This is a genomic window from Streptomyces sp. NRRL F-2580 (assembly GCF_000720115.1).
Taxonomy (GTDB): Bacteria; Actinomycetota; Actinomycetes; order Streptomycetales; family Streptomycetaceae; genus Streptomyces.
On record NZ_JOIR01000012.1, the window covers coordinates 54,833 to 112,503 of the forward strand.

At 73.3% G+C, this 57,671-nt stretch carries 42 protein-coding genes and 1 pseudogene (2 of these 43 running past the window's edge); 21 read left to right on the top strand and 22 right to left on the bottom strand.

Features of this window, described 5'->3' with window-relative positions:
* The 5 genes from IF88_RS0115805 to IF88_RS0115825 all read left to right on the top strand — a co-directional run.
* Window positions 1-1,282, top strand: the 3' portion of a protein-coding gene (locus IF88_RS0115805; protein ID WP_030711525.1) for an urease subunit alpha. The gene continues 440 nt to the left of window position 1, outside the view; only the last 1,282 of its 1,722 coding nucleotides appear in the window; its start codon lies off the left edge, out of view; its stop codon occupies window positions 1,280-1,282.
* A 31-nt stretch (window positions 1,283-1,313) separates the two neighbouring features.
* Window positions 1,314-1,988: an urease accessory protein UreF gene (locus tag IF88_RS0115810; RefSeq protein ID WP_030711528.1), complete on the top strand. Its 675-nt coding sequence runs from the start codon at window positions 1,314-1,316 to the stop codon at window positions 1,986-1,988.
* Between the two features lie 21 nt (window positions 1,989-2,009).
* On the top strand, window positions 2,010-2,705 hold the full coding sequence (gene ureG / locus IF88_RS0115815) for an urease accessory protein UreG (protein WP_030711531.1): 696 nt from the start codon (window positions 2,010-2,012) through the stop codon (window positions 2,703-2,705).
* 50 nt (window positions 2,706-2,755) lie between these two features.
* On the top strand, window positions 2,756-3,529 hold the full coding sequence (locus IF88_RS0115820; RefSeq protein ID WP_234323547.1) for an urease accessory protein UreD: 774 nt from the start codon (window positions 2,756-2,758) through the stop codon (window positions 3,527-3,529).
* A gap of 182 nt (window positions 3,530-3,711) precedes the next feature.
* Window positions 3,712-5,373, top strand: a complete 1,662-nt coding sequence (locus IF88_RS0115825; protein ID WP_078892912.1) for an alpha/beta hydrolase — start codon at window positions 3,712-3,714, stop codon at window positions 5,371-5,373.
* Between the two features lie 26 nt (window positions 5,374-5,399).
* Here the strand turns inward: IF88_RS0115825 and IF88_RS0115830 are convergent, their stop codons facing one another.
* The 6 genes from IF88_RS0115830 to IF88_RS0115855 form a co-directional block, all read right to left on the bottom strand.
* Window positions 5,400-6,125 (bottom strand): lysophospholipid acyltransferase family protein, encoded by a 726-nt coding sequence (locus IF88_RS0115830; protein ID WP_030711540.1) that lies wholly within the window; start codon window positions 6,123-6,125, stop codon window positions 5,400-5,402.
* 84 nt (window positions 6,126-6,209) lie between these two features.
* Window positions 6,210-6,368: a hypothetical protein gene (locus IF88_RS47255; protein WP_030711544.1), complete on the bottom strand. Its 159-nt coding sequence runs from the start codon at window positions 6,366-6,368 to the stop codon at window positions 6,210-6,212.
* 32 nt (window positions 6,369-6,400) lie between these two features.
* Complete coding sequence (locus IF88_RS0115840; RefSeq protein WP_030711547.1) at window positions 6,401-7,357, bottom strand: cytochrome c oxidase assembly protein; 957 nt, start codon at window positions 7,355-7,357, stop codon at window positions 6,401-6,403.
* A gap of 89 nt (window positions 7,358-7,446) precedes the next feature.
* Window positions 7,447-8,472: a 6-phosphofructokinase gene (locus IF88_RS0115845; RefSeq protein WP_030711550.1), complete on the bottom strand. Its 1,026-nt coding sequence runs from the start codon at window positions 8,470-8,472 to the stop codon at window positions 7,447-7,449.
* Window positions 8,473-8,688: 216 nt separating this feature from the next.
* Window positions 8,689-9,417 carry a type 1 glutamine amidotransferase gene (locus IF88_RS0115850; protein ID WP_030711552.1) on the bottom strand — a complete coding sequence of 243 codons (729 nt, stop codon included), beginning with the start codon at window positions 9,415-9,417 and terminating at the stop codon, window positions 8,689-8,691.
* A 28-nt stretch (window positions 9,418-9,445) separates the two neighbouring features.
* Complete coding sequence (locus tag IF88_RS0115855) at window positions 9,446-10,684, bottom strand: MurT ligase domain-containing protein (RefSeq protein ID WP_030711554.1); 1,239 nt, start codon at window positions 10,682-10,684, stop codon at window positions 9,446-9,448.
* 123 nt (window positions 10,685-10,807) lie between these two features.
* Here IF88_RS0115855 and def point away from each other — a divergent pair, with 123 nt between their 5' ends.
* Window positions 10,808-11,362, top strand: coding sequence for a peptide deformylase (def, locus tag IF88_RS0115860; protein ID WP_030711557.1), 555 nt, complete (start codon window positions 10,808-10,810; stop codon window positions 11,360-11,362).
* A gap of 324 nt (window positions 11,363-11,686) precedes the next feature.
* On the opposite strand, the gene IF88_RS0115865 is transcribed toward def, so the two are convergent.
* Window positions 11,687-12,334: a TetR family transcriptional regulator gene (locus IF88_RS0115865; RefSeq protein ID WP_030711560.1), complete on the bottom strand. Its 648-nt coding sequence runs from the start codon at window positions 12,332-12,334 to the stop codon at window positions 11,687-11,689.
* A gap of 204 nt (window positions 12,335-12,538) precedes the next feature.
* Here IF88_RS0115865 and IF88_RS0115870 point away from each other — a divergent pair, with 204 nt between their 5' ends.
* Window positions 12,539-13,768, top strand: coding sequence for an acyl-CoA dehydrogenase family protein (locus tag IF88_RS0115870; RefSeq protein WP_030711563.1), 1,230 nt, complete (start codon window positions 12,539-12,541; stop codon window positions 13,766-13,768).
* A gap of 63 nt (window positions 13,769-13,831) precedes the next feature.
* On the opposite strand, the gene IF88_RS40355 is transcribed toward IF88_RS0115870, so the two are convergent.
* Window positions 13,832-14,596 (bottom strand): LppU/SCO3897 family protein, encoded by a 765-nt coding sequence (locus tag IF88_RS40355; protein ID WP_037806042.1) that lies wholly within the window; start codon window positions 14,594-14,596, stop codon window positions 13,832-13,834.
* 64 nt (window positions 14,597-14,660) lie between these two features.
* Window positions 14,661-15,098 carry an SRPBCC family protein gene (locus IF88_RS0115880; RefSeq protein WP_030711568.1) on the bottom strand — a complete coding sequence of 146 codons (438 nt, stop codon included), beginning with the start codon at window positions 15,096-15,098 and terminating at the stop codon, window positions 14,661-14,663.
* Between the two features lie 156 nt (window positions 15,099-15,254).
* Here IF88_RS0115880 and IF88_RS0115885 point away from each other — a divergent pair, with 156 nt between their 5' ends.
* Window positions 15,255-15,440 carry a DUF5999 family protein gene (locus IF88_RS0115885; protein WP_030711571.1) on the top strand — a complete coding sequence of 62 codons (186 nt, stop codon included), beginning with the start codon at window positions 15,255-15,257 and terminating at the stop codon, window positions 15,438-15,440.
* Between the two features lie 158 nt (window positions 15,441-15,598).
* Here IF88_RS0115885 and IF88_RS0115890 read toward each other — a convergent pair whose 3' ends face one another.
* Together IF88_RS0115890 and IF88_RS0115895 are read right to left on the bottom strand one after the other, a co-directional pair.
* The gene (locus IF88_RS0115890; protein WP_078892913.1) at window positions 15,599-17,692 is read right to left on the bottom strand and encodes an ATP-binding protein; all 2,094 of its coding nucleotides are present in this window, start codon (window positions 17,690-17,692) and stop codon (window positions 15,599-15,601) included.
* 63 nt (window positions 17,693-17,755) lie between these two features.
* Entirely contained in the window at window positions 17,756-18,715 is a 960-nt protein-coding gene (locus IF88_RS0115895; protein WP_037806044.1) for a fibronectin type III domain-containing protein, read from the bottom strand.
* A 97-nt stretch (window positions 18,716-18,812) separates the two neighbouring features.
* On the opposite strand from IF88_RS0115895, the pseudogene IF88_RS0115900 reads away from it, so the two are divergent.
* From IF88_RS0115900 to IF88_RS0115955, 12 genes and pseudogenes are all read left to right on the top strand, one after another.
* A pseudogene (locus tag IF88_RS0115900) lies at window positions 18,813-19,883 on the top strand (ABC transporter substrate-binding protein); the annotation flags it as partial.
* 17 nt (window positions 19,884-19,900) lie between these two features.
* Window positions 19,901-20,866 (top strand): ABC transporter permease, encoded by a 966-nt coding sequence (locus tag IF88_RS0115905; RefSeq protein WP_030711582.1) that lies wholly within the window; start codon window positions 19,901-19,903, stop codon window positions 20,864-20,866.
* A complete protein-coding gene (locus IF88_RS0115910) occupies window positions 20,859-21,821 on the top strand; it encodes an ABC transporter permease (protein WP_078892915.1) in 963 nt (320 codons plus the stop codon). Before IF88_RS0115905 ends, IF88_RS0115910 begins: the two co-directional genes overlap by 8 nt.
* A 47-nt stretch (window positions 21,822-21,868) precedes the next feature.
* Window positions 21,869-22,867, top strand: a complete 999-nt coding sequence (locus tag IF88_RS0115915) for an ABC transporter ATP-binding protein (protein WP_051836968.1) — start codon at window positions 21,869-21,871, stop codon at window positions 22,865-22,867.
* Window positions 22,860-23,519 carry an ABC transporter ATP-binding protein gene (locus tag IF88_RS0115920; protein ID WP_030711591.1) on the top strand — a complete coding sequence of 220 codons (660 nt, stop codon included), beginning with the start codon at window positions 22,860-22,862 and terminating at the stop codon, window positions 23,517-23,519. Before IF88_RS0115915 ends, IF88_RS0115920 begins: the two co-directional genes overlap by 8 nt.
* Window positions 23,520-23,617: 98 nt before the next feature.
* Window positions 23,618-23,812 carry a hypothetical protein gene (locus IF88_RS0115925; RefSeq protein WP_030711593.1) on the top strand — a complete coding sequence of 65 codons (195 nt, stop codon included), beginning with the start codon at window positions 23,618-23,620 and terminating at the stop codon, window positions 23,810-23,812.
* Window positions 23,813-23,977: 165 nt separating this feature from the next.
* On the top strand, window positions 23,978-25,543 hold the full coding sequence (locus IF88_RS0115930) for a hypothetical protein (protein WP_030711595.1): 1,566 nt from the start codon (window positions 23,978-23,980) through the stop codon (window positions 25,541-25,543).
* Window positions 25,544-25,749: 206 nt separating this feature from the next.
* Window positions 25,750-26,325 (top strand): streptavidin, encoded by a 576-nt coding sequence (locus IF88_RS0115935; RefSeq protein ID WP_158754388.1) that lies wholly within the window; start codon window positions 25,750-25,752, stop codon window positions 26,323-26,325.
* Between the two features lie 222 nt (window positions 26,326-26,547).
* Window positions 26,548-27,699 (top strand): MFS transporter, encoded by a 1,152-nt coding sequence (locus IF88_RS0115940; protein ID WP_030711598.1) that lies wholly within the window; start codon window positions 26,548-26,550, stop codon window positions 27,697-27,699.
* A 30-nt stretch (window positions 27,700-27,729) separates the two neighbouring features.
* Window positions 27,730-28,554 (top strand): SDR family NAD(P)-dependent oxidoreductase, encoded by an 825-nt coding sequence (locus tag IF88_RS0115945; RefSeq protein WP_078892917.1) that lies wholly within the window; start codon window positions 27,730-27,732, stop codon window positions 28,552-28,554.
* Window positions 28,555-28,614: 60 nt separating this feature from the next.
* A complete protein-coding gene (locus tag IF88_RS40360; RefSeq protein WP_158754389.1) occupies window positions 28,615-33,309 on the top strand; it encodes a non-ribosomal peptide synthetase in 4,695 nt (1,564 codons plus the stop codon).
* A complete protein-coding gene (locus IF88_RS0115955) occupies window positions 33,306-35,015 on the top strand; it encodes an AMP-binding protein (protein WP_051836932.1) in 1,710 nt (569 codons plus the stop codon). Before IF88_RS40360 ends, IF88_RS0115955 begins: the two co-directional genes overlap by 4 nt.
* Window positions 35,016-35,106: 91 nt before the next feature.
* Here the strand turns inward: IF88_RS0115955 and IF88_RS0115960 are convergent, their stop codons facing one another.
* Window positions 35,107-36,462, bottom strand: a complete 1,356-nt coding sequence (locus tag IF88_RS0115960; RefSeq protein WP_051836934.1) for a cytochrome P450 — start codon at window positions 36,460-36,462, stop codon at window positions 35,107-35,109.
* Window positions 36,463-36,592: 130 nt separating this feature from the next.
* On the opposite strand from IF88_RS0115960, the gene IF88_RS0115965 reads away from it, so the two are divergent.
* Entirely contained in the window at window positions 36,593-37,327 is a 735-nt protein-coding gene (locus tag IF88_RS0115965; RefSeq protein WP_051836935.1) for a 4'-phosphopantetheinyl transferase family protein, read from the top strand.
* Here IF88_RS0115965 and IF88_RS0115970 read toward each other — a convergent pair.
* The 10 genes from IF88_RS0115970 to IF88_RS0116015 form a co-directional block, all read right to left on the bottom strand.
* Window positions 37,287-38,549: an MFS transporter gene (locus IF88_RS0115970; protein WP_030711619.1), complete on the bottom strand. Its 1,263-nt coding sequence runs from the start codon at window positions 38,547-38,549 to the stop codon at window positions 37,287-37,289. The two genes, IF88_RS0115965 and IF88_RS0115970, sit on opposite strands and share 41 nt — an antisense overlap.
* Window positions 38,546-39,298 (bottom strand): thioesterase II family protein, encoded by a 753-nt coding sequence (locus tag IF88_RS0115975; RefSeq protein ID WP_030711621.1) that lies wholly within the window; start codon window positions 39,296-39,298, stop codon window positions 38,546-38,548. Before IF88_RS0115975 ends, IF88_RS0115970 begins: the two co-directional genes overlap by 4 nt.
* Window positions 39,295-44,721, bottom strand: a complete 5,427-nt coding sequence (locus tag IF88_RS0115980; protein ID WP_030711624.1) for a type I polyketide synthase — start codon at window positions 44,719-44,721, stop codon at window positions 39,295-39,297. Before IF88_RS0115980 ends, IF88_RS0115975 begins: the two co-directional genes overlap by 4 nt.
* A complete protein-coding gene (locus IF88_RS0115985) occupies window positions 44,718-49,808 on the bottom strand; it encodes a non-ribosomal peptide synthetase (protein WP_030711627.1) in 5,091 nt (1,696 codons plus the stop codon). The genes IF88_RS0115980 and IF88_RS0115985 overlap by 4 nt, the downstream gene beginning before the upstream one ends.
* 62 nt (window positions 49,809-49,870) lie before the next feature.
* Complete coding sequence (locus tag IF88_RS0115990; RefSeq protein ID WP_078892918.1) at window positions 49,871-51,088, bottom strand: 3-deoxy-7-phosphoheptulonate synthase; 1,218 nt, start codon at window positions 51,086-51,088, stop codon at window positions 49,871-49,873.
* A 55-nt stretch (window positions 51,089-51,143) separates the two neighbouring features.
* Window positions 51,144-52,412: an MFS transporter gene (locus IF88_RS0115995; protein WP_030711633.1), complete on the bottom strand. Its 1,269-nt coding sequence runs from the start codon at window positions 52,410-52,412 to the stop codon at window positions 51,144-51,146.
* The gene (locus IF88_RS0116000; protein WP_158754390.1) at window positions 52,409-53,770 is read right to left on the bottom strand and encodes a hypothetical protein; all 1,362 of its coding nucleotides are present in this window, start codon (window positions 53,768-53,770) and stop codon (window positions 52,409-52,411) included. Before IF88_RS0116000 ends, IF88_RS0115995 begins: the two co-directional genes overlap by 4 nt.
* A complete protein-coding gene (locus IF88_RS0116005; RefSeq protein ID WP_051836938.1) occupies window positions 53,770-54,675 on the bottom strand; it encodes an aminotransferase class IV in 906 nt (301 codons plus the stop codon). Before IF88_RS0116005 ends, IF88_RS0116000 begins: the two co-directional genes overlap by 1 nt.
* A 3-nt stretch (window positions 54,676-54,678) precedes the next feature.
* A complete protein-coding gene (locus IF88_RS0116010) occupies window positions 54,679-55,746 on the bottom strand; it encodes an isocitrate/isopropylmalate dehydrogenase family protein (RefSeq protein ID WP_030711647.1) in 1,068 nt (355 codons plus the stop codon).
* Window positions 55,743-57,671, bottom strand: partial view of an aconitase family protein gene (locus IF88_RS0116015; protein ID WP_051836939.1) — the 3' portion only. 99 nt of this gene lie beyond the right edge of the window; only the last 1,929 of its 2,028 coding nucleotides appear in the window; its start codon lies beyond the right edge, outside the window; the stop codon is at window positions 55,743-55,745. Before IF88_RS0116015 ends, IF88_RS0116010 begins: the two co-directional genes overlap by 4 nt.

A 57,671-nucleotide genomic window follows, 5' to 3' on the forward strand; every position in this document is an offset into this window, starting at 1 on the left:
GACGGTCATCGAGGAGGCGCTGGCCTCCGGGATCACCACCCTCGTCGGCGGGGGCACCGGACCGGCCGAAGGCACCAAGGCCACCACCGTCACGCCCGGACCCTGGCACCTGGCCCGGATGTTCGCGGCACTGGAGGCCTACCCGGTCAACATCGGCCTCCTCGGCAAGGGCAACACCATGTCCCGCGAGGCCATGCACTCCCAACTGCGCGGCGGCGCCCTCGGATTCAAGATCCACGAGGACTGGGGGTCCACCCCGGCCGTCATCGACGCCTGCCTCAGCGTCTGCGACGAGACCGGCGCCCAGGTCGCCATCCACACCGACACCCTCAACGAGGCGGGATTCGTCGACGACACCCTCGCCGCCATCGCGGGACGGACCATCCACTCGTACCACACCGAAGGCGCGGGCGGCGGGCACGCCCCCGACATCATCACCGTCGTCTCCGAGCCCAACATCCTGCCGAGCTCCACCAACCCCACCCGGCCGCACACCGTCAACACCGTCGAGGAACACCTCGACATGCTGATGGTCTGCCACCACCTCAACCCGGCCGTCCCCGAGGACCTCGCCTTCGCCGAATCGCGCATCCGGCCCTCGACCATCGCCGCCGAGGACGTCCTGCACGACCTCGGGGCCATCTCCATCATCTCCTCCGACTCCCAGGCCATGGGCCGGGTCGGCGAGGTCGTGCTGCGCACCTGGCAGACCGCCCACGTGATGAAGAAGCGGCGCGGCTTCCTCCCCGGCGACGGACCCGCCGACAACCAGCGGGCCCGCCGCTACGTCGCGAAGTACACGATCAACCCCGCCGTGGCCCAGGGGCTCGCCCGTGAGATCGGCTCGGTCGAGACCGGCAAACTCGCCGACCTGGTCCTGTGGAACCCGGCCTTCTTCGGCGTCAAGCCCGAACTCGTCATCAAGGGCGGCCAGATCGCCTACGCGCAGATGGGCGACGCCAACGCCTCCATCCCCACCCCGCAGCCCGTCCTGCCCCGCCCGATGTTCGGCAGCCACGGGCGCGCCCCCGCCCTGAACTCGCTGAACTTCACCGCACAGGCCGCCCTCGACCACGGACTGCCCGAACGCCTCGGACTCGGCAAGCAGTTCACCGCCATCGAGAGCACCCGAAAGGTGGGCAAGGCCGACATGCGCAACAACGACACCATGCCGAGGGTCGAGGTCGACGCCGACACCTTCACGGTCACCATCGACGGGGAGGTCGTCGAACCGGCACCCGCGGCGGAACTTCCCATGGCCCAGCGGTACTTCCTCTTCTGATGGAGCGCAGCCCGATGAGAGGCCTCCTGTCATGAGCCTCGCCGCCCTGCTCGTCCTCGCGGACGGCCGCTTCCCGGCCGGGGGGCACGCCCACTCCGGCGGGGCCGAGGCCGCCTGCAAGGCGGGCCGGATCCACGACGCGGCCACCCTGGAGGAGTTCTGCCGGGGCCGGCTGCACACCGCCGGACTCACCGCGGCAGCGCTGGCGGCGGCCGCGGCCCTCGGGCTCGACCCGGCGGAACTCGACGCCGCCGCCGACGCCCGCACCCCCTCACCCGCCCTGCGCACCGCGGCCCGCAGGCTCGGGCGGCAGCTGCTGCGCGCCGCCCGGGCCACCTGGCCCGCGCCCGAACTGGAAGCCCTGGCCGCCGCCTTCCCGCGCGGCGCCCACCAGCCCGTGGTGCTCGGCGTCACCGCCCGGGCGGCCGGGCTCGGGCCGCTCGATGCCGCGCACGTGGCGGCGTACGAGAGCGTCGGCGGGCCCGCGACCGCGACCGTACGGCTGCTCGGTCTGGACCCCTTCGAGGCGAGCGGGGTCCTGGCCCGGCTCGCCCCCGAACTCGACGCGGTCAGCGCCCGAGCGGCCGGGGCCGCACTGCGCGCCCGCGCCGAAGGGCCGGAGGTGCTGCCCGCCTCCTCCTCGCCGCTGCTGGACATCTCGGCGGAGATCCATGCCGACTGGCCGGTACGCCTGTTCGCTTCCTGACCCCCGAAGGAGACACCCCCCATGCACCTCGACCACGCCGTGACCTACCCCCACCGGCACACCCACAGCGCCGCCCCGCTCCGCGCCGACGGCACCCGGCGCGCCCTGCGCATCGGCCTCGGCGGACCCGTCGGCTCCGGCAAGACCGCCACCGTGGCGGCCCTGTGCCGCGCGCTGCGCACCGAACTGTCCATGGCCGTCGTCACCAACGACATCTACACCCGCGAGGACGCCGAGTTCCTGCTCCGCGAGGCCGTCCTGCCGCCCGAGCGGATCACCGCCGTCGAGACCGGCGCCTGCCCGCACACCGCCATCCGCGACGACATCTCCGCCAACCTGGAGGCGGTCGAGGAACTGGAGGACACCTTCCGGGAGAGCGGCCCGCTCGACCTGATCCTCGTCGAATCCGGCGGGGACAACCTCACCGCCACCTTCTCCCGCGGCCTCGTCGACGCCCAGATCTTCGTCATCGACGTCGCCGGCGGGGACGACATCCCCCGCAAGGGCGGCCCCGGCGTCACCACCGCCGACCTCCTCGTCGTCAACAAGACCGACCTCGCCCCGTACGTCGGCTCCGACCTCGGTCGGATGGCCCGCGACGCCGCCGAGCAGCGCGGTGAACTGCCCGTCGCCTTCCAGTCGCTGCGCGGACCCGAAGGGGTGGCCCCGGTGGCCGCCTGGGTGCGCGAGCGGATCGCCGCCTGGACCGTACGGTGACCAGCGCGCCTCCCCTTTCCCCGCCCCGGGTCCCCCCGCACTCCGTGCCCGTGCCCGTCCCCGTGCCCGCTTCGGGCCTGCGGGCCACCGCCCGCATCCACGCCGTCGCCGACGGGCGGGGCGGCACCGCCCTGCCGCTGCTGGCCGGCGAGGGGCCGCTCGCGCTGCGCCGCACCCGCGGGTCCGGGGCCGAGGCCCGGGTCATGCTGGTCGGCGCGATGAGCGCGCCGCTGGGCGGGGACCACCTCACCGTCGAGGCCGCCGCCGGGCCCGGCGCGCGCCTCGCCCTCGCCTCGGCCGCGGCCACCCTGGCACTGCCCGGCCGGGGCGGCGAACCCGCGCGGTACGACGTACGCCTGACCCTGGAGGACGGGGCGTCGGTGCGCTGGCTGCCTGAGCCGCTGGTCTCGGTGCGCGGCAGCGAACTGCGGGTGCGCACCCGGGTCGCGCTGGCCCCCACCGCCCGGCTGCTGCTGCGCGAGGAGCAGGTGCTCGGACGCGCGGGGGAGGACCCGGGCCTGCTGAGCAGCCGGCTCACCGTCACCCGCGGCGGCCGTCCGCTGCTGGACCAGGAACTCGCCTGCGGCCCCGGTGCGCCCGGCGGCTGGGACGGCCCGGCGGGCCTGGCCGGGCACCGGGCACTCGGCCAGCTCCTCGTCGTGGACCCCGACTTCGCCGAGGACCCGCCCGCGGCCCGGGTGCTGGGGGAGTGCGCGGTGGTGACGCCGCTGGCCGGTCCCGCGGTCCTCGTGACGGCCCTGGCGCCGGACGCCCTGCGGCTGCGCGAGGTGCTCGACGCGGCCTGCCGTACCTACCACTTGTGAACGGGGGACGAATCAGGCACCGCTCAGCGGTACACGCCTTTCCGGTTATCGGGTTGGCAAAGAAGTCGATCGAGCTCTGTCGCCGGTCCCGGATCAGACGACAGGATCCCCCTGCACGCCGACGACCGCACCCGACCAACCCGGCCGCCCACGGCGGCACCTGACGCAGGGGGAACAACCACGTGATACGCAACGCGACGCTGGGGAGCGCCGCCACACTGATCACCGGCACACTGGCGGCGAGCCTGCTGCTGGCCCCGCCGGCCGCCGCGGCCCCGACCGACAACGGCCCCAAGCTGCCGGAGGTGCTGGGGGTCCAGATCGCCGCCGCCCGCGCCGCCCGTACCGGGATCGACTGGAAGGACTGCCCCGCGGACTGGGGCCTGGAGAAGCCCATCCAGTGCGGCTGGGTGAAGGTCCCGCTCGACTACGCGAAGCCGTACGGCAAGACCATCGAGATCGCCGTCGACCGGATCGGCAGCACCGGCACCCAGCAGGAGCGCCAGGGCGCGCTCGTCTACAACCCCGGCGGCCCCGGCGGCTCCGGCATGCGCTTCCCGCGCCGGGTCACCACCAAGAGCCCGCTGTGGGTCAACGCCTCCAAGGCGTACGACTTCGTCGGCTTCGACCCCCGTGGTGTCGGCCACTCCGCGCCCATCTCCTGCATCGACCCGCAGGAGTTCGTGAAGGCCCCCAAGGCCGACCCGGTCCCGGACAGCGAGGCCGACAAGCTCGCCCAGCGCAAGCTCGCCGCCGAGTACGCGGACGGCTGCAAGGAGCGCAGCGGCGAGATGCTGCCGCACATGACCACGCCGAACAGCGCGCGCGACATGGACGTGATCCGCGCCGCCCTCGGCGAGGCGAGGCTGAACTTCCTCGGCGTCTCCTACGGCACCTACCTCGGCGGGGTCTACGCGAGCCTCTTCCCGACCCACGTGCGCCGGATGATCGTGGACAGCGTGGTCGACCCCTCGCAGGACAACATCTGGTATGAGGCCAACCTCGGCCAGGACGTCGCCTTCCAGATGCGCTGGAACGACTGGCAGGACTGGGTCGCCAAGAACGACGGGGTCTTCCACCTCGGCGACACCCGCGCCAAGGTCGAGGCCAAGTGGCAGGAGCTGCGCAACAAGGCGAAGGCCAATCCGATCGGCGGGATCGTCGGACCGGCCGAGCTCATCGGCTTCTTCCAGGGCGCCCCGTACTACGACTCGTCCTGGGTGCCCGTCGCCCAGACCTGGGCCGCCTACGTCGCCGGTGACGAGCAGGCGCTCGTCGACGCCATCGCCCCGGACATGACGGACACCAAGGGCAACGCGGCCTCGGAGAACGGCAACGCCGTCTACACCGCGGTCGAGTGCGCCGACGCCAAGTGGCCCACCAGCTGGGCCAAGTGGGACCGGGACAACTCCAAGCTCCACGAGAAGTACCCGTTCCTGACCTGGTCGAACGCCTGGATGAACCTGCCCTGCGCGACCTGGAAGGCCAAGCAGAGCACCCCGATCGCGGTCGGCGCCAAGCGCGTGCCGCCGATCCTGATCGTCCAGTCCGAGCGGGACGCGGCCACGCCGTACAAGGGCGCGGTCGAGCTGCACCGCCGCCTCGCCGGCTCGCGTCTGATCACCGAGCAGAACGCCGGTTCGCACGGTGTCACCAGCCTGCTGAACCCCTGCATCAACACGCGGGTGGACACCTACCTGCTGACCGGCAAGGTCGACGCGCAGGACGTGACGTGCGCCCCGCACGCCACGCCCGTCGCCCCGGCCCAGGCCGCCGCGCTGTCGCTCGACCACGGAACGGGCAGCGCATGGCCCGCCCGTGAGGAGCTGCCGGCCGTCCGCTAGACCGGACCGGCCGTACGGGAGGAGGCTCAGCGCGCGGAGCGCCGGGCCTTCTTCCGTTGGTCCTTCTTGCGCTCCGCCTCCTCCTCGGCCTTCACCTCGGCCGCGTACCGGTCGACGTACTCCTGGCCGGACAGTTCGAGGATGGCGTACATGATCTCGTCGGTGACCGCCCGCAGGATCGCCCGCTCGCCCTCCATGCCGGCGTACCGGGAGAAGTCCAGCGGCCGGCCGAAGCGGATCGTCACCCGCCGGATGTTCGGGATCTTCTGCCCGGGCGGCTGGATCTCGAAGGTGCCGACCATCGCGCAGGGGATCACGGGCACCCCGGCGCCCAGGGCCATCGCGGCCACGCCCACCTTCCCCTTGTAGAGCCGCCCGTCGTGCGAGCGCGTCCCCTCCGGGTAGATGCCGAGCAGCTCGTCCTTGGCCAGCACCGCCAGCCCCTCGCGCAGCGCCGCCTGTCCGGCGTTCTTGCCGGAGCGGTCCACCGGGATCTGCCCGGCGCTGCGGAAGAAGGCGGCGGTGAGCCGGCCCTTGATGCCGGGGCCGGTGAAGTACTCGGCCTTCGCGAGGAAGGTGATCCGCCGCTTGAGGATCGCGGGCATCAGGAAGTGGTCGGAGAAGGACAGGTGGTTGCCCGCGACGATCGCGGCACCCTCCGCCGGGATGTTCTCCAGGCCCTCGATCCGGGGCCGGAACAGCAGCCTCAGCAGAGGACCGATCAGCACGTGCTTGAGCAAGTGGTAGAACACCAGGCCGCTCCCGTCGATATCCCGTTGTCACCGCCAGTTTACGGACGGTGAGCCACGGGCTGGAGGGGGCGGTGGGAACCAACCTCAGACATTGCGCGAGGCGGCCATCCCGGCGGTCAGCAGCCCCAGCACCACCCAGCCGAACCACAGCCAGCCGTTGCTGCCGAGGGCCACGGAGTACGTGGCGACGGCCACCAGTGCGGCGAAGGTCATGACGGCCATCGCCTTAACGGATCCGGTCATGCCCCATGGTCGCGCGCGAGAGGGCGGATCCGCTACTGGCCACGCGCTTGGAGCGAGGCGAGATACGAGTTGTACGCCTCCAGCTCCTTGTCGCCGTTACGGTCCTCGGCCCGGTCGGAGCGCTTCGCCGCCCGCTGCTCGGAGCGGTACCACTGGTAGACGAGGGCGATCAGGACCAGCACCGAGGGGATCTCGCTGAAGGCCCAGGCGATCCCGCCGCCCCACTGCTGGTCGAGCAGCGGGTCGATGTCGAGGGAGGCCGGCGGGTTCGCGTACGTCCTGATCATCGGCTCGCTCGCCATCATCAGGGCGATGCCGAAGAACGCGTGGAAGGGCATGCCGGCGAAGAGCTCCAGCATCCGCATCACGTAGCCCGGACGGTGCGGACCCGGGTCGATGCCCATAATCGGCCAGAAGAAGATGAGGCCGACGGCGAGGAAGTGGACCATCATCGCGATGTGCCCGGTGCGGCTCTCCATCAGGAAGTCGAAGAGCGGGGTGAAGTACAGGGCGTAGAGGCTCGCGATGAACATGGGGATGGTGAAGGCGGGGTGGGTGATCACCCGCATGTACCGGCTGTGCAGCAGCGCCAGCAGCAGCTCGCGCGGGCCCTTGTGGCCGCGTGCGGCGGGCGGCAGCGCGCGCAGCGCCAGGGTCACCGGGGCGCCCAGCAGCAGCAGGATCGGGGTGATCATGCTGATCACCATGTGCTGGACCATGTGCACGCTGAACATGACCATGCCGTAGTCGTTCAGCTTGGTGCACATCACCAGGACCACGGTCAGCACGCCCGCGGTGAAGGCGGTCGTCCGGCCCGGCGGCCAGGCGTCGCCGCGCCGGCGCAGCCGCAGCACTCCCCACCCGTACAGGGCGAGTCCCGCCAGCGAGCCGATCAGGAAGAACGCGTCGAAGGAGAACTCCAGCCCGCGTCCGAGAGTGAAGGGCGGCAGGTCCATGTTCATGTCCATGCCGTGCCCGCTGTGATCCATCTCTTCACTCCCTTGACTGTGGCGCCCCACCACAGTAGTGCCGCCCCCGTACGCTCCTGCGCGCGGGGGCGGCCGTAACGGGCATACGGTTACAGAACCGTCTGGGCCTCGTCGTACCGGTCGGCCGGCACCGTCTTGAGGGTCGAGGTCGCCTCGGCGAGCGGCACCATCTCGATATCCGTGCCGCGCAGCGCGGTCAGCATGCCGAACTCGCCGCGGTGCGCGGCCTCCACGGCGTGCCAGCCGAAGCGAGTGGCGAGGACCCGGTCGTACGCGGTGGGCGTGCCGCCGCGCTGGACGTGGCCCAGGATCACCGGCCGGGCCTCCTTGCCCAGGCGGTGCTCCAGCTCCACGGCGAGCCGGTTGCCGATGCCGGCGAACCGCTCGTGGCCGTACATGTCGACGCCGCCCTCCTCCAGGTCCATCGACCCGGGGCGCGGCTTGGCGCCCTCGGCGACCACGACGATCGCGAAGCGCTTGCCCGCGGAGAAGCGCTCGCCGACGATCGCCGTCAGCTCCTCGATGTCGAAGGGACGCTCCGGCACGACGATCGCGTGCGCGCCGGCCGCCATGCCCGAGTGCAGGGCGATCCACCCGGTGTGGCGGCCCATGACCTCCACGACCATCACGCGCTGGTGGGACTCGGCAGTGGTCTTCAGGCGGTCCAGGGCCTCCGTGGCCACACCGACGGCGGTGTCGAAGCCGAAGGTGACGTCGGTGGAGGCGATGTCGTTGTCGATGGTCTTCGGGACGCCGACGATCGGCAGACCGGCCTGCGACAGCAGGTTCGCGGCCTTCAGGGTGCCCTCGCCGCCGATCGGGATGATCGCGTCGAGGCCGAGGTCGGCGACGTGCCCGCGAGCACGCTCCACGCCGTCGCGCAGGTGCGCGGGCTGGACCCGGGAAGAGCCGAGGATGGTGCCGCCGCGGGCCAGGATGCCGGCGACGGCATCGAGGTCCAGCTTGCGGTAGTCCGCCTCCAGCAGACCCTTCCAGCCGTCGAGGAAGCCGATCACCTCGTCGCCGTGGTCGACGACGGCGCGGTGCACGACGGAGCGGATGACGGCGTTGAGGCCGGGGCAGTCGCCACCGGAAGTGAGCACACCAATGCGCATGGCAGGGAGAGACCTTTGCAACGTGGGCCGACGACCGGACCACGTCGTCCGGTTGGAACTACGGCCACCCTACAAGCGGTGGAGCAGTGGGCTGAACCATCCTCCACATGCTGGTCGTGATCGTCGTACAAAACGACATCGGCCCGGTTCTCCCTAGGGAAAACCGGGCCGAACACATGATGCGGGGGCCGCCCCGATGAGCGGTCCGCGAGGGTGCTACGCGGGCTGCGTCGCCGCCGCGATGCGCTCTGCGCGCAGCGCCTCGTACCACCGGTCGTCTATGGCCGGCAGCGCGTTCACGTCGAGGGCCAGCTTCAGCAGCAGGTCCGCGATCTGCGGGTTGCGGGCCATCACGGGGCCGTGCATGTAGGTGCCGAACACCGTGTCGTTGTACGCGCCTTCGGTGCCGTCGCCGTTGCCGTTGCCGCGGCCCATCGTGACCCGGGCGAACGGCTTGGCCGTCGGGCCGAGGTGCGTGACGCCCTGGTGGTTCTCGAACCCCGTCAGCTGCGGCAGACCCAGGCGCGGGTCGATGTCGGCGAGGACGTCGCCGACGCACCGCTCGCCCTCACCGCGCAGGGTGACGACGTCCAGCAGGCCGAGGCCCTCCTGGCGCTGGCCCTGGTCGTTGACGAACTCCTTGCCGAGGATCTGGTACCCGGCGCACACGGAGAAGACGATCGCCCCGTTCGAGACGGCGCGCTCCAGGCCGCCGTCGCGCAGCAGGCGCTCCGCGGCGAGGCGCTGCGGGCGGTCCTCGCCGCCGCCGATCAGGTAGATGTCGCCCGAGGTGGGGATGGGCTGGTCGCTGCGCACGTCCACGCGCTGCACGTCCAGGCCGCGCTGGCGGGCCCGGCGCTCCACGACGAGGGCGTTGCCCTGGTCTCCGTACGTGCTGAGCAGGTCGGGGTAGACCCACACCAGACGCAGGCTGTTGTCGCTCATGCTCTTGTCCTCTGCGTTTCTGACGGGCCTAGTTGCCGACGCGGCGGCGGACGTCCTGGAAGGCGGTGTAGTTGGCGATCAGCTCGATCTGGCCGGGCGGCGCGAGCTGCACGGCCTCGTCGAGGGTCTCGCACACCCGGAAGTCCAGGCCCGCGACCTCCAGGCGGACCGCGAGGTCCAGCTTGCGGTCGCCGATCACGAAGATCGGGTGGCCGGCCAGGCGCGGGTAGTCCACGTCCCACAGCCAGGAGGTGTCCGTGCCGTCGGCGCCGCGCGCGTTCACGGAGAGGATCACCGGGGTCGGCGGCGGGTCGATCAGCGAAAACGTTTCGAGCCAGCCCGCCGGGTTCTTCGCGAGCAGCAGCCGCAGCTCACGGCCCTGGAAGTTCACCACGTCGTAGCGGCCGGCGACGGCCTGCACCTGGTACATCCGCTCCAGCGCGACCTGCGGCGGCACGCCGAAGACGGCGGCCACGGCGGCCGAGGTGGCGGCGTTGGCCTTGTTGGCGCGGCCGGGCAGCTGGAGGTGGATCGGCCAGGCCGAGCCGTGCGGGTCCAGCACGTGGTCCCCGGAGAGCACCCAGGTCGGGTTCGGGCGGCGGAAGCCGCACTCGCCGCAGAACCAGTCGTCGCCCGGGCGCTGCATGACACCGCCGCAGGAGGGGCACGACCAGGCGTCGTCCTTCCATTCCTGGCCGGCCGCGACCCACACCACGTTCTGCGAGGAGGAGGCGGACCACACGATCAGCGGGTCGTCGCAGTTCGCGACGATGACCGCCTTCGAGCCCTGGAGGCCCTCGCGCCACTTCTCCGCGAGCATGCGGGTCTCGGCGGCGCGGTCCAGCTGGTCGCGGGAGAGGTTGAGCAGGGCGATCACCTTGGGGGTGACGTCCCGGGCCACTCCGGCCAGGTACTTCTCGTCGACCTCGATGACGCCGTACTTGGCGTCCGAGCCGCCCGCCAGGGCCGAGGTGATGCCGGCCGGCATGTTGGCGCCGAGGGCGTTGGAGACGACCGGACCGCTGGCCCGCAGGGCCTCCGCGATCAGCCGGGTCGTCGTGGTCTTGCCGTTCGTCGCGGAGACGAGGACGACGTCGAGGTGTTGCGCCAGCGCGCCGAGAAGATCGGGGTCGAGTTTGAGTGCGACCTTGCCACCGATCACCGATCCGCTTCCGCGTCCCGCGGCCCGCGACACCGCCGCCGCGGCCTTGCCCGCCGTCACGGCCAGCTTGGCCCGCGGCGAAAGCGGCTCCGTGTTGCCTGCCATCGTCCCTTGTCCTCCTTGCGTCGGTCGGCCCCAGCCTATCCAGTACAGGCCGGAGCCTTGACCGCGGCGCCCCCGCCCCGCCGCGGATCTCCTCATATAGTCGCCCGTCGTACGCTTACGGCCATGCGACAGCGCCCCATTCCCGGTACCACCGGACTCGTCCGCACCATGAGCCTGCTGGGTGCTCCGGTGCTCCACTCGGCCTGCGCGGAGGTCACCGAATTCGGCCCGGAGCTCGACCGGCTCATCGAGGACATGTTCGCGACGATGTACGCCGCGGAGGGCGTCGGCCTCGCCGCGAACCAGATCGGCGTCGGACAGCGGGTCTTCGTCTACGACTGCCCCGACGACGAGGACGTCCGCCACGTCGGGCACATCGTCAACCCGAGGCTGGTCGAGGCCGACGGGGACGAGTTCCTCGGGCCCGAGGGCTGCCTGTCCCTGCCGGGGCTGGAGGCGGGGACGGCGCGCTTCGACCGGGCGGTCGTCGAGGGGGTCACCTCGGGCGGGGCGCCCGTGCGGATCGTTGGTACGGGCTTCTTCGCGCGCTGTCTGCAGCACGAGTGCGACCACCTCGACGGGACCGTGTACGCGGACCGCGTGACCGGCCTGCGGGCCCGTCGCCTGCGGCGCGCCATCCGCAAGGCCCCCTGGGCCCCGGCCCCACCACGCGACTAGCCCTTCCTCGGCTGCGCCGGGCCGACCTCGGCCCTGCGGGCCCAGCCTCAGCGCGCCCCCTTTCCGGCTGCGCCGGGCCAAACCCAGCCCCTCCGGCGTTTGAGGAGCGGGGTCTGGGGCGGAGCCCCTGGGGGCACCTCTCAGCGGTAGCTGGGGGAGAAACCCGGCTCCGCCGGGCACCGGGCTCCGCCCGGACCCGCGCCTCAAACGCCGGCGAGGCTGAATCTGCTCGGCCGAGGCCCAAAGGGGCCCTGGTGAGGCGGGATTGGCCTGGCGCAGCCTGACGTTCCCTCGGGCGAACCGGAGGAGGCGCTGACGGGTTCGTCAGAAGCCCGGGCCGTCCACGCGGTTGCCGGCGGTGGAGAGGCGGCCCCAGAGGAGGTCGGTGAGGCCGGCGACGAGCTCCGCGCGCTCGCAGGGGCGTTCGCCGAGCCACCAGTCGCCGGCGGCGTGCATCATGCCGACGATGCCGTGGCCCCAGACCCGGGCCAGGCGTTCGCCGCCGGGGCCGAGGTCCACCCGCTCGCCGATCACCCCGGCCAGTTCCTCGCCGAGCCTGCGCAGCAGCGGCGCCGAGTGCAGGCCCACGTCGAAGCCGCGCTCCGCGCTGTGGGAGTCCTCGGCCGGGTGCATGAGGAAGCGGTAGACCTGCGGGCGGGCCTCGATGGCGGCCAGGTACGTGTCGAGGGTCGCCTCCACCCGGTGGCGCCGGGTGGAGGCGGGTGCGTCGAGCGCGGCCCGCAGCGAGTCGAGCAGGCCGTCGGTGTGCCGTACGGCGAGTGCCTGGTACAGGCCCGCCTTGTCCCCGAAGTGCCGGTACAGGATGGGCTTGGTGATGCCGGCCTCGGCCGCGATGGCGTTCATGGAGGCCTTGGGGCCGTCCCTGAGCACGACCCGGTCCGCGGCTTCGAGCAGCTCCCGCCGGCGGCGCTCGGCCGCTCCCGGTTCGCCGGCCTGCTGAGTGGTCTCCATGACGTGTTTCTCTCCCCGCCCTTGCGATGTGCGTGACGCCCACGCAACGTAACACCCGGTGCACCCCGAGGATCGAATCGGCGGCCGCCGCTGTCGGAATCTTCCGTGCTTGACAGGCCTTACTCGCCGGTAACAGACTGTGGCCTTCGTGGTGGTTACCGCTAGTAACCTCCGCAGGGACGAGTACAGACAGGTGGAGGGGACATGGCGGAGTTCACCATGGAGCTGAACGACGACCAGAAGCAGGTACGGGACTGGATCCACGGCTTCGCCGCCGATGTGATGCGCCCCGCGGCCGCCGAATGGGACGAGCGCGAAGAGACTCCCTGGCCCGTCATCCAGGAGGCCGCGAAGGTCGGCATCTACTCGCTGGACTTCTACGCCCAGCAGTTCTTCGACCCGACGGGCCTCGGCATCCCGATGGCGATGGAGGAGCTCTTCTGGGGGGACGCGGGCATCGCCCTGTCCATCGTCGGCACCGGACTCGCGGCCATCGGCGTCGTCGCCAACGGCACCGAGGAGCAGATCGGCACCTGGATCCCGCAGATGTACGGCACCCCGGACGACGTGAAGGTCGCCGCCTTCTGCTCCTCCGAGCCCGACGCCGGCTCCGACGTCGGCTCGATGCGCACCCGTGCGGTCTACGACCAGGCCAAGGACGAGTGGGTGCTCAACGGCACCAAGACCTGGGCGACCAACGGCGGCATCGCCAACGTCCACATCGTCGTCGCGGTCGTCGATCCCGAGCTCGGGACCAAGGGGCACGCCTCCTTCATCGTGCCGCCGAACACCCCCGGACTGTCCCAGGGCCAGAAGTTCAAGAAGCACGGCATCCGCGCCTCGCACACCGCCGAGGTGGTGCTGGAGGACGTACGGATCCCCGGCTCCTGCCTGCTCGGCGGCAAGGAGAAGCTGGACGAGCGCCTCGCGCGGGCCCACGAGCGCGCCCGCAGCGGTGGCGGGGAGCGCGTGAAGAACGCGGCCATGGCCACCTTCGAGGCCTCCCGGCCGGCGGTCGGCGCGATGGCCGTGGGCACCGCGCGCGCGGCGTACGAGGTCGCCCTCGACTACGCGAAGACCCGCACGCAGTTCGGCCGCCCGATCATCGACAACCAGGGCGTGGCCTTCCAGCTCGCCGACATGCGGACGCAGATCGACGCGGCCCGGCTACTCGTGTGGCGGGCCTCCTGGATGGCGGTCGCGGGCCGGCCGTTCGACTCGGCCGAGGGCTCGATGTCGAAGCTGTTCGCGAGCGAGGTCGCCAAGAAGGTCACCGCGCAGGCGGTCCAGATCCTCGGCGGCAACGGCTTCACCCGCGAGTACCCGGTGGAGCGCATGCACCGGGACAGCGCGATCTACACCATCTTCGAGGGCACCAGCGAGATCCAGCGGCTGGTGATCGCCCGGACGATCTCCGGCATGCCGATCCGCTAGGCGCCGGGCGCAAGGCCTCGGCGGGGGTGTGGGACCCAGGTCCCACACCCCCCGGCCCGGGTCTCAGCGCAGCGACGTGAGGCAGGCGCTGGTGAACTCGTCGGGGCCGTACTTCGGATCGGCGAGGTAGTCCAGCGGTGCGCAGTGCGCGCCGGGCGTGTCCAGCACGGCGGTGACCTTGTACTGGGCCCGGGGCGAGCCGCAGGACACGACCTCCAGGTCCTGGTCGGTCCAGCTGCCCTCGTTGCGTACGCACTGCCCCACGGAGAGCTTCTCCGGGCCCTCGACCACCAGGCCGATCACGAGCAGCGCCTGGACGGCCAGGAAGACGAGCAGCACCGGCGCGAGGAAGAGCAGCGCCGGCGGTCGGCGCCACAGCGGCCTCCCCGGGTCCAGGGCCGGGCGGAAGCCGCCCGCCGGGGGCGCGAGCTTGCGGAAGGCCGCCCGCGGGCCGAGGTTCATCAGCAGGGTCACCGGCGTGACGAAGAAGGACAGCGGGCTCCACCAGCCCTGCCACAGGGTGTCCGAGGACATGCGGCGGTAGGTGGCGAGTCCGCAGTCGCGGCAGAACGGCCCGCGCAGGCTCAGGAACCGCATCAGCACGATCAGGCCCTGGTGGCCGCGTACGGTCGCGTGCGCGGCGGGCCAGGCCCCGCACAGGGTGCAGCCGTACCGGCCCGGTTGCGGGTGGGCGGCGTACGCACCGTACGGCTGCTGCGGTCCGGTGAACACGGGGCCGCCGGCCCCGGTCGGCTGCTGGGGTACGTAGGGGCCCGCCGGGCTGTACGGGCCTCCGGCGCCCTGCTGCGGCGGTGGCGGAGTGGCCACGGTGATTCTCCTCGGTCGCTCGGTGATCACCTGAGCGGTGATCACGGCACCCTAGCCCGCGCCCTCAGGTCCGCAGCAGCCGGGCGAGGGCCCGCCCGAAGAGCAGCCGGCCCGCGGCCGCGACCACGGGGTCCAGCGCGCGGGGGAGGCCGCGCACGCGCAGTTCCTCACGCCAGTGGACCTCCGTGCCGCCCGCGGCGAGGGGCCGGATCTCGATCTCCGCCCAGCCCGTCACGGACCGGCCGCGCTTCTCGAGCCGGACGAGTCCCGGCGAGCCGCCCGCCGGGGGCTGCCAGACCACGACCTCCATGGGATCGTCGAAAGTGATCCTGCCCACACCTGTGCGGGCGGTGAAGATCGTTCCGACGTGCGTCGGGGGCGCCGTGGAGATGATCGTCCGCGTGAGGGGGACCTGCGCGCCGTGGCGCTCCCAGTCAGTGAGCCGCCGCCAGGTCTCGGCGGGTGGCCGGGACGTACGGTGAACGATCCGGATACCGGGCATGAGCGCATGGTAATCGGGCATACACACCCTGAACTGGACGACGAATATGGGTTCCGTCCGGGGGTGGCGATCAGCAATACTCACCAGCCACCGTGGATCGCGGAATCGACCGGGTGACCACCGGCCCTCCCGCCCCACTTTGCGAGGAGGTGCGCCATGTGCTCCCACCAGCCACCCTGCCCATCCGCCGACAGCGCCGATCACGACGCCGCGCGCATCGTGGCCTCCCACCCCCAACAGGGCTGGAGCCTGCTGTGCAACGGGGTCGTCATGTTCGACGACACCGGTGAACTGCTCCCCGACAGCCGCACGGTGGAACCCCGCCGCCCGGCCCTGGTCTGAGCGAGGAGGCAGCATGCGCCAGCAGCTGATCCGCAAGCCCGTCCCGAAGCCCGCCCCACGAGACCTGGACCTGCGCACACCGTCGGGCAGACCCCTCCCGTACTGACGGGAGCCCCGACGAAGCCGATCCAGTACGCACAGCGTCCACCGGCCGCTGCTCAGCCGGTGGACGCCGCCGCGCCGCCCAGGAACGCCGTCTCGTACGCGGCGTCGCCGATCGCGGCCCGGGCCTGCCGCTCGCCCTGGTCCCGCAGGGCCGTGAGCGAGGGCGAGCCCATCTGCGGCCGGCCCACCGTGCGCCACCAGGCGTGCCCCGTGCCCAGCAGCCGCGCCGCCAGTTCCCCGTCGCCCAGCCCGGCCACCGCCGCGGCCAGCAGGTCCAGGCCCAGCGCGATGCCGAAGCGGTCGCCCAGCAGCCGTTTGCCGGAGAGCATCGCCCGCACGTGCCGGGCCGCTTCCCCGTGGTCGCCCAGGCCCAGCGAGGCCACCGCCAGGATGTAGTCCGCGTACGCCCGCAGCCAGCGCTCGCCGAGCTCCGCGCACGCCTCCCGCAGGGACCCTGCCTCGTCGATCGCCTCCTCGAACCGCCCCTGGTCGCACAGGGCGTAGCCGGTGGCCAGCTTGCACAGCAGCCAGCCCGGACCGCTCGTCCGCCCGCCGTGGCCCGCCCTGGCCCGCGGACCCGCCAGCCCCAGCGCCCGTACGGGATCGCCCGGCATGAGGACCGCCACCGCCTGCAGATAGGCCGCGCGCAGCTCCCGCTCGGGGTCCGCGAGCCGGGCCGCGTCCCGCATGCACTCCTCGGCGATGCGCCCGGCCGCCTCCATGTCGCCCTGGAGCAGCAGCGTGAGCCCGAGGGCCCACTGGGCCTGGTTGTACACGGCCCCCGTGGGCGGAGCGGCCCGCAGCGCCCGCTCCAGGAAGCCCCGGCCCTCGTGCACGTGTCCGCAGGCGAACCAGTGGAACCACAGCGCCCCGGCCATCTCCAGGGCCGCCGTCGGGTCGGCGGTGAGCAGGTGTTCCAGGGCCGTGCGCAGCTGCGCGTGCTCGGCGGTGATCCTGCGGTACCAGTCCACCTGTCCCGGCCCGAGCCAGCCCCGGTCGGCGGCCTGGCAGAGCGCGGCGTACCAGTGGGCGTGCCGATCGCTCACGAGCCGCGCCTCGCCGAGTTCACCCAGCCAGTCCTGCCCGTACTCGCGGATCGTGTCGAGCATCCGGTAGCGGGCGCCCGCGCCCCGCTCATCGGTGCGCAGGACCACCGACTTGGCGGCCAGCCCCGTCAGGACCCGCTCGACCCGCGCGGCGGGCAGCGGACCCCCCGCGCAGACGGCGCGGGCCGCGGCCACGTCGAAGTCACCGGTGAAGACCGAGAGCCGGGCCCACAGCAACCGCTCCAGCGGCTCGCACAGTTCGTGGCTCCAGCCGATCGTGGTCCGCATCGTCCGGTGCCGGGCCGGCAGGGCGGTGCGGGCGTCGGACAGCATCTCGAAGCGCTCGCCGATCCGCTCGGCTGTCTGCTCCAGCGTCCACAACCGCAGCCGGGCGCCGGCGAGTTCCAGCGCCAGCGGGATGCCGTCCAGGCGCCGGCACACCTCGGCCGCGAGCGCGGTCCGTACGGGGTCGGTGAAGACGGCCACCGCCTGCGGGGCCGCGGCGAGGGCGCGGGCCCGGAAGAGGGCGAGGGCGTCGCTGTCGGGGCCCTCGCAGGGCAGCGGCCGGACCTCGACGACCTCCTCGGCCGGGGAGCCGAGCGGCTCGCGGGAGGTGATCAGGACCGTCAGTCCCGGTGCGGACTGCAGGAGTTCGCCGACGAGGTGGCGGCAGGCGGTCACCAGGTGCTCGCAGGTGTCGAGCACGAGGAGGAGCCGCTGGTCGGCCAGCCACCCGCACAACTCCTCGTCGAGCGGGCGCGGGGAGTGGTCGGCGAGGCCGACGGCGTGCGCGACGGTCGCCGTGAGCAGGCCGGGATCGCGCAGCGGCGAGAGCTCCACCCACCAGACGCCGTCGGGCCGGGACTGGCGGGGATCGGCGACGGCCCGCAGGGCGAGCCTGGACTTGCCGACGCCGCCCACCCCGGTGAGGGTGATCAGCCGTCGCTCCCGCAACAGGTCGCCGAGGAGCCGGAGTTCGCGTTCCCGGCCGACGAAGCTCGCCGGTTCCGGGGGCAGGTTCCCCGGCGTGCGGGAACCCGGCGGGGGGTCGTCGTCCGCGGATTCTGCCTGATTGTCATTGACCGAGTACTCACCGAACACGGATGTATTGTGCGTGATCTTCTTATCCGACCGTGCCGTTCGGGCCGGATCGGTGCCGCAATTTCACGCCACGAGGGTGATCCGCCGTTCCGCGGAGAAGGCGCCCCAGTTGCCGTCGGGCAGCCTGGCCCGCAGTTTGACGGCCCATTCGGTGCCCGTGGGCTCCGCCACCGTGAGCCGGTGCTCCACCCGTCCGCTGGGCACGGCGCCCGCACCGAACTGGATGACGGTCGTGGCCCGTCCGTTGACGTACAGCTCGTACTCGGTGGTCTCGCGGCCGGTGTCCGGGGCGGTCCAGGTGAGCGTCACCGCCCCCGGTGAGGCGGCCGCGACGAACGCGGAGGGGGCCGTTCCGGGCCCGTCGCCGGAGGCGGGCGGGGTCGTCACGTCCACGGCCGGTCCGTCGGGGGAGGAATTGTCCGCCCCGTCCCGGGCCCGGACGGTGAAGGTGTAGACGGTGTCCGGCTGGAGGCCGCTCAGGGCGGTGCCGCTCTCGCCGGGGCCGGCGGTGTGGATCCGGACGCCGCCCTGGTAGACGTCGTACGCCGTCACGCCCGTGTCGTCCGTCGCCGGAGTCCAGGACACCCAGGCGGCCCGGGGGCCGGTCGCGCGGCCGGTGGCGGCGGCCGGGGCGGCGGGCGCCGCGCGGTCCTCGGCCGTGGCCGCCGGGGTGGTCGCGCGGGCGGCGGGGGCGGGCTCGGAGAGGTTCCCGGCGGCGTCCTCGGCCCGGACCGTGAAGGCGTAACCGGTCTGCGGGGAGAGGCCGGTGACGTCCACCATCGTCCTCTCGGCCGGGAGTTCGCGGACGAGCCGGTCGCCTTCGAAGACCCGGTAGCCGCGCACCCCGTCCCGGTCCGCCGCCGCGTCCCACATGACGTGCACGGTGGTGGCGCTGCCGGCCTGCGCGGTCAGTCCGGCCGGGGCGGGCGGGGGCCGGGTGTCGGGCGCGGTGCAGGCGGTCAGGCCCGTGAGACCGGTGAGGGCCAGGCAGAGGGCGAGCGTGGGGGCGGCGCTGCGTCGCACGGGGGTGCCTTCCTCCGCTCCGTAAAGGTCTAGACATGTATGGCACGGAGAGCGGGAGCCCGGCAAGACCCCTGCAGCCGCTCGCCGGCGATGCGCCCCGGTTCGTCTTAGGCCCGTCGGCACCGGCCCGTACGTGCTCACCGCCTGGTCGAAGGGCGAGAAGCTCAGCTTCAAGGCCAACCCCGGCTACTGGGGCGGCGAACCCGCGGTGGAGAAGTTCACCATGACCGTCGTCAAGGACGACGACGTGCGCGCCACCCGGCTGCGCTCCGGCGAGCTGGACGGGGCGATCCTGCCGCCCAACCTCGCCCGGGGCTTCGAGAAGGACCCCGCGCGTCCGGGGGCACCTCCCAGCGGTAGCCGGGGGATGTACGCCGCCAAGACCTTCGACTACCGCAACGTGACCCTCCCGACGCACCAGCCGGTCACCGGCGACGTGGCGGTCCGGCAGGCGCTGGACATCGCCGTGGACCGCACGACCATGGTCGACGAGCTCCTGGAGGGCGCGGGCAGGCCCGCCTTCGGCCCGGTGCCCACCGACAGCCCGTGGTTCACGGCCGGCACCGAGCGCCGTCACGACCTCGACCGGGCGAAGAGGATCCTCGACGAGGCCGGCTGGAAGGCGGGCGACGACGGCATCCGCGTCAAGGACGGGGTCCGCGCCTCCTTCCCGCTCTGGTACACCTCCGGCGACAAGATCCGCCAGGACCACGCACTCGCCTTCGCCTCCGACGCGAAGAAGGCCGGCATCGAGGTCAAGACGGAGGCCGGCACCTGGGAGGTCATCGAGCCGCGGATGAAGACCGACGCCGTCCTCGCGGGCGGCGGCTCCCCGGCCGACCCCGACTTCGACCAGTACCTGCTCCTCACCTCCTCCCTCGGCGGCGACGGCTTCAACAACATGGCCCGGTACGACAACCAGGCCGTGGACCGCGCCCTCGACGAGGCCCGCAGGAGCGGCGACCCGGCCGCGCGCAAGGCCGCGTACGACACCGTGCAGCGCGAGCTCGTCAAGGACCCCGGCTACGTCTTCCTCACCCACATCGACCACCTGTACGTCGTGGACGACCGCTGGGAGGGGCTCACCACCCAGGTCGAGCCGCACGACCACGGCCTCGGCTCCGGCCCCTGGTGGAACGTCGAGAACTGGAAGCCGAGGGCCAAGTGACCCTCCCCTGGGGGCCGATGGCGCGCATGGCGGGGCGGCGGACCCTCCTCGCCGCCCCGGTCCTGCTCGCCGTCACCTTCGGCGTCTTCGCCATCGCCGCGCTGTCCCCCTTCGACCCCGTGAAGGCCTACGCCGGCACCGCGGGCCGCACCGCCTCGCAGGCCGAACTCGACCAGCTCCGGGCCAACCTCGGCGCCGACCAGGCCCTGGTCCCGCGCTGGTGGGACTGGCTCGGCTCGGCGGTCACCGGCGACCTCGGCACCTCCTCCGTCATGCGCCAGCCCGTCGCCGACGTCATCGGGGAGCGGGTGGGCTGGTCGGCGCTGCTCGCCGCGTGCGCGTTCGCCGTGGCGGTGCTGGCGGGCACCGTGCTCGGGGTCCTGGCCGCCCGTCGGCAGGGCGGCCCGCTGGACCGGCTCGTGTCCTCGCTCGCCTACACCCTGGAGGCCGCCCCGGCCTTCTGGCTGGGCCTGCTGGCCATCTGGTTCTTCTCGGTCCGGCTCGGGGCGCTGCCCTCGGGCGGCCTGACCGACGCCGGCAGCGACACGGTCACCTTCGGGCAGGTCGCCGTGCACCTGGTCCTGCCCGCGCTGGTGCTGGGCGTCTCCCAACTGCCGTGGTTCTTCCTGTACGTCCGCCAGGGCGTGGCCGACGCGCTGGCGGAGGACCCCGTACGCGGGGCCCGCGCGCGGGGTCTCGCGGAGCGGAGCGTCCTGCTCGGGCACGGGCTCCGCTCCGGCATGCTGCCGATGCTGACCCTGATCGGATCCCGCGTACCCGAGCTGATCACCGGTGCGCTGCTGGTGGAGACCGTCTTCAGCTGGCCCGGCATCGCGGCGGTGACCGTACAGGCGGCCACCTCGGTGGACTTCCCGCTGCTGGCCGCCCTCACGGTGCTGGCCACGGCGGCGGTGCTGGCCGGGAGCCTGCTGTCCGACCTGCTGTACGGGCTGGCCGACCCGAGGGTGGGCTTCGATGGCTGAGCCCCCGGTGACCTCGACGACCCCGGTGACCTCCGTGACCTCGGTGACCTCAGTGACCTCGGTGACCTCGGTGACCTCGGCGACTTCCACGGCCGAGGTCGGGTGGCGGCCGGCCGGGCGCACCCGGCGCTCCACCCGCACCCTGCGCGTGCGCACGTCGTTGCTCGTGACGGCGGTGATCGTGCTGGCGGTGCTGATCGTTCCGCCACTGGCGCAGCTGGACCAGCAGGCGGTCGACTTGTCGGCCAGGCTCCAGCCGCCCTCGTGGGCGCATCCCTTCGGCACCGACGACGTCGGACGCGACCTGCTGCTGCGGTGCGTCTACGGGCTGCGGGTCTCCCTCCTCGTCGGCCTGGTGGCCGCCCTCGTCGCCACCCTGATCGGTACGGCGGTGGGCGCGGCCGCGGGCGCCCTGGGCGGCTGGACGGACCGCATGGTCATGCGGGCCGTGGACACCCTGTCCTCGATCCCGCACCTGCTCCTCGGCATCTTCATCGTGGCGATGTTCCGACCGGGCGTGTGGCCGGTGGTGGTCTCCGTGGCCGTGACCCACTGGCTGTCCACGGCCCGCATCGTCCGCGCGGAGGTCCTGTCCCTGCGCGGCCGCCCCTACGTGGACGCGGCCGTCTCCGGCGGCGCCTCGCGCCGGCGGGTCGCCGTACGCCACCTGGTGCCGGGCGTCCTGCCCCAGGCGGGCCTGGCCGCGGTGCTGATGATCCCGCACGCGATGTGGCACGAGTCCGCCCTGTCGTTCCTGGGCCTGGGGCTCCCCGCCCACCAGGCGAGCCTGGGCAGCCTCGTGCAGAGCGCCCGCGGCTCGCTGCTCGCCGGCGACTGGTGGCCCACCCTCTTCCCCGGCCTCCTCCTGATCGTCCCGACGCCGGCCATCGCCGGACTCGCGGGCGCCTGGCGCGAGCGCCTGAACCCCCGCCGCCGCTCGGAGCTGACCCTGTGACCCCGTCTCCCGTGCTCAGCGTCGAGCAGCTCTCCGTCCGCTTCCGCATGCCCGCGGGCCGGTTCGTCGAGGCCGTCACCGACGCCACCTTCTCCCTGGCGCCCGGTGAGTGCCTCGCCCTGGTCGGCGAGAGCGGCTGCGGCAAGTCCGTGCTCGCCTCCGCCCTGCTCGGTCTGCTCACGGGCAATGCCGAGACCGCCGGATCGGCCCGGCTCGCCGACGGCCTGGACGTGCTCGCCGCCGACGAGCGGACCCTGGCCCGGTCCGTACGGGGCCGGCGCATCGGCATGGTCCCGCAGAGCCCGGCCGCGCACCTCACCCCGGTCCGCACCGTCCGCGCCCATCTGGAGGAGACCGTTCGCGAACTGGCCGCAGGCGCCGGCCGCGCCGCCTCGGCCACGGCGGCCGGACCCCGGCCGCCGGGCCCGCCCGGCCCCGCCCCCGGGCCCGGCGGGTCGGAGCGGCCCGCCCGTCGCAAGCGGTTCGGCAGGGCCGCCCTGCGCGCGGCGGCGGAGGCGGCCGGCGAGCGGGCCGCCTTCCCCGCCACCCACCTCGACCGCCACCCGCACGAACTCTCCGGCGGGCTCGCCCAGCGGGCCGCCACCGCCCTCGCCCTCGTCGGTGACGCGCCGCTGCTCCTCGCCGACGAGCCGACCACCGGCCTCGACCGCGACCTGGTCCGGCGCACCGTCGACGAGCTGCGCGCCCACACCCGTGAGGCCGGCCGCGCGCTGCTGAGGATCACGCACGACCTCGCGGCGGCCGAGCGGATCGCCGACACCGTCGCGGTCATGTACGCCGGGCGGATCGTCGAAATCGCCCCGGCCGGAGCCTTCTTCGGCAGCTCCGGCCCCCGTCACCCGTACGCCCGGGGCCTCCTCGACGCCCTCCCCGAACGCGCCTTCACCCCGGTCCCCGGGGCTCCGCCCGAACTGGGCGCGCTCCCGGCGGGCTGCGCCTTCGCCGCCCGGTGCGCGGCCGCCGACCAGACCTGCCGCTCCCGGCGGCCCGTGCTCACCGAAGGGGTGGCCTGCCACCGTGCTTGAGCTCAAGGACATCACCGCGGGCTACGACCGCCGCGCGCCCGTGGTCCGGGGCGCGCACCTGACCCTGCGGCCCGGCGAGGCCCTCGGCCTGCTCGGCCCGAGCGGCTGTGGCAAGTCCACCCTGGCCCGGGTCGCGGCCCTGCTGCACCGTCCCGACCGCGGGACCGTGGCGTTCGACGGCCGCCCTGTGACCGGCTTCTCCCACCGGGCGCCGCGCTCCCTGCGGACCGCGGTCGGCGTGGTGTTCCAGCAGCCCCGGCTCTCCGCGGACCCCCGCCTCAGGCTGCGCGACCTCGTCGCCGAACCCCTGCGCGCGACCGGACGGCGTGGGGAAGCGGCGGCGACGGTGCCCGCGTTGGCGGAGCGGGTCGGCCTCGGCGCGGACCTGCTGGCCCGCCGTCCCCACGAGGTCAGCGACGGCCAGCTGCAACGCGCCTGCCTGGCAAGGGCCCTGGTGCTGCGTCCGCGCTGGCTGGTCTGCGACGAGATGACCGCGATGCTGGACGCCTCCACCGCCGCGGCCCTGGTCGCGGTCGTCGAGGAGTACCGCGCCGAGAGCGGGGCCGGACTCCTCGCCGTCGGTCACGATCCGGTGCTCCTCGGCCGCTGGTGCGGCCGCACGACCCACTGGAACGAGATCGTCAAGGACTGACCGCCCGTCACGGACGGTCAACACCCGTACGGCGGACACGTGTTTCGCCCGAAGCCACCCCCTCCTGCGCCACCATGACGGCGAGTAAGGAGGTTTCGATGGTGATTTCCCTCTCCGTGGTCGTCCTGCTCCTCATCCTCGCCTGGATCTTCCTGCGCAGCGGCGGACTCAAGTTCTCGCACGCGCTCGTCTGCGCACTGCTCGGCTTCTACCTCGCGAGCAGCAGCATGGCCGCGACCATCCACGACGGACTGACGGCCACCGCGAACGTGGTCTCCAGCCTTCACCCCTGACCCGGGTCGTCCCTCTCCGAAAGAGACGACCTTGATCGACTGTTGCGCCTTCGTGAATCATCCGGCGCATCCATGGACTCCTCGGGCACTGCGATCTAGCGTCTGGCCGCGGCGCGATGTCAGACGCAATGTCAACAAGACCGAAGAGACAGGGAGGAAGTCCGGATGTTCCGAAGAGCGCTGAACTGCGCCGTCGTGCCGGTCGTCGCCGCCTTCACGGTGATGTACGGCAGCTCGCCGGCCCAGGCCGAGGAGATACCCAAGGCCCCCGGCCACCGCCTGATCAGCCACTACGACGGCAGCCCCGCGGCCGCCGCACCGCTGCCCGGCCAGGCGCCGCCGCAGCACCCCCACCTCGCGCCCAACGGCCGCAGCGGCATGCACTCCGACGCGGCCGGCAGCGCCACCTCGCCCTGGTCGGGACCGCTCGGCAAGAACCCCCAGGTGACCAGCGAGAAGATCGCCGCACTGGGCGGCGAATGCGCCACCGCCACCTTCGACACGGGCGGCCGGCTCGTCACCGTGTGCGGAACCTTCTCGGGCTTCAAGGTCAAGCTCCTGGAGCCCCGTACGCTCGCCACGCTCGCGGAGCACCAGCTCCCGCAGCGCTCTTCGACGGTCGAGGCGATCACCTCGCTCGACTTCGCGAAGATCTTCAAGGACACCTCGGGCGGCGCCTACTTCTACCTGGACGACCAGGACCGCGCAGTGCTGGCCGACTCCCGCCAGCACGTCCTGCGCCTGGGCCACTCCCAGACCCCCGACGGGAGCTGGAAGTTCACCGTCGACAACGACTGGGACCTCACCGGCCAGGTTCCGCACGACTGCGTGACCTGGACCAACCTGTGGCCCAGCGGCACCTGTGATCCGGTGACCTCCGTCATGCCCGACTGGAACGGCCGCATCTGGTGGGTCACCCGCCAGGGCCGGGTCGGCACCGTGGACCCGGCGACCTCGGTGATCCGCTCCGTCCGGCTGCCGGGCGAGGAGATCCAGAACTCCTTCTCGGTCGCCCAGGACGGCGTCTCCATCGTCTCCGACCACGCGCTCTACAGCTTCCGCGCCGCCGCCGACGGCACCCCCGAGGTGCAGTGGCGCCAGACGTACGACCGCGGGACCGCCGCCAAGCCCGGTTCCGTCAACCAGGGTTCGGGAACCACCCCGGACCTCTTCGGCAACGGCTACGTCGCCATCACCGACAACGCCGACGACCGGATGAACGTCCTGGTGTACAAGCGGGGCACGGACGTCCCCGCCGGCCAGCGGCTGGTCTGCGAGGTGCCGGTCTTCGGCTCCGGTGCCTCGACCACCGACAACTCCCTGATCACCTGGGGCAACAGCATCGTCGTCGAGAACAACTACGGCTACGAGAACCCCACCACCCTGCTGCTGGGCAAGTCGGTCGTGGGCGGCGTGACCCGCATCGACGTCCGGGCCGACGGCAGCGGCTGCGACACGGTGTGGGAGAGCGCGATCCGCGCCCCCTCCGTGGTCCCGAAGCTCTCCACCGCGAACGGGCTGCTCTACTTCTACGAGAAGGAGCCCAACTTCTGGGGGATCGACGGCTGGTACCTCACGGCCGTGGACTTCCGCACCGGTGAACGCCGCTGGCGGCAACTGGTCGGAACCGGACCGCTCTACGACAACAACTGGGCCCCGATCACCCTCGGCCCCGACGGCACCGCGTACGTCGGCGTCTTCAACGGAATCGTCGCGGTCCGCGACAGCTGACCGACGGAATGCCGGCCTCCGGAATTCCCAGGGAGGCCGGCGGGCGAACACATCACGCCGAGTCTTCGCATGAAGTCCGACAATTCGCGGGACCGACCCCGGCGTACCGCCGGTCACGCCACTACGCTCTTCCCCGAAAGCGCCCGTGACCTTCCACACCACGGGCGACCGGCGGGCCCTTCGGCCCTCACAGGGGGAATCATCTCGTGACGCGTTTACGCCAAGTCCTGGTCGCAGTGTGCGCCATGTCCCTGACCTTCGTCACCGTGTCCGCCAGCGCTTCGGCGGACACCCGGGGGACCGTGTCCGCGGAAGCCGATGGAGCCGGGTCCGCGACGGACTCCCGCCCCGGCATCCTGGGCACCTGGTACAACCAGCTCGGCTCGACCATGGTCGTGACCCGGGCCGAGAACGGCGGGTTCACCGGTACCTACGAGTCCGCGGTCGGCAACGCCGAGAAGCGCTACGTCATGACCGGCCGCTACGACAGCGCCCCCGCCGACGGCACCGGGACCGCCGTCGGCTGGACCGTCGCCTACCGCAACGCCTACCGCAACGCCCACTCCGTCGCCACCTGGAGCGGCCAGTACGTCGGCGGCGGCCAGGAGCGGATCGTCACCCAGTGGCTGCTGAGCTACGGCACGACCCCCGCCGACCAGTGGAAGTCGACCTTCCTGGGCCACGACGAGTTCACCCGGGTCAAGCCCTCCGCCGCCGACATCGAGAAGGCGCGCCAGCAGGGCGTCACCTCTGCGAATCCGCCGGCCGTCGACGGGGAGTGATCCGGCCGCACGGCCGAGCGTGTGATCCGCCCGCAGCGATGAGGATCCCGTGGTGGGCGGGTCGCGCACGTCCGCGCCCGGGCAGGTGATCTTGGCGCAAAACCCCTGTTGGCCTGCAAGTTCCGTTGTGGGAGTGTGGTTCGGACTCCGGTTCGCGTGGCCTTCGGGACCCGTGCCATGATCACTTTCGGCACTGACCAGCCGGGGCAGGGGGTTCGTTTCGTGTTGGGCAAGATCTTGACGCTGGCGCTCGGGGCGTTCGCAGTGGGAACGAGCGGCTACGTCGTCACCGGCGTGCTGCCGCAGCTGAGTGCGGAACTGTCGGTCCCGGTGTCCACGGCGGGACTGCTGACCACGTCCTTCGCGGTGGCCTACGCCATCGGCTCCCCGCTGCTGGCCGTGGCCCTCGGCGGATGGCGCCGCCGCCCGCTGATCGTCGCCGCCCTGCTGGTGGCCGCGGCCGGCAACGCGCTCGCCGCGGTGGCACCGGACTTCGGCGTCCTGATGGCCGCCCGGATCGTCACCGCCGTGGGCGCCGCGGTGTTCACCCCGGCGGCCACCGCGGTCGCCGCCGAGCTGAGCGGGCCCGAGCGCCGGGCGCGCGCGGCGGCCTGGGTGTTCGGCGGCCTGGTGACGGCCACCATCGTCGGCGTGCCCGCGGGGACGCTGCTCGTCGGACCGCTCGGGTACCAGGGGGTCTTCTGGCTGGTCGCCACCTTCTGCGCGGCCTCCGCGCTGGCCGTGGCGGTGGCGGTGCCCGAGGTCGCGGCGCCCCCGCGGGTGACGCTGCGCCGGCGCCTCGAAGTCGCCGCGGACACGAGGGTGGTCACCGTGCTGGGGATCACCCTGGCCGCCAGCCTCGGGGTGTTCACCGTGTACACGTACGCGGCCCCGGTGCTGGCCGAGACCGTCGGCGCGCACGGCACCGGGCTGAGCCTGCTGCTGTTCGGCTACGGGATCGGCGGTGCGATCGGCAACGTCCTCGGCGGGGTCGCGGCCGACCGGTACGGCTACCGGATGCCGCTGCTGGTGGCCGTCTCCGGCAGCGTGATCGCACTGTCGGTGCTGTCCGCGGTGCACAGCACGGCGATCGCCGCCGTGCTGCTGTTCGTGTGGGGCGTGTCGAGCTGGGGGTTCAACCCGCCGGTCCAGCGCCGGCTGCTCGAACTGTCACCGGGCGCCGGCAGCCTGCTGCTCGCGCTCAACGCGTCGGCGCTGTACCTGGGCATCGGACTGTCCGGTGTCCTCGGCGGCGCGGTGCTCGACCACGTCGGCATCGGCGCGGTGACGCTCACCGGAGCACTGCTGTGCTGCGTGGCGGTGCTGATCCAGGTGCTCTCCGGCCGGCGTTCCGCGCTGCAACCGTCCCGGTAACTCTCTCCCTCTCGGCAAAGGACGACGTCCGTGCGCGAATTGAACAATGTGGTGGGAATCCTCACGGGGGCCTCGCGGGGCGTCGGCGCGCACATCGCCGAGCATTTGGCGAAGGCCGGTGTCCAATTGGCGCTCGTCGCCCGCTCGGAGGAAGGCCTGCGGGCGACCGCGGAAAGGGCCGGCCGTTTCGGACCCAAGCCGCTCGTGGTGCCCGCCGACGTCTCCGACGAGGAGGCTCAGCGGCGGGTCGTCGAAACCGTCCGCCGTGAACTGGGCCCGCCCGGACTGCTGGTCAACAATGCCGGCATCGAGCACATCACCCGGTTCCAGGACGCCTCGGTGGAGAGCATCAGGAGGGTCCTCATGGTGAACCTCTTCGGTGCCGAGGCGATGACCAGGCTGGTGCTGCCGCACATGCTCGACGCCGGGCGCGGGCACGTGGTCAACATCGGCTCCGTGGGCGGGCGTACGGCCTACCCCTACGCCACGATCAACTCCTCGGCCAAGCACGGTCTCGTCGGCTTCACCTGGTCCCTGCGCGAGGAACTGCGGGGGACCGGGGTGGGGGTGTCGGCGGTGTACCCCACGCTGATCGCCGACGTGGGCATCTCCGCGGGCTGGCAGGCGGGCCGACGGCCGCCGCTGCTCGGCCGGGTCGGGCCCGACGAGGTCGCGCGCGCGGTGCTGAAGTGTGTCAGGGAGAACAAGGTGGAGATCACCGTGGCTCCCGTCATGGAGAAGGTCGCCGACGTGGTCAGCGCCCTCTCGCCGCGGCTCACCGCCTGGATCGCCCGCAACGGCGGCATCTATTCCTACCTGCGCAAGGTCGCCGACGCGCAGGCCACATCGCAATAACACGCTGAACCAGCATGACCCGCTGGTTGATACGGGGGACCGATGTCCGAGAAATCCGCTGTGCCCATTCCCGACCAGGACGAGGGCCTGAACCAGATCCGAGATCTGTTGGCCGAGGTCAACAGCGACTACGACCGCTGGGTCGATCCGCAGGAGCCCTTGTTCCTCGACTCGCTGGACGCCGTACGGTTCAAGTCAGCCATCGACACCGCGTGTACGGTCGACCTCCCGCTGGAGATGTTCTTCGGCCACTGCACGATCGAAACGCTCGCCGGGGCGCTGCTCAACCATGGTACGGACGGCGGGTCCGTCCCGCAGCTGGTTCCGGCACCCGAGCGCGACCACGAGCCCTTCGGCCTCACCGACGTCCAGCAGGCGTACTGGCTGGGCAGCCGGGGATTCGACCTCGGCGGTCGTTCCGCCCACTTCTACGTCGAGGTGGACCTGTTCGCCGCCGACCGCGAACGCGTCGAGGAGGCCTTCAACACCCTGATCGGCCGCCACGGCATGCTGCGGGCGGCGCTGCTCCCCGACGGCCGCCAGCAGGTGGCCCCCGAGGTGCCGTACTACCGCTTCCGCCACGGCGACCTGAGCGGGCTTCCGGAAGCCGACGGCCGATGTCGTCTCGACGAGACCCGCGAGGAGATGGCCGCCCAGGTCTTCGACCCGCACACGTGGCCGCTGTACGACATACGCACCCACCAGCTGGACGCCGGCCGGCTCCGCCTCCACATCAGCATCGACCTGCTCTTCGCCGACGCCGGCAGCATCCAGGTCCTGCTGGCAGAGTGGATCCGCCTCGTCCTCGACCCCGACTCCCTCGGCCCGGCCCCCGCGGTGACCTTCCGCGACTACCTCGACGGCGTCGCCGCACACCGTGCGCAGCCCGGCCACGAGGCGGCCCGCGCGTACTGGTCCGACCGCCTCGACTCGCTGCCGCAGGCCCCCGAACTGCCCGTCCGCACCCTCGCCGACACCCGGGCCCCGGCCTTCGTACGCCGCGAGCGCCGGCTGCCCGGGCGGGTGTGGCGGCAGATCAGGGACCGCGCGAACACCCTCGGCGTCACGCCCTCCGTACTGCTGTGCGCCGCCTACGCGCAGGTCCTGCGGACCTGGAGCCGCACCTCCCGCTTCACCCTCAACCTGACGCTCGCCGACCGGCCGCACCGGCACGCCGACATCGACCGGGTGATCGGCGACTTCACCAGCACCATCCTGCTGGAGTGCGACCTGAGCGGCGCCCCGGACCTGGCCACGGCCGCCGGCCGGCTCCAGACTCAGCTGCGGCAGGACCTGGCCCACGCCCGGTTCAGCGGTGTCGAGGTGCAGCGCGAGCTGGCGCGCCGCGGCGACGGCACGCAGGCGCGGATGCCCGTCGTCTTCACCAGCCTGCTGCGCGAGCAGGACAGCCTCGGCTCCCTCGAAGGCATGGTCTTCGAGACCGCGTACGCCATCTCCCAGACCCCGCAGGTCTACCTCGACAACCAGGTCGTGGCCCGCGGCAGCGATCTGCTGATCAGCTGGGACGCCGTGGAGGAGATGTTCCCCGAGGGCGTGCTCGACGACATGTTCGCCGCCTACCTGGGCCTGGTCGAGCGCATCGCGGAGCAGGAGGCGCCCGCGCCGGTCACCCTGCCGTCCCGGCAGCTCGCCGTGCGCGCGGCCGTGAACGACACCGCCGGCCCGCTGCCCGACGAGCTCCTGCACGCGGCCGTCGGCCGGCAGGCCGCCGCGCACCCCGACGCGCCGGCCGTGATCACCGCCGGCGCCACGCTCACCTACGGCGAACTCGACCGCCGCGCCGACCAGATCGCCCGGCGGCTGCGCGAGCTCGGCGCGGCGCCGAACACCCTGGTCGCCGTCCTCATGCACAAGGGATGGGAGCAGATCCCGGCCGTACTGGGAGTGCTCCGCGCCGGCGCGGCCTACCTGCCGGTGGACGCCGGCCTCCCGCAGGAGCGCATCGACCAGCTGATCGAGGCCGGCGGGGTGACGGTGGCCCTCGCCCAGCCCGGCGCGTACGTGCCGCAGGGCATCACGGGCCTGGTCGTGGACCGGCAACCGTGGCCGGACGTGCCGGACGGACCGGTCGAGGCCCCGGACACCGGCCCCGACGACCTCGCGTACGTCATCTTCACCTCGGGATCGACCGGCCGCCCCAAGGGCGTGATGATCAGCCACCGCTCCGCGGTGAACACGATCGACGACATCAACACCCGCTGCGCCGTCGGCCGCGGGGACCGGGTCCTCGGACTGTCCTCGCTCAGCTTCGACCTGTCCGTGTACGACGTCTTCGGCGTGCTCGGAGCCGGCGGCGCACTGGTGCTGCCCGCGCCCGGCGAGACGCGCGACCCCGGCCGCTGGGCCGCGCTCGCGGACGAGCACCGGGTGACCCTGTGGAACACCGTCCCGCCGCTGCTCGAACTGCTGGTCGAGCACTGCGAGCAGCAGGGCGGCGGATTCCCGCGCTCGCTGCGCACGGCCCTGCTCAGCGGTGACTGGATCCCGCTGACCCTGCCCGGCCGGGTCCGGGCCGTCGCCTCCGGCGGGCCCGAGCTGATCAGCCTCGGCGGCGCGACCGAGGCGGCGATCTGGTCGATCTGGCACCCGATCGACCGCATCGATCCCGAGTGGCGCAGCGTTCCCTACGGCACCCCCCTGCGCAACCAGACCTTCCACGTGCTCGACGCCGATCTCACCGACAAGCCGGACCACGTCACCGGCGATCTGCACATCGGCGGCGCGGGCGTGGCCCGGGGTTACTGGGGCGACCCCGAGCGCACCGCGGCGCAGTTCATCGTCCACCCGGTCACCGGCGAGCGCCTGTACCGGACCGGCGACCTCGGCCGCTACCTGCCCGACGGCACCCTCGAACTGCTCGGCAGGGACGACTTCCAGGTCAAGATCGGCGGCCACCGGATCGAGCTCGGCGAGATCGAGGCCGTGCTCGGCAGCCACCCCGGGGTCAAGGCCGCGGTCGTCGTGGCCCAGGACGCCAAGCGGCTGATCGGCTACGCCGTGCCCGAGAGGGGGGCCGCCTTCGCCGACGACGAGCTGCGCACCCACCTCGGGGCCAAGCTCCCCTCGTACATGGTCCCCGCCGTCGTCATGACCCTGGACCGGTTCCCCACGGGAGCCAACGGGAAGCTCGACCGGCGCGCGCTGCCCGTGCCGGAGGCCGTCGCACCGGGAGCCGAGCCGCCCGCGACCCCGGCCGAGGAGGCCCTGGCCCGCGCCTGGGCCTCCGTACTGCCCGTGGAGACCATCGGCCGCCACGACGACTTCTACGCCCTCGGCGGGGATTCGCTGCTCGGCGTACGCGCCGTGGCCAAGGCCGCCGAGCAGGGGATCCACCTCACGCTCGCGGACTTCTTCGCCCACCCGACCGTCGCCGGGCAGGCGGGGCTCGCGACCGACCGGCCGACGGCCGCCGCGGACCAGGGCGAGATCACCGGGCGGGCCGGGCTCTCGCCCAGCCAGCTCTGGTTCTTCGAGCAGGACTTCGCCGCGGCCGACCACTGGAACGGCATGTGGCCGGTCTTCGAGCTGGACCGGCGGCTGGAGCCCGGTCCGCTGCGCGAGGCCCTCGCCACCGTGCTCGCCCACCACGACGGGCTGCGCGCCCGGTTCCGCACCGAGGAACAGGGACCCTACGCGGAACTGCCCGGCGTGCGGCCGCCGGCCGAATGCAGGGTCACGGAGGTCGACCTCGGCCGGACCGCCGACGCCGACGTCGAGGCGGAGATCGCCCGGCACGCCGCACTCCGCAACGGCCAGCTCGACCTGGCCGACGGCATGACCGTCCAGCTCACCCAGTTCGACCTCGGCCCGGCGCGCCGGCCCAGGCTCCTCGTCAGCGCCCACTGGCTGGTCATGGACTACTACTCCTCCCGGGTGTTCTACGAGGACCTGCGCACCGCCTACTTCGCCGTCGAGCGGGGCGACGAACCGGTCCTGCCGCCCAAGACGGCCTCCCTGCCGCAGGCCGCGGCCCGGCTCCACGCGTACGCGGCGAGCGAGGAGGTCACGGCCGAGCTCCCGTACTGGAGCAGGCTCGCCGACCTCTCACCGCGGCCGCTGCCCGTCGACCACCGCCTCGGCCCCAATACGCAGGCCTCCGCCGTCCGCCACTTCACGGAGGTGACCGGCGAGACCTTCGACGCGGTGGTCACCGGGCTCCCGCGCACGCAGGGCGCCGAGATCCGCGAGGTGCTGCTGACCGCGCTGGCCCGGGCCGTGACCGCCTGGACGGGACAGCCGGAACTCGTCGTCGAGGTGGAGGGCCACGGCCGCCAACGAGCCTTCGGTTCGCTGGACATCTCCCGTACGGTCGCCCGCTTCTCCACGCTGTCGCCGCTGGTGCTGCGCCCCGGTGACCTCGCCTCCGTGCGCGCGCAGATCCGGGAGATGCCCCACCAGGGCGTCGGATACGGCCTGTTGCGCCACCTGCATCCCGACCCCGCGGTACGGGCGCGCATGGCCGAGGTCCCCGTGCCCGAGATCGGCTTCAACTACTGGGGCGACGTCAGCGAGTACTTCACCGGTGACGCCCGCCCGGTGGTGGACTCCTTCGGCCACCACCGCAGCGACCTCGGCCACCGGACGAGGACGCTCGACCTGATGGCGATGGTGTCGGACGGCACCCTGCGCCTGGTCTGGACGTACAGCTCCCACCTGCACGAGGAATCGACGGTCCGGGCCCTGGCCGACCGCTTCATCGAAGAACTGCACACGCTGGCGCGGAGCGCCGGATGAACGGGGAAGAGAAGATCATGGAACACCCGCGTCCCGAGGACCTGTTCGGCGCGGTGACCGTGCCCGAGGTGCTGGAACTCGCCGCCACCACCCCGCGCGGGATCACCGTGGTGAACCGGCAGCTCGACCAGACCCCGATGCCGTACGCACTGCTGGCCGCCGGGGCGCGGCGGGTGGCCGGCGGGCTGGTCCGGGCGGGCGTGGCCGAGGGGGACCGCGTGGCGATCGTGTCCTCCACCTCGCCCGGTTTCCTGCTCAGCCTGTTCGGCGTCTGGCGGGCGGGCGCCGTGCCCGTCATCCTGCCGCTGCCACACCGGCTGTCGGACCTGCCGGAGTTCGTCGCCGAGATCAACCGGCGGCTCGACCACGTGGACGCGCGCTGCGTGGTGGTCGCCGACGCCTTCGGCGACTTCGTCACCGGCCGGATCACCGGCGACCGGCCGGTGCTGACCTGCGGTGAACTGGCCTCGGAGCGGGAGGAGATCAGCGGGCCGGTCCGGACCCGGCCCGAGGACCTCGCCTACCTGCAGTTCACCTCGGGCACCACCGGCCTGCCCCGGGCGGTCGCGCTCACCCACCGGCAGATGCTCACGAACGCCGCGGTGTGCTGCGAACGCCTCGAACTGGTACGGGACCGCAGCGTGCACGTCAGCTGGCTGCCGCTCTACCACGACATGGGCCTGATCTCCGTGCTCTCCGGCATGGCCTACCGGATCAAGATGGTGTTGCAGCCGCCGGAGGACTTCCTGGCCCGGCCGGACTCCTGGGTGGACGCCCTGTCCCGGTTCCGGGCCACCAGTACGGTCGCCCCGAACTTCGCCTACGGCCTCGCCGCCCAGGGCATGCGGCTGCGTCCGCGGGAGCTCGACCTGTCCCACCTGGAGGTGTGCGGGGACGGCGCGGAGCCGATCCGGGCGGCCACCCTCGAACAGTTCGTGGAGGCGGGCGCCGCGTACGGGCTCCGGCCCCAGGCGATGACCCCGATGTACGGGCTGGCCGAGGCCACCCTGGCCGTCGCCATGGGAGAGGCGACCCGCCCGCTGGTCTGGGACCACGTGTCCCGGGAGGGACTGCAGGCGGGCTCCGTCGCGACCCCCGTGCCCGCCGGCGCACCCGATGCCCGCGCGCTGGCGGTCTGCGGGCCCCCTGTGCCCGGGGTCCGGATCGAGATCAGGCAGGAGGACGGCGTGCCGCTGGAGGAGCGCCGGGTCGGCGAGATCTGGGTGAACAGCCCCTCCCTGATGCAGGGCTACTGGGAGGACCCCGAGGCGACCGCGGCCGTGCTGCGCGACGGCTGGCTGCGCACCGGCGACCTCGGCTACCGGACCGAGGACGGGGGCCTGGTGGTCTGCGGCCGCGTCAAGGACATGATCATCGTCTCGGGCCGCAACCTGTACCCCGAGGACTACGAGCACGTCGCGGCGAAGGTGGAGGGCGTACGGCCGGTCTGCGCGGCCTTCGCGGTGCCGGACACCGAGCGGATGATCGTGGCCTTCGAGACCGCCAAGGGCTTCGACAACCACGCCGAGCTGGCGGCCCTGGTGATGAAGCGGCTGCGCGAGCACCTCGGGCACGCCCCCGACAAGGTCGTGGCCCTGGACAAGGGCGCGATCCCGCGCACCTCCTCCGGCAAGGTCCAGCGCGCCCTGACCCGGGAGCGCTACCTGACGGGGAAGCTGCCGGTCCTGGCGGAACTCGCCCGCTGACCGCCGCCGGACACTGACGCCGGCCACAGACGCCGATCGCGGCCGCCCCGTACGGGACGGCCCCGATCCGCGTCTCACCGCCGCGTCGGGATCAGCGGCGGCGGCGCACCACGAGCCGCGCACCCCGCGAGGGGATCAGCGTGACGTGGTGCGCCTTCTGCTCCTCCGGGGCGGCCCGGTCGGGCCGGATCTCGTACCGCACGAGCACCTCGCGCAGGGCCACGGTCGCCTCCAGCAGCGCGAAACCAGCGCCTATGCAGCGGCGGGCGCCCCCGCCGAACGGGATCCACGTGTGGGCCGGCGGCTGGCCGTCGAGGAAGCGCTCGGGGCGGAACTCGTCCGGCTGGTGGTGGTAGGCCGGGTCCGACTGCACCAGACCGATGGCGGGCATCACGGTGGCGCCGGCGGGCAGCCGGTAGCCGCCGACCGTGAGCGGCTGGGTCAGCTGCCTGGCCACCTCGTACACCACGGGCTTGAGCCGCAGCGCCTCCTTGGCGACGGCGGTGAGGTAGGCGTCGTCGCCCTCGTCCGCGGCGCGCTGCGCCCGCCTCAACTGCTCCGGCTGGCGGACCAGTTCGTGCAGCGCCCAGGCCAGCCCGGTGGCCGTGGTCTCGTGCCCGGCGAGGAGCAGCGTGATCAGCTGGTCGCGCAGCTCCGCGTCGCTGAACCCGCCGCCCTCCTCGTTCTCCGCCGCCTGGAGCAGCCGCGACAGCACGTCGGTGCGGCTGTGCAGGTCGGCGGCGCGGCGCCGGTCGGAGATCTCCGCGTACAGCAGCTTGTCGAGGCCCCGCTGGAGGCCGATGTGGCGGCGCCACGGCCCGAAGCGCTGCAGGAGCGGGTAGGGGAGTCCGAGCAGGGTGACCGGCCCGATGTCCGCGATGCCGCGCACGAGCGGGCGCATCCGCTTCAGCCTGGCCTCATCGGTGACCCCGAACACCACCTGGAGGATCACCTCCAGGGTCAGGGCCTGCATCCGCTCGTGGGAGCTGAAGACGGTCTCCTCGGGCCAGCCGTCCACCTCCGCCCTGGTCAGCTCGCCGACCATCTCCTGGTAGCCGGCCAGCGCCGCACCGGTGAACGCGGGCATCAGCAGCCGGCGGGACCTGCGGTGCTCGGCCTCGTCGGTGAGGAGGACCGAGTGGTCACCGAGGGCCGGGCCCATGATCGCGTTGCCCTCGCCCGCGTGCAGGACCTCCACCGGACCGCCGAACACGGTCTTGATGTCCTCCTGCTTGGTGAGGATCACCAGATGGCGGGTGGGAGTGGTCAGCCGCAGGGTGAACACGTCCCCGTGGATGCTGCGCAGGGCCGGGAACAGCCGGTGCCGGTACTGGGCGAACAGCAGGGTCTGGACCACCGCGGGCAGGCGCAGACCGGGCGGCCGCTTCGTCGAGCCCGTTTCGGGTAAGCCTTTGGCGGTCGACACTTCATCAATACCGCTGGTCATTGCGGAAATCCCCCTCGGTGAACGAATCTCTGCGTTTCGTTCGAATGCACATCTGGTCCCGACTCACGCTAGCAGCCGGGTCGACGGGCAGAAATGGCGGAAGAGCCGTTCCGGTCGTTAGGGTCCTGAGGTGCTCGAACTGATCCTTCCGGCCGCCGTGGCGTGTGCCGAGAGCTTTGCCGACGTATCCGAATCCACGCTTCTCCCGGAGGAATGGGAAGCCCTCGGCGGAGCCCGCCACGAAGGGCGCCGCCGGGAGTTCACCACCGTCCGGCACTGCGCCCGGCGCGCCCTGGCGGAAATCGGCGTACCGCCCGTGGCGGTGCTGCCCGGTGAGCGCGGGGCGCCGGTGTGGCCGCGCGGCGTGGTCGGCAGCATGACGCACAGTGCCGGGTACCGGGCCGCGGCGGTCGCGCGCAGCACGGACGTACGGGCCGTGGGCATCGACGCCGAACCCCACGAACCCCTGCCGCCGCGGGTACGGGGAGCCGTCACCCTTCCCGAGGAACGGGAGCGGCTGGCCGGCCTCGACGCCGGCTGCCCGCAAGTCCACTGGGACCGGCTGCTGTTCTGCGCGAAGGAGGCCGTGTACAAGGCGTGGTTCCCGATGACCGGACGCCGGCTGGGCTTCGCCGACGCCTCGGTCGTCTTCGACCCGGCGGCCGGGACCTTCCGCGCCGAGATCGTCGAGCGGAGCGGGGCGGCCCGGGCGGGGGAGCGGACGGGGACCGGGGAGCCGCCCGCGCCCGTCCTGTACGAAGGACGCTGGGCGGCCACCCCGGGGCTGCTCCTGGCCGCGGTCGTCGTGCCGCCCGGATCCGCCGTCAGGAATCGGCCGGATCGCGCCATCCGGCCGCCGAGTTGAGCGGTGACAACAGGGCGCCCAGGCCGACGAGCAGGCGCAGCAGGCCCGCGATGGCGATGATCAGGTACATGTTGTGCCACTGCTGCTCCAGCACACCACCCAGCACCGAGGCGACCGGGATCGACATGAAGGCGATCATCCGGGTGGTCGCCACCACCCGGCCCAGCATCTGCGCGGGCACGGTGCGCTGGCGCAGGACGAACCAGCTCACCATGTTCACGGTGCCGATGCCGTAGATCAGCGCCCACAGCACGGAAATGCTGACGACGTCGCGCAGCGGAATCAGCAGGACGATCCCGGCGCCCGCGAGCACCGTACCCGCGATGACCACCCGGCCGGGCGCGAAACGGCGCCCCAGCCACGGGCAGACGGCGGCCCCCAGCACCGCACCCGCGCCCTGCGCGGCGAAGACCACCCCGATCAGGCTGGGCGACATCGCCTGGTAGTCGCTCAGGTAGTAGACGAGGTTCGCCTGCACCAGCCAGGTGCCCAGATTGGCGAGGGCGAACAGGACCGCCCCACTCAGCAGGGGCCGGTTGTCCCGGACGATGTGGACCAGGGAGTCCTTCACCTCCGCCCGCAGGTCGCGGCGTACCGGCTGCGCCCCCTGCGCGGCGGGCGGCTTCGACCTGGCCCGGATGGCCACCATGGCCAGGGCCGACACGGCGAACGTGCCCGCGTCGGCCCAGATCGCGCCCTCGTAGCCGACGGCCGCGATGAGCACGCCGGCCACCGCGGGGCCGGCGAGGCTCATCACGTTGTCGCCCATCTGCATCCAGGCGTTGGCCCGTTCCAGGTCCTTGTCGCGGACCAGGTCCGGCACCATCCCCTGGAACGCCGGGTAGTACAGCGGTTCCACGCAGGCGAGCAGGAACGCCGCCAGGTAGACCAGCAGCACCGACGAGGACCCCGACGTCACGATGAGCGCGAGGATCCCCGCGAGCACCGTCGCCGCCAGGTCGCCCACGACCAGGATCCGCCGGCGCTCGAACCGGTCGGCGATCACCCCGCCCGGCAGCGAGAGCAACAGCAGCGGCGCGTACTCCAGCGCGTACACCACCGCGGTGTTCAGCGCCGACCCGGTCAGCTCGAACACCATCAGCGGCAGCGCCAGACGGTAGATCCAGTTGCCCAGCCCGGACACCACGAAGGCGAACAGCAGCAGCTCGTACGGGGCACCGAGCCGCCGCTTCGCGAGCGCCGCGCGGACGTCCGTACTCATCCGGCCACCGCGCGCACCAGGTTCAGTACGGCCGTCCGCTGCGGCCGCAGGTAGAAGTGGTCGCCGGGGAACATCCGCACCCCGAACGGGCCGCCGAGGTGTTCCTGCCACGCCTCCAGCTGCTCCAGGGGGATCCCGTCGTCGGTCCCGCCGAGCACGGTCGCCGGCACCGGGACGGGGCCGGCCGCGGCGGGCCGGTACGTCTCGATGACCTCGTAGTCGGCCCGGAAGTACGGCAGCACCATCCCGCGCAGCTCGGGGTGTTCGCGCAGCTCCGCCGGTACCCCGCCGTGGCGGCGGTCCACGACGTCCAGGAACTCCTCCTCGGGCAGGTCGTGGATGCTGCCCCGGTGCGTGACCAGACCGGGGGCGGGGCGGGCGGAGAGGAAGAGGTGCCGTGGTGCGGGCCCTCCCGCCTCCACCAGCCCCCGGGCCAGCTCGAACGCGACCAGCGCGCCGAAGCTGTGCCCGAAGAACACCGCGGGCAGGTCCGTCCCGATCTGCCCGGCCAGCTCCTCCACGAGGGGGCCCATGCGGGTGTGCGGGCGCTCCCCGACCCGTGCTCCCCGGCCGGGCAGCTGGACGGCGCACACGTCGACGTCCTGCGGCAGGTAGCGGTGCCACCGCGTGAACTCGGAGGCGGACCCGCCCGCGTGGTGGAAGCAGTACAGCCGCACCCGCGGGTCCGTACGGTGCTCCCCGCGGACGGACCAGCGCGGTTCCTCGGCGTCGCGTACGGGCGTGCTCATCGGGCTCCCTCCGTCTCGCGGCGCAGCTGGGCGGCGAGCGCCGTGATGGTCGGGAACTCGAAGAGCATGCCGATGCTCAGCTCGATGCCCAGCCGGTCCCGGACCTCCGCGATCAGACCGACGGCGCTGAGCGAGTCCCCGCCGAGGTCGAAGAAGTCCGCGCCGTGGTCGATGGAAGCCATGCCGAGGGCGGCCCGCCAGGTCTCCTCCAGCAGCGCGGCGATGTCCTGGCCGCCACCAGCACCGCCGCCACCACCGCCACCGCCGGCGGCCGGTGCGGACGGGGGCTCGGGGACCGCCTGCGTCGGGACTGCGGCCGGGGCGAGGGGTGCCGGCGCGGGAGCCGCTGCGGGGACCGGGGCGGCGGGCGCCGCCACCAGCGGGGCCCGCACCGTCTCCGGGGCGAGCGGCGCCCCGTCGCGGTAGGGACGTACGGTGACCTGCCGCGCCGGGCGCCCGGCCAGGACGTCGAACAGCAGGGCGACGCCCTCGCCCGGCGGGATGCCGTCCGAGGACGGCAGTCCGGCGGGCTCCGCCGCGGGCCGCTCCTCGGTCGCGTCCGCGCCGAAGGGGTTGCCCTCCACGCGGCGCATCGTGAAGCCGCGTACGGAGACCGCGACCACCCCGTCCGGGCCCACCAGGTCGATGTCCGCGACCAGGACGCCGCCGTCACCGCCGCCGCGCACGTGCCGTACGTGGCTGGTGAACTCGCCGGGCAGGTCGCGGTACACCGTGACCGCGCCGTACAGCAGCGGCAGGTGGTGGGCGTCCTCGCGGCGCCGGGTGAGCGCCGTGGCGCTGTCGAGCAGCGCGGGGTGCAACGGGTGGCCGTCCAACTCGGCGTGGTAGCGCCCGTCGAGGGCGAGCGAGCCCAGCTGCTCGTCCGCCGACCGGCGCAACTCGGTGACGTTCAGCCAGTGCGGCCCCAGTTCGGCGAGGTCGCCGGCGCCGGACGCGTCGACGGTCTCCGTCATCCGCGCGGACACCGCCGCCAGGTCCACCGCGGGCGCCGCCGATTCGGCGGCGGCGCCGATCCGGCCGTCGCAGTGCACGGTGGAGCCGGAACGGACCGAGAAGGCCCAGGCGTCGTCGCCGCGCGGTTCGAGAACGACCCGGACCCGCCGCGAGCCGTCGACGAACAGGGGCCGGCGGAAGACCACTTCGGCCAGCCTCACCGGCACGCCCGCGAGCCGCGGGCACAGTTCGCGGGCCCCGCGGACCACCAGGTCGAGGTGGCCGGTGCCCGGCAGGACCGCGCGCCCGGCGAACCGGTGCTCGTCGAGCACCCAGTCCTTCTCCGACAACTCCTCCTCGTACACCAGGCCTTCCGGGTCCGCCGGGCCCTGCGGCGCACGGCGCTGCTCCGCGGTCCACGCGGAGAGAGGTTCGCCGCTGCCCGGGTCCACGGTGGAGCGGGCGGCCATCCCGACGCTCGCCCAGCTCGGCCAGTTCACACTGACGCAGCGCTGCCGGGAGACGGAGGCGTGGGCGTCGAGGAACGCGTTGGCCGCCGCGTAGTCGGCGCTGCCGACCAGCCCGGAGATCGAGGCGCGGCTGGAGAAGGAGGCGAAGAAGTCCAGCGGGGGACGGTCCGCGAACACCCGCTCCAGCACGAGAGTGCCGAGCAGCTTGGGCCACAGCACCGCCCTGACCTGCTCCGGCGTACGGAAGGCGATCATGCCCTCGCCGGGCAGCCCGGCCGCGTGCAGGACGCCGTGGACCTGCCCGGCCGAGCCCTCCACACGCCGTACCAGGGCGCGTACGGACTCCTCGTCGGTGACGTCCCCGCACTCGGCCAGCACCGTCGCGCCGAGCTGCTCGATGGCGGCGACCTCGCCGACGGCCGCCTCGGTGAGGCCGGAGCGGCCGACCAGGACGAGGGTGGGGGCGAGACCGGTCTCGGCCAGCCCGCGGGCGACGGCCAGGCCGAGCCCGCCGAACCCACCGGTGATCAGGTACGTCCCGCCCGGGCGGACCGGGGGCTCGGTGGCCGGTTCGTGGGGGATCGGCACCTCGACGGGAGTCCAGCGGCGGTCGCCGCGCAGCGCGACCACCGTCGGCCACTGCGGCTCCTGCACCTGTTGGGTGATCAGGTCCGCGTCCGTGCCCGGCGACACGTCGAGCAGCATGCACTGCGCGCCGGGCACTTCGAGCGGGACGGTCCTCGCCAGCCCGGCGAGCGCCGCCTTGGCCGGGTTGACGGCCTCGCCGCCGGAGACGTCGGCGGCCTGCGCGGCGAGCAGCAGGAACCGGGCGGGCCGCCGCAGCCGGGAGTGCCGGACCACGCTCTGGACGAGGGCGTACGCGCTCTCCACGCCCGCGGCCACCTGCTCCTCGACGGTGTCGGGGGTGGCCTCGGGCCAGGGCTGCGCCGCGAGGGCGTGCACGTAGACGGCGGGCTCCTCGCCCCGGGCCAGCAGACCGTCCAGCACGGACCGGAAGCTGTCCGGGCGGGCGGGCACCACACGGTGTCCGGCCCGGCCCAGTACGGCCGTCACGTGGCGGGCGGCCTCGGGGTCCGGCGGCAGCAGCGCCAGCGCGACGCTGCTGCGGTGGCGGGGCGGACGCGCCCCGGTGGGGAGCTCCTCCCAGCGCATCACCGACAGCGGGGAGGGCGCGGGCACGGCACCCTGCGCGGGCGCCGCGTCCCGCACGGGCGCGGGCTCCACCGCGGCGGGCGCCTGCTCCTGCGCACCGGCCCGCTCCACCTGCTCCGGTTCGGGCGCGGCGGCCTGCGGCGGCTGCGGCGCGGACGGCGCGGGCGGGCTGATCCAGTGCCGCTCCCGCTGGTACGGGTAGGCCGGCAGGGAGATCCGGCGCGCCGGCCGGGCCGGGCCCACGGCCTCCCAGCGGAGGTCGTGGCCCTCGGTCCACAGGGCTCCGGCCGCCGCGAGGACGGCCTCCCGGTCGCTCCCGGCCGGGCCGAGACCGGGTACGGCCAGGCTGTCCGTGCCGTGCCTGCGCGCCAGCGTGGACAGGGCGCGCCCGGGGCCGGCCTCCAGCGTGGTGAGCCGCTGTCCGTCCAGGAGCCGCTCCAGCGCGGGCCCGAAGTACACCGGGGTGGTGAGCTGACCGGCCCAGAACGCCGGGTCCACGGCCTGCTCGTCGGTCATCGCCAGCCCGGTGGCCGCCGAGACCACCGGGATCCTCGGCGCCGACAGGGACACTCCGTCGAAGGCCTCCAGGAAGCGTTCGGCGGCCGGGGACATGGCCGGGCTGTGGAAGGCGTGCGAGGTGGCGAGGAGCTTGCACTGCACGCCGTCCGCGCGCAACCGCGCCTCGACCGCGCCGATCGCGTCGGCGGGCCCCGCGAGCACGCTCTGCCGGGGACCGTTCACGGCCGCGAGCACCACGCCGTCCACGAGGAGTTCCTGGGCCTCCAGCTGCCCCAGGGACACGGCGAGCATCGAGCCCGCGGGCATGGCCTGCATGGCCTGCGCCCGCGCGGTGACCAGTCGCAGCCCGTCCTCCAGGCTCGTCACGCCCGCCACCACGGCGGCCACCAGCTCGCCGACGCTGTGGCCGAGCAGCGTGACGGGGGAGACGCCCCAGGCCCGCCACATCGCGGCCAGGGAGCAGCCGACCGACGCCAGGAGCGGCTGCGCGTACTCGGTGCGCCCCAGCAGTTCGGCGGCGTGCGGCCCGCGCCAGGCGGGTTCGAGGTCGAGGCCGAGCCCGGCCACGGTGTCGAGGCACTGGCGCATCGTCTCGGTGAACGTCGCGTCGTAGCCCATCAGTCCGGCGGCCATCTGCGGACGCTGGGAGCCCTGCCCGGGGAAGAGCAGCGCGACCGGGCGGGAGGCCGCCCCGTCCGCCGGGCGGATCACGTCCCGGCCCTCCGCGTCGGAGAGCAGGGTCACCGCCGCGCGGGCGGACCCGGCGACGGCGGCGCGGCGCTCCCGGTGCGCGGTCCTGCCGTGCCGCAGCGTCGTGACGGTGTCGACGAACCCGTCCTCGCCCTGCCAGGTGAGGTGCCGGGCGAGCCGGCTGCGGACCTCCGCCTCGGCGGGCTCCGTACGCGCCGACCAGACGAGCAGTTCGGGACCGTCGGCCGGGGTGCCGGGCGGCGCCGCGGGCCCCTGCTCCAGCAGGACGTGGGCGTTGGTGCCGCCCACGCCGAAGGAACTCACGGCGGCGGTCCGTGGCCGCCCGGCCCCGGCCGGCCACGCGTCACGCCGGCCGACGACGCGGAAGGGGGTCGCCCCCAGGTTCAGCTTCGGATTGGGCTCGGTGAAGTGCACGGTGGGCACCAGCTCGCCGTGCTCCAGGCAGAGCACGGTCTTGATGAGCCCCGCGACTCCGGCGGCCGGACCGAGGTGGCCGATGTTCGACTTCACCGATCCGAGCGCCACGCTCGACGGGGTGAGCCCGGCGCCGTCGGCCAGGAACCGGTACGCGGAGGTGAGCGCCTCGATCTCGATCGAGTCGCCGATGTCCGTGCCGGTGCCGTGCGCCTCGACGTAGTCGACGTCCCCGGGCGCGAGCCCGGCGACGGTCATCGCCTCCACCACGGCCCGCATCTGCCCGTCCACGCCCGGCGCGCTGAAACTGACCCGGTCCGAACCGTCGTTGGTGACGGCCGAGCCGCGGATCACCGCACGCACCGGGTCCCCGTCGGCCAGCGCGTCGGCGAGCAGCTTGAGCACGATGACTCCGCCGCCGTTGCCGAAGACGGTGCCGTTGGCCTTGGCGTCGAAGGGACGGCACACGCCGTCCTGCGAGTAGATGCTGCCCGGCGCCCAGCGGTAGCCGTGCGCGTACGGCAGCTCGATCTCCGTACCGCCGGCCAGCGCCACGTCGCACTCGCCCGAACGCAGCGCCTCGCACGCGAGGTGCACGGCCACCAGCGAGGTGGAGCAGGCGGTGGCGACGGACATGGCGGGGCCGGTCAGTCCGAGGCGGTACGAGGCGGTGCTGGCGACGTAGTCGTTGTTGTTGTAGATGTCCAGGGACAGGGCGCCCGCGCGGGCCGCGAGCTCCTTGTTCGCGCGGATGTTGAACTCCGCGTACCGGTTGGAGGCCGCGCCGCCGTACACGCCGACCGTGCCGGGCACGGCGAAGGCGTCGTAGCCCGCGTCCTCCAGGGCCGAGTGCGCCAGCTCCAGGAAGAGCCGCTGCTGCGGGTCGCGCATCGACGCCTCGCGCGGGGTCATCCCGAAGAACGCCGCGTCGAACCGCTCGGCGTCCTCCAGCAGCGGGATCCGGCGTACGTAGTGGGGGTCCTGGAGGTGCCGCTCCTCGACGCCCGCGGCCCGCAGCTCCTCGTCGCCGAGGGTGCTGAAGCAGTCCTCGCCCTCGGAGAGGGCCAGCCAGAACTCCTCCAGGTTCGCCGCACCGGGGAACCGTCCTGCCATACCGACGATCGCGACGGGCTGGGCCGTCCGGTCCTGTTCGTGCATCTCGTGCTGCTCCGGCGGGTTCATCGCTGAGTGGTCCTCTTCTGGTCGTTCATGCGCCGGCGCACGGCTCGCCGCGCGATGGCCGTGCCGGTCAGGGCGGCGCCGGACGTGGCGGTCGGTGTGGTGCGCAGCGCCGCGGCGGGCGGCGCGGTCCCCGGCGCGCCGACGGCGTCGCCGCGCAGGTGCCGGGCCAGCAGCCGGGGGTTGGGGAAGCGGAACAGGTCCACGACCTCGACGGTGAGGCCCCGCGCCCGCAGCCGCTCGTGCATCCGCAGCAGCGACAGCGAGGTCAGACCGGCGTCGAAGAAGTTCGTGGACGTGTCCGGATGGACGGGCGAGCCGGGCCCGTCGCCGTCGCCCCGTACGTCGGTCCCCGCGCCGAGTTGCTCGCGCAGGGCGGCCACGATCACGTCCTCGGTGGCCGAGGCCGGCGGCCCGGCCACCGGTGCCTCCGGTGCGAGCGCGGCCGCGGCCGCGCGGACGTCGACCTTTCCGTTGTGGTCGAGGGGGAGTTCGTCCAGGACGACGATCCGGCCCGGCACCGCCCAGGCCGGGAGCACCGCGCCCAGTTCGTGGCGCAGTTCCTCCCCGAGCACGGGGTCGGCGCCGGGCGCCGCGACGAAGGCCGTGATCTCCGTACCGGAGACCACGGCGACGCCCTGCGCCACCGCGGCGTGCGCGCGCAACGCCGCCTCGATCTCCGCCGGTTCCAGCCGGTGGCCGCCGACCGACACCTGGCGGTCGCGCCGCCCGACGAACTCGATCTGCCCGTCCGGGGTGTACCGGCCGAGGTCACCGGTGCGGTACGCCGTCACCCCCGGCACCCCGTACGGATCGGGCCCGAAGGGCGACGGGTCCTGCACCGGACTGGTGCCGAGCGCCAGCCCGCGCCCGCGCACCACGATCTCCCCGAGCTGCCCGACGCCCGCCCCCTCGACGAGCAGTTCGCGCCAGGGGCTGCGGGCCGCCAGGGGAACGCCCGCCCGATCGCGGCGCCGGCGCACGGGGTCGCCCGCCGGGTCGCGCCAGCGCAGCCAGGAGCTCAACTGCGGGGTCTCGGTGGACCCGTAGCCGTGGTGGATCTCCGCGGCCGGGGCGGTCCGCCGCAGCTCCCGGGCCACCGGGTCGGTCAGCAGCGCCCCGGAGAGCACCACGTGCCGCAGCCGGTCGAGCCGCCGGCCCGTGCCGCGCGCCGCCGAGGCGAGCAGCCGGACCAGACCCGGGGTGGCGTGCACGGCCGTGATCCGGTGGTCCGCCAGAAGGTCCACGAGCGCCCCGGGTTCGGTGCCCGCGGCCGGGAGGTACAGGGCCGCGCCGCTGGTCAGGGGCACGAGGACATCGCGCAGCACCGGGTCGTGCCCCGGTGCGGACAGCATCAGGAAACGGTCCTCGGGACCGGTCCCGAACTCCTCGCGGTACCAGTGCAGGGCTTCGGGCAGGGCCTCGCGCGGGGCGAACACCACGCTCGGCTCCCCGGTGGTGCCCGAGGTGCACAGCGCGTGCCCCCAGTCGACGGGCACCGCCTCCGTGGCCGGACGCGGCAGGTCCGGGCCGGTCAGCACCGGCACCGGCCAGTCGGCCCCGCCGCCGGTGAGCACGGCCTCGGCGCCGGACCCGGCGAGGGCGGCCAGCAGGCGCCGGGCGGGCAGGGCGGCGTCCACCACGGCGACCGCACACCCGCAGTGCCAGGCCGCCAAGAGCTCGACGACGGTCCCGGGGGAGCGGTCGCCCGGCAGCAGCACGGCGCGCCCCGCCCAGCCGGCCCCGCGCAGGGCCTCCGAGCGCGCCAGGACCCGGCCGTGCAGCTCCGCGTACGTCATCCGGCCGCCGGGGAAGCTCAGCGCCACCTGGTCGGCGTACCGCTCGGCCGCCCGCTCGAAGGACTCGGTCACGCTCGTGAGGGCCGGGCGCGGGGCGAGTTCGGCCGGCGGCCGGTCACCGCCCAGCAGCCGGCCGGCGGGGGCCCGGTCGAGGTCGGCGGGGGCTTCCCGGAGGAGCCGGACGACCTGGCCGAGCAGGTGCCCGGCGGTCTCCGCGTCGAAGACGTCCCGGGCGTGCACCAGTTGGAGCCGGTAGCCCGCGTCCCCGTCGCGGTGCAGGTACAGGCCGAGGTCGAACAGCGAGCCGGTGGTGTCCGGTTCCACCCGGGCGGCCGGCACCCCGTCGAAGGCGGGGGCGGGAGCGGCGTGCGTGAGGTCGTTGAACCAGATCTGGTAGAGGGGGTTGCGGCTCAGGTTGCGGGGGAGGCCCAGGGCCCGGACGATCTCCTCGAAGTCGGCGCCGGCGTGCCCGTGGGCGTCGATCATCGTGTCGGAGACCTGGCGGACCAGCGCGGAGAAGCTCTCCGCGGCGGCCACGCCCACCCGGACCGGGAGGGTGTCGATGAGGAACCCGATGACGTCCTCGCTGGGGCCTCCGTCGCGGGAGGACCACGGGACGCCGACGACGATCTCCTCCTGCCCGCTCCACGAGGTGAGCACGGTGGAGAACGCGGCGAGCACCACGGCGACGGGCGTGACCCCGAGCCGTCGTGCCACCCCGTCCAGGGCGAGCGCGTCCGCACCGCTCAGGGCGGAGTCGACGGCGCCGCCCTCGAAGGTGGTGACGGCGGGACGGCGCGCCTGGAAGGGCAGCCCGTGCGTCCGCGGGGCGTCGCGCAGCCGGTCCACCCAGTACGCGAGGTGCGCCTCCCGCTCCGCCGGGTCCTCCCGGCCGGCCCGGTCGACCAGCAGGTCACCGAAGTGCGGCGGCTCGTCCGCGGGCGGGAACCCGCCGTAGGCGGCGGCCAGTTCGCCGAGGAAGACGTCCACCGACCGCTGGTCGGCGATCGCGTGGTGCAGGACGGCGACCAGGAGCCCGTCGCCGTCGCCGCCCCCCGCGTACAGGACCCGCAGCAGCGGCGCGCGGTCGACGGGCAGCGGCCGGACCGCGGCCTCGGCCGCCAGCGCGCGGCAGCGCTCCCCGGTCAGGGCCCCGTCCACCACGAGGGTCTCCAGCGGCGGTTCCACGTGTTCGGCGACCGCCTGGTAGGGGCCCGATCCGTCGCTGACGAGGGAGGTGCGCAGGGACTCGTGCCGCCCGACCACCAGGGCGAGGGCCTCGCGCAGCCGGGCGGTGTCCAGACCCCCCGCCACGCGGACGGCGGAGACCACGTTGTAGGCGCTGAGCCGCGGGTAGAGCTGCTCCATCAGCCACAGTCGGCGCTGCCCGCCGGAGACGGGCGCGCGGGCCGGGTCGGGCCGCCTGGGCAGGGCCCCGCCGGCGGGTCCGGCCGCGGTGGCCGCGCGGCGGCGCAGCCCGGCCAGGGTGATCCGCTCGCGCAGCAGTTCCGCGAGGGTGATCCGCAGCCCGTACGAGCGCAGCAGCTCGCCGCGCAGCCGTACGGCGGCGAGACTGTGGCCGCCCAGCGCGAGGAAGTCGGCGTCCTCGTCGACGGTGTCGAGGCCGAGCACATCCGCCCACAGCCGGGTCAGCGGGTCGCCGTCCACGGCCGGCGCGTCGGCGCGGGGCGCGAGGAGCTCGGCGGCCCGCTGCCGCAGCACCACCCGGTCCTGCTTGCCGCTGCGGGTCAGCGGCATCGCGTCCAGGGCCACGAAATGCGTGGGGACGTACGCGGAGGGCAGCCGGGCCGCGACATGGGCGCGGCACTCCTCCTGCCAGTCCGCTCCGCCGTGGTCCGCTCCGTCCCGGTCCGGGCCGTCGCCGTGCGGGCGGACGAACGCGACGAGCCGGGGCGCCCGTTCACCGGCGACGACCACGGCGCACTCGTCGACCCCGGGGTGCTCGCGCAGGACGCTCTCGACCTCGCCGGGCTCCACGCGCACGCCCCGGATCTTGACCTGCTCGTCGATCCGGCCGTGGTAGCGGATCTGGCCGTCCACCACCCGTACGAGGTCGCCGGTCCGGTAGACGCGGTCCAGGCCGCTGCCCTCGGGGGCGGGGACGAACACCCGCTCCGTCAGATCGGGCCGGCCGAGGTAGCCGAGCGCCAACGGCACCCCGCCGATGCACAGTTCGCCGGTCTCGCCCTCCGCGACGGGCCGCCCGCCCCGGTCCAGGACGAGCAGTTCGCAGTTGTCGACGGCCTGACCGATGGGCACGTCGTCGATCAGCGAGGGGTCCTCGGGGCTGTCCCAGTACGTGACCTCGATCGAGGCCTCCGTGGGCCCGTACAGATTGTGCAGCCGGGCGGGGAGCGTCTTGACGAAGGTCCGCGCCAGCGTGGCGGGCAGGGCCTCGCCGCTGCAGAACACGTGCCGCAGGCCGGTGCAGTCGGCGGCGCCCGGCCAGCGCAGGAACTCGTCCAGCATCGAGGGCACGAAATGGCAGACGGTGACCTGGTGCTCGATCACCGTCTTCATGATCGCGGCCGGATCCGCGTGTTCACCGGGGGCGAGCAGGACCAGCCGCGCGCCGACGGTCAGCGGCCAGTAGATCTCCCAGCCGGACACGTCGAAGGTGTACGGGGTCTTCTGCAGGACGCGGTCCTCGGGCGTCAGCCCGTAGTGGCGCTGCCCCCACAGCAACCGGTTGGTGACACCCCCGCTGGGCACCACGACGCCCTTGGGCGTGCCGGTGGAACCCGAGGTGAAGATGATGTTGACCGGCTGGTCCGCGGCGACGGGCCGCAGCGGGCCGGGCACGTACGCCCCGTCGGGATCGGCGGACAGCGGCTCCACGTCCAGCAGCGCGGGACCCTCCGGTCCCCGCCAGTCGGCCAGCGCCTCCGTGGTGCCCACCACCAGTTCGGGCCGGGCGGTGTCCAGGATCAGCGCGAGCCGCTCGGCCGACTCGTCGGTGGCCAGCGGCAGGTAGGGCAGCCCGGCCTTGAGTACGCCGAGCAGCGCGGCCACCATGTGCGGCCCGCGCCGCGCCAGCACCGCGACGGGCCGGTCCTCGGGCAGGCCGCGGCGCAGGAGTTCGGCGGCGAGGCGGTCGGAGACCTCCTCCAGCCGGCGGTAGGTCCAGGTCTCCCCCGCGCCCGCGCAGGCCACCGCGTCGGGTGTGCGCTCGCTCGCGGCCCGGATCAGGCCCGGGATGCCGTAGGGCGCGGGATGGTCGACGGACGGGCCGCGCAGGGCGCCGACCGTCTGGTCGGAATGCGGTTTCATTTCGGATGTTCCCCCGTTGCAGAAAAAAGTGGAAGGCCGGCTGGTGGAGGTGGGCGGCGGCGTCAGGCACGCCAGGCGGACACCGCGGTGAGGGCTTGCTCCAGGTTCAGCCGGGGATCGCACAGCGGCTCGGGGCGGCCGGCGAGGCCGGTGACGCCGTCGGCCCCGGCCACGCACTCCAGCACCTCGTCGGAGGTCGCCTCCAGGTGGAGGCCGCCGGCCGCCCCGCCGCCGGACTCCACGGCGTGCCGGAAGCCCGCGATCTCGCGGACGATCTCCTCGACGAGGCGCGTCTTGCGGCCGCTCGCAGTGGTGACGGTGTTGCCGTGCATCGGATCGCACATCCAGACCACGGGATGCCCTGCCCGGCGTACGCACTCCACGAGGGCGGGCAGGTTCCCCCGTACCGCGCCGGCACCTTGCCGGGCGATCAGGGTGAGCCGGCCCGGCCGGCGGTCGGGATCGAGCAGCCCGCACAGCTCCACCAGCTCCGCGGGGTTCATCGTCGGACCGACCTTGCACGCCACCGGGTTGACCACCGTCGAGAGCAGCCGCACGTGGGCCCCGCGGGTGGAGCGGGTGCGCTCGCCGATCCACGGCCAGTGGGTCGACGAGAGGAACGTCCGCCCCGCGCCGTCCCCGCGCACCAGCGGGAGTTCGTAGTCGAGGACGAGGGCCTCGTGGCTGGTCCAGGTGGTCGCGAAGGTCCACCCGGTGTCCGGCCGCAGGGCCGCGTGCACGGAGAGGGCGGCCCGGTAGCAGCGCGTGAGCCCGCGCGGGTCGTGTGCGCGGGCCGCCGGCTCCGGCTCCGGCCGGTTCACCATGTACCCCCGGAAAACGGGCAGTTCACGGCCGTGGCGCCGCTCCGTGGGCCGGGAGCGCGGCTTGGCGTACTGCCCGGCCATCCGGCCGACCCGTACCGTCGGCCTGCCGGTGATCTCCGAGAGGGCCGAGGCGAGGACGTCGAGCATGCGGACCTTGCCGCGCACGGCTTCGGACGTGCAGTCGGCCGGGTCCTCCGCGCAGTCCCCGGCCTGCAGGATGCCCACGTTGCCGAGCGCGGCGTCGGCGACGAGCTGGTCGAACTGCTCGATGTCGCGTGGGCCGACGAGCCCCGGTGCCGACCCCAGTTGCCCTACGGCGGAGCCGAGGGCCTCGTGGGCCGCCCAGTCGGGTTGCTGCGACGCCGGCAGGGCACGGATGTGGTCCAGGGCTTCGGGCGGGTACGGTTCCCCTCCGTACCACCCCGGTTTGTCGATGAGAGATATGCCGTGCGGCATGGTGGTCCCCCTAGGTGTGGTGCTTTTCGTGCCGATGGTGCGGTGGTGGTCTTCCTCACGCGGTCACTTCCCCGGCCGGCAGGTGCGGCTCGGCCGGTTTGACGGTCAGCCGGCGCACGCTGGAGCTGCACAGGGCGAAACCGGTGGCGGCGACGACCAGTACGGCCCCGACCACCAGCGTGGTGTCGAGGCCCACGTGGAGGGCGATCGGGCCCGCGGCGACCTCCCCGACCGGGATGGCCACGAACGAGCCGAGCGCGTCGTAGGAGTAGACCCGGGCGAGCCGTTCCGGAGGGATGTTCTCCTGTAAGGACACGTCCCAGGCGACCGCCAGTTGTTCCAGGGCCACACCGTTGACGAACATCGCGGCCAGCAGCAGGGCGATGTGCGAGGTCGTCCCGAGCGCCAACAGCGGCACCGCCTCGAACGCGCCCACGGCCGCTCCGATCCGCAGGGCGTGCCGGGGCCGGGTACGGGCCGCGATGAAGCCGCCCGCGAAGGCGCCCGCCGTCTGCGCGGCGAGCAGCAGCCCCCAGGTCGTCCGGCCGAAGGACTGGTCGGCGATCGTGGGGCCGAGCACCTGCAGCCCGCCCGCGACCACCGCGTTGATGACCAGGAACTGGAGCACCACCACCCACACCCAGGTGCGGGAGGTGAACTCCGACCAGCCCTCGCGCAGTTCGGCCAGAGGCCGGGCCGGCCCCGCGGCCGGCGACGCGGTCTTCGCGGCCCGGATCCCGGCGAAGCACAGCCCCGCCAGCAGGAACACGGCCGCGTTGACGGCGATGCCCCAGCCGGGGCCCGCGAAGCCGACGACGAGCCCGCCGGTCGAGGCACCCAGGACCATCCCCGCGTTCACGGCCATCCGCACGACCGCGTTGGCCGGCCGGATCATCTCGTGCGGGACGGTCTGCGGTACGAGGGCGGCCGCCGCCGGCAGCGACACCGCGGCCACCATGCCGTTGATCACGCTGATGACGACGAGCACCGGGATCGAGGCGAAGCCGAACAGCACGCTCGCCGCGATCACCGCCTGGGCCAGTCCGGCAGCCACGCTCGACCCCTGGAGCACCAGCCTGCGCGGCAGCCGGTCGGCGATCACACCGCCGAACAGCAGCAGCGCCACATTGGCCACCGACCGCGCCCCGACGACGATCCCCAGGTCGATCAGCGAACCGGTCAGGTCCAGCACCGCGAACGAGAGCACGATCGGCGCCATGGCGTTGGCGAAGTAGGTCGCCATCCGGCCCCCCGCCAGGCAGCGGAAGTCCGCCTGCCGGAGGGGGTCCAGCAGGGCGGGGGCGCGGCTGCCGTCGACACTCACCGTCCGACCGTCGGACTCTCCACGATCAGCACGCTGTTGGAGGCAGCGCCCTGGTGCGTGTTGATGAGTTCACCGGGCCGGGGAGTGGCGTGCCGGACGTAGACGCCCGACAGCTCGCGGCCGTACATCATCGGCCCCAGTACGCAGGGCACGGCGGCGCTGCGGATCTCGCCGGTCGTGTCGTGCGCGAACTCGAAGGTGACGAGGTCGGCGTCCACCACCCGCTGGAGGATGTGGTCGCCCTTCGCGGCGGCCGCCAGGAGCAGCTCCCGCCACTCCTCCTCGGTCACCGAGCGGCCCAGGGTCACCCCGGCGCCGCCGTAGCCGTCACCGGGCTTGAGGACCAGGGAGGTCCGGTCCTCGCCGAGGGCGTCCGCCCGGGCGATGGTGGTGTGCGGAACGTGCCGGCGTACGAACTCCCGGTCCGCCGGGTCCAGCAGGGGCAGGTCCTCCCAGATCCAGGCCAGCACCCGCTTGTCGCTGACCGGGCTGGTCGCCTCCGGGGTGTACATGCCGACGGTGCCCGCCCGCAGCGCCCGCTCCAGCGCGTCGAGCCCGGCGCCCGCCTGCTCGACGGGCATGAACAGCCGGAACACGCCGTCGGCGATCTGCTCGCCGGCCCGCAGCCGCTGCCGGTCGTCGAGGGTCAGCTCGTCCAGCGGGTACCCGACGACGCCGACGCCGTACGCCTTGCCCCGTTCCGCCATGGGGGCGAGGAAGCCGATGAAGTCGTCCAGGTCGGCGAGGGCGTCGAGGCCGTCCTCGCGGAAGACGGGGACGAGCAGGCAGCTGCCGTCGGTCAGGCCGAGGAAGGAGACCAGCTCGGCGAAGAACGCGTCGACCGCCGACGGCGGGGTGCGCAGCGGGCCCGCCGGGCCGTGCGGTCCGGCCGGGAGCAGGTCGGCGTAGACCTGGTGGAACTGGGCGGCGATGAGGTCGGCCTCGATGGCCCCGCCGATCGCCCCGTCGATGTTGAGCTCGACGACCTTGGGCACGCCGCGCTCGACCATGACGTCGGCGCGCAGGGAGGTCAGCAGCCGTTCGGTGAGCGGCTGTGCCGGATCGAGGAGCGGGAACTGCTCCCGGGGCATCGAGAGGGCGTCCAGCAATTCGCCGGCCGTCGCCACCCGGCGCAGGCACGCGTCGAGCACCAGGCCCGCCGCGCGGTCCGCGACGGCGCCGACCAGCGCGTGGGCCTCGGGGCCCAGCATCAGGGGCCGGGTCGGGCACCAGGAGTCCGCGACGCGCGGCACTCCGGCGTTCGCCCGGCGCCAGTGCTCCCGGCCGAGCGCGTCGATCCGCCCGCGGAGCTCCTCGGGCAGGGTGTCGTACAGGTCCACCACGAGTGCGTCGGCCATCAGAGCGACACCCACTTCGCGTACCGGGGGAGCAGCCCCAGCTCGGCCTGCCGGTAGGTGTGCACGATCTCGGCGACCACGGCGTTCTCCGTGTCGAAGTCGGTCCCGTCCACGCACCGGACCGGGCGCACGCCGCCGGCGGTGCTCGCCACGCACAGGGCCTCGCAGGCCGGCAGGTCCGCGGCGGTGAGCGGGCTCCGGTCCACCTCGTACCCGAGGTCGTGGGCGATCTCGATGACGGAGGCCACGGTGATCCCGTCGAGCGCGGCCGGGGAGTCGGGCACCAGGAGGGTGCGTCCGCGCACCCCGAAGACGTTCTGCACGGTGCACTCGGCGACGAAGCCGGTGTCGTCGAGCAGCAGCGCGTCGTCGTAACCGCGCCGCTGGGCGTCCATCCAGGCGATCCTGGAGTTGAGGTAGCCGGCGGAGACCTTCGCCTTGGTCGGGAAGGCGTGCGGGCTGAGCCGGGCGACCGACGACAGGGTCAGCCGGGGCTGCTGCCCGCGGATGACCTCGTCGAAGGAGGAGACGTCGAAGGCCAGGACGGCCACCTGGGCCTGCGCACCGGGCGCGGCGAGGCCCAGCACCCCGTCGCCGAGGAAGGCGACGGGACGAAGGTAGGCCCGGCGCAGACCGTTGGCGGTCAGTGTCTCGTGGCAGGCGGCGGCCAGTTCGGCGGGCGACTGGGCGAGCGTCGTTCCCACCAGGCGGCACGACTCGGCGAACCGGGTCATGTGCTCCTCCAGCCGGAAGACGTGGTGGCCGTCATCCCCGGAAGGGAAGGCGGAGACGCCCTCGAACACGCAGAGGCCGTAGTGGAGGCTGTGGTTGGCGAGGGTCAGCGCGGTGTCCCCGGCGGGCACCACGCTGCCCTGCCACCACATGAGCTTCGCTGGTTCGTTCATTCCTCAGTCCTTGTCGTGCCGGGCGACCGCCCGGCAAATCAGGTCGCCCACCTCGGCGGTGCGCGCGGTGCCGCCCAGGTCGGGTGTCAGCAGGTCACCGCACAGCACCTCGTCGACGGCGCGTTCCACGGCGGTGTGCGCCGCGGTCAGGCCCATCCGGTCCAGCAACAGCGAGTAACTCATGACGGACGCGAGCGGGTTGGCGCGTCCCGTGCCCGCGAGGTCGGGCGCGCTGCCGTGCACGGCTTCGAACACGCCGAGGAACTCCGTGTCCTCGGGGTCGTAGCTCGCCGAGGGCGCCACCCCGAGCCCGCCGGCCAGCATGGAGGCCTCGTCGCTGAGGATGTCCCCGAAGAGGTTGCCGGTCACCACCACGTCGAAGCGGGCCGGGTCGCGGATCAGCTCCATGGCGGCGGCGTCCACGTACAGGTGGTCGCACTCCACGTCCGGGTAGGACGCGGCGATGGCCCGGAACCGGCTCTGCCACAGCGGGCCGGCGCTCGGCATGGCGTTGCTCTTGTCCACCAGTGTGAGCCTGTGGCGGCGGGAGCGGGCGAGCTCGAAGGCGGCCGTGACCGCCCGGTCCACGGCCCAGCGGGTGTGGACGCCGACCTCCATCGCGACGTGGCCGGGACGGCCGCCCCGGACCGTGCCGCCGACGCCGACGTACACGTCCTCGGTGTTCTCCCGCACGATGACGAGGTCCACGTCCTCGACGGAGCGCACGTGCTTGAGGGGGCAGTGCGCGAGCGCCCGCAGGCGCACCGGCCGCAGGTTGACGCTCAGTTCGAGCTGCTGGCGCAGCCCGCCGATGATCCGGATCGCGTGCCGGTTGTCGGGGATCCGGGCGTCGCCGAGCGCGCCGAGCAGCACCGCCCGGTAGTCGCCGCGGATGGCCTGGATGTCGATGTCGACGTCCCCGTGCTCCAGGAACCAGTCGGCGCTGTAGGGCAGCACCTCGGTCTTCAGGCCGGTGCCGAAGACGTCCTCGACCACCGCGTGCACCTTCAGCACCTCGGACATGACCTCGGGCCCGATGCCGTCTCCCGGGATGACCGCGAGGGTACTCACGAGGCCGATGCCTCCGCCCGGACCTGAGCGCCCGCGTAGGCGACGAGGCCGCCCGCGGTGAGCAGCTCCCGCTCGAAGGCGGAGGGCGGGGTGATCGGTGCGGAGGTGCCCCGGGTGACGTTGACCAGCTCGCCGCGTTCGTCGTCGACGACCAGCCGGTCGCCCTCCCGGATCTCGTAGGCGAACTCCCCCACTTCCACCAGCCGCAGGCCGATGTTGAGGGCGTTGCGGAAGAAGATCCGCGCGAAGCTGTGCGCGACGACGAAGGGCGCGCCGGAGGCCTTGATGCCCATCGGGGCGTTCTCGCGGGAGGAGCCGCAGCCGAAGTTCATGCCGCCGACGATCACCGAGCCGCTCAGGTCGTGCCCGGTCCGCGCGTAGTGGTCGAGGAACGGCTGGTTGCCCGCGTGGGCCATGATGTGCTTCTTGTACTCGGCCGGATCGGGGATCTGGCAGAACACGCCCGGAAGGATCACATCGGTGTTGACGTGGTCCCCGAAGACCCAGGCGAGGTTTCCGCCGCCCCCGGCGCCGCCCGCGTCCGGCGCTGCCGCGGGGAGCTCGTCCGCACCGCCCGTGAGCGGGGCCCGGCCCTCGCGCGCCGAGTGGAGCGCGAACAGCTCGTCGATGCCGCGCCGCAGCGCGTCCTCGTCGGCGTAGTAGTCGCTCCGGTCGCCGATGGGGGCGAGTACGCCGGTCAGCGCGGCCCGGGCGGCGATGGCGGGGCTGGCCAGGACGACGCTGGCGTCGACGTCCCCGCACCGGCCGCGGAAGTTCCGGTTGGAGGTGAAGATCGCGACCTCCCCCTTGCCGAGCACACCGGACTTGATGCCGATGCACGGGCCGCAGCTGGAGGACTCCACGTAGCAGCCGGCCTCGATCAGTACGTCGATCAGGCCCTCCTTCATCGCCGCCCGGTAGGCCTTCTGGGAGGCCGGGATGACGATGGTGCGCACCCCCTCGTGGACCCGCTTGCCCCGCAGGACGTCCGCTACGACCCGCAGGTCCTCCAGGTGCCCGTTGGTGCAGGAACCGATGAAGACCTGGTCGACGGGTATCTCGCCGTTCTCGTTGGCCCTGCGGGCGAGCGGCCCCACGCCCGTCATCAGGTCCTCGCGGCCCTCGTACGCCTCCCAGTCGCGCAGGACGTGCTGGAGCTGGTGCGCGCCGATGGCGTTGTCGGGGGAGAAGGGCAGCGCGACGGTCGGCTCGATCAGGCCCAGGTCGATGTCGATCACGTCGACGTACTCGGCGTCGTCCTCGTCGATGGTGAAGCCCGGGTAGTCCGCCTCGTCGCCGAGGTAGTCGGCGAGCACCCCGTCCGTGGGGAACAGACCGTACTTGGCGCCCATCTCCACCGCCATGTTGCTCAGCGACAGCCGGTCGGTGATCGCCAGGGAGGCGAGGCCGGGACCGCCGAACTCCAGGCTGCGGTAGACCGCGCCGTGCACGCCGATCAGCCCGCACAGGTACAGCGCCACGTCCTTGCCCTGCACGTGCGGACGCAGGCTCCCGTGGAAGCGGACCAGCGTCGCCTCGGGCACCCGCATCCAGACGCTGCCCCGGACCAGGGCCATGGCCAGGTCGGTGGAGCCGATGCCGGTGGCGAGCGAGCCGATCGCGCCCGCGGTGCAGCTGTGCGAGTCGGCGCCGACCGCGACGTCACCGGGGCGGATCAGCCCCTGCTCGATGAGGATCTTGTGCTGGATGCCGCCGTCGTAGCCCACGTCGAACACCTTGATGCCGTGCTCGCGGGCGAACCGCCGCAGCTCGACGAGGATCGAGGCCATAGAGGCGGTGTGCGTGGGGACGACGTGGTCGAAGACGAAGGCCGTCTTCTCACGCTGCGCGGCGAGGCCGGCGGCTATGTAGTCGTCGTCGAAGCCGGAGTCCCGGAGGATGTCCAGGGCCCATTTGACGGTCAT

Bases quoted from the DNA above. Each gene is read 5' to 3' on its own strand.
- IF88_RS0115810 (WP_030711528.1), top strand. From the start codon at position 1,314: ATGAGCCTCGCCGCCCTGCTCGTCCTCGCGGACGGCCGCTTCCCGGCC.
- ureG (WP_030711531.1), top strand. From the start codon at position 2,010: ATGCACCTCGACCACGCCGTGACCTACCCCCACCGGCACACCCACAGC.
- IF88_RS47255 (WP_030711544.1), bottom strand. From the start codon at position 6,368: ATGACCGGATCCGTTAAGGCGATGGCCGTCATGACCTTCGCCGCACTG.
- IF88_RS0115840 (WP_030711547.1), bottom strand. From the start codon at position 7,357: ATGGATCACAGCGGGCACGGCATGGACATGAACATGGACCTGCCGCCC.
- IF88_RS0115845 (WP_030711550.1), bottom strand. From the start codon at position 8,472: ATGCGCATTGGTGTGCTCACTTCCGGTGGCGACTGCCCCGGCCTCAAC.
- IF88_RS0115850 (WP_030711552.1), bottom strand. From the start codon at position 9,417: ATGAGCGACAACAGCCTGCGTCTGGTGTGGGTCTACCCCGACCTGCTC.
- IF88_RS0115855 (WP_030711554.1), bottom strand. From the start codon at position 10,684: ATGGCAGGCAACACGGAGCCGCTTTCGCCGCGGGCCAAGCTGGCCGTG.
- def (WP_030711557.1), top strand. From the start codon at position 10,808: ATGCGACAGCGCCCCATTCCCGGTACCACCGGACTCGTCCGCACCATG.
- IF88_RS0115865 (WP_030711560.1), bottom strand. From the start codon at position 12,334: ATGGAGACCACTCAGCAGGCCGGCGAACCGGGAGCGGCCGAGCGCCGC.
- IF88_RS0115870 (WP_030711563.1), top strand. From the start codon at position 12,539: ATGGCGGAGTTCACCATGGAGCTGAACGACGACCAGAAGCAGGTACGG.
- IF88_RS0115880 (WP_030711568.1), bottom strand. From the start codon at position 15,098: ATGCCCGGTATCCGGATCGTTCACCGTACGTCCCGGCCACCCGCCGAG.
- IF88_RS0115885 (WP_030711571.1), top strand. From the start codon at position 15,255: ATGTGCTCCCACCAGCCACCCTGCCCATCCGCCGACAGCGCCGATCAC.
- IF88_RS0115905 (WP_030711582.1), top strand. From the start codon at position 19,901: ATGGCGCGCATGGCGGGGCGGCGGACCCTCCTCGCCGCCCCGGTCCTG.
- IF88_RS0115910 (WP_078892915.1), top strand. From the start codon at position 20,859: ATGGCTGAGCCCCCGGTGACCTCGACGACCCCGGTGACCTCCGTGACC.
- IF88_RS0115915 (WP_051836968.1), top strand. From the start codon at position 21,869: ATGCCCGCGGGCCGGTTCGTCGAGGCCGTCACCGACGCCACCTTCTCC.
- IF88_RS0115925 (WP_030711593.1), top strand. From the start codon at position 23,618: ATGGTGATTTCCCTCTCCGTGGTCGTCCTGCTCCTCATCCTCGCCTGG.
- IF88_RS0115930 (WP_030711595.1), top strand. From the start codon at position 23,978: ATGTTCCGAAGAGCGCTGAACTGCGCCGTCGTGCCGGTCGTCGCCGCC.
- IF88_RS0115955 (WP_051836932.1), top strand. From the start codon at position 33,306: ATGAACGGGGAAGAGAAGATCATGGAACACCCGCGTCCCGAGGACCTG.
- IF88_RS0115960 (WP_051836934.1), bottom strand. From the start codon at position 36,462: ATGACCAGCGGTATTGATGAAGTGTCGACCGCCAAAGGCTTACCCGAA.
- IF88_RS0115970 (WP_030711619.1), bottom strand. From the start codon at position 38,549: ATGAGTACGGACGTCCGCGCGGCGCTCGCGAAGCGGCGGCTCGGTGCC.
- IF88_RS0115975 (WP_030711621.1), bottom strand. From the start codon at position 39,298: ATGAGCACGCCCGTACGCGACGCCGAGGAACCGCGCTGGTCCGTCCGC.
- IF88_RS0115980 (WP_030711624.1), bottom strand. From the start codon at position 44,721: ATGAACCCGCCGGAGCAGCACGAGATGCACGAACAGGACCGGACGGCC.
- IF88_RS0115985 (WP_030711627.1), bottom strand. From the start codon at position 49,808: ATGAAACCGCATTCCGACCAGACGGTCGGCGCCCTGCGCGGCCCGTCC.
- IF88_RS0115990 (WP_078892918.1), bottom strand. From the start codon at position 51,088: ATGCCGCACGGCATATCTCTCATCGACAAACCGGGGTGGTACGGAGGG.
- IF88_RS0116000 (WP_158754390.1), bottom strand. From the start codon at position 53,770: ATGGCCGACGCACTCGTGGTGGACCTGTACGACACCCTGCCCGAGGAG.
- IF88_RS0116005 (WP_051836938.1), bottom strand. From the start codon at position 54,675: ATGAACGAACCAGCGAAGCTCATGTGGTGGCAGGGCAGCGTGGTGCCC.